Origin of the sequence: Paenibacillus terrae, assembly GCF_005217525.1 — a bacterium.
GTDB lineage: Bacteria > Bacillota > Bacilli > Paenibacillales > Paenibacillaceae > Paenibacillus > Paenibacillus terrae_C.
Genome location: NZ_PNXQ01000016.1, coordinates 196,548 through 254,218 on the forward strand (window position 1 = coordinate 196,548; position 57,671 = coordinate 254,218).

Sequence of the window (57,671 nt, forward strand, 5' to 3'; positions counted from 1 at the left end):
ACGGTTGCAGCAAGTGGAGGGCGCACCTGCATGTCACGCTTCCTTTGATGAGGGAAACGTACAAATTCTGCTTCATTATTGCGATTACCTCTGGAATAGGTGCCTTTGTGCAGATGCTAATTATGACAAACGGAGGTCCTGGTACTACAAACTATACATTGACATTCATGATTTATCGCTATGCCTTTATGGAGAGCAACTATGGCTATGCATGTGCTGTATCCGTGTTGCTTGTGTTGATCTCGCTGCTGGCAACTGTAGTTATCAATAAGGTGTTCAACCGCGGACAAACCGCCTGATAAGGCGTGTATTGAAAAGGAGAACGAGATGAGTAAAACCGCTTTGGGCAAGTTCAGACAAGCTGTCCTGCAGATACCGCTGTGGCTGTATCTGATTGTTTCCGTCTATCCGTTGTTCTGGATGGTTTCCTACTCGTTGAAGAACAATGATGAGATTTTCGTCACCAACCCATTCGGATTACCAATGCATTTTCGTTACGAAAATTATATCAATGCCTGGACGCAATTTAATGTTCCCCGTTATTTTCTGAACAGTCTTGTCGTATCTATGATCTCGACTCTGTTCATCCTTTTGCTGGCTCTGATGTTTGCCTTTGCAGTTGCTCGCATGAGGTGGAGGTTTCGTTCTGCCATACGGACATATATGATCATAGGAATGTTTATGCCGCTACAGGTTATTATGATACCACTGGCCATTCTGGTTCGAGATTTTCACCTTACGAATACGTATGGAGCTCTTATTCTTCCCTATATCGCAATTGGGCTTCCTTTCTCGTCAATGGTTTTCTTTGGTTTTCTTGTAGGAATCCCTAAGGAGATCGAAGAGGCGGCATGCATAGATGGAGCTAGTATTTATAGCCTGTTCCTGAAGATCATTTTGCCGCTTGCCTTGCCTGCAATTGCGACTGTAGCCATTTTTCAGTTCTTGAACAACTGGAATGAGTTCACTTTAGCCTATATTCTGATTTCTGATGAGAATATGAAGACCTTGCCGTTAGGCTTGCTTTTCTTCCAGGGCTCTTACAGCACGGATTGGGGGGCCATGGGGGCTGTTATGACTATAGCTTCCCTACCGATGGTACTTGTCTATCTATTCTTGAGTGAACAAGTGGAGCGGGCGATGACAGTAGGTTCCGCCGTGAAAGGATAAAAGGAATCAGGTTGAAAGCCCTTAGGAATCCGCTTGTACAACCGTCGAACTCATGTGGCCTGTCAGTCGTTGTGGCGGGAAAACCGTTTGCACCGGTGCAATGATAATAGCAGCGAACAAGACTTTGATCAGATCTCCGATAATATAAGGATAGAAACCCTGAATCATGGCTTCGGAGAACGACATTTTATAGGCAAAGGCAAGCCAGGGCACACCTGAAACATAGATCAGCATTGAACCAAACAGCTCCAATACGATAAAAGCCAGGAAGTAACCGAAGAAGCCTTTCAGTTTGATTCGAGCGAGTAGCCATCCAATCAGGAGAGCGGATATGGGCCACATCATGACGTATCCTCCTGTAGGACCCAGTAGAACGGCCAGCCCTCCGGTTCCATGCAAAAGAGGGAAGCCAAGTGCAGTCAAAATTACGACCAGAGCAATGCTTAGAAAACCGTACAATGGGCCCAGCAATCCTCCAGCCAGCATCACGGCAAGAGTTTGCAATGTAATCGGGACAGGCGAGAAACCGATCGGAATGCTTATGTATCCGAAAAGGACCAGTATGGCCGCCATGAGTGCGCTAAATACAGTACCTCGCAAAGATAATTTCATGTTTGAACACTCCTTTCGATTTTGGTAGTCTTATTGTTAACCAAATAAATATAATTTGGTTAACGATTTGGATCGTACCACAAATGAATCAAAAGGGAAAGGACCAATTTGTGATGCAAAACGTTATACCATTAATCACGCTGGAGAATGCTCGTGTTCATTATGAGTCAGAGTCTGGGCGTGTTCGTAAGGCGGTTGATGGAGTTTCCCTGAAACTGCATGCCGGAGAATGGATGAGTGTAGTAGGAGCCAATGGAAGCGGCAAAAGTACGTTGGCCGGGCTGTTGATTGGGTTCACTCCGTTATCCGGTGGAGCAAGGCAGGCTTCTCCAGAACTTGTCGTTCGTGGAGTCCTACAGCAGCCTGATGCGCAGGTAATCGGTGACACCATTGAAGAGGAATTTCACTTTGCCCTGTCGCCATTGCTTGGATCCGTAGACGAACAGTTACGGCGTAGAGAACACGCATTACATACCGTAGGGCTTGACTTTTCGCCGGGTGCGGCAATCTCACAGCTTTCTGGAGGGCAAAAACAATTGCTCAACATTGCGGTAGCGCTGGCAGCCAAACCGGACGTACTCATTCTGGACGAGCCAACAGCCATGCTGGATCCCGGTGCGAGAGAACGAATGGAAGCCATTGTGCATGCCGTTGTCCGCGAGGGGACGGCGGTAATCTGGATTACGCATCATCTGGAAGAAGCCACCTTATGTGATCGAATCATTGCTATGGAGCGAGGACGTTGTGTGTATGACGGAGTGCCTTCGTCCTTCTTTTATGGGCGTGAGAAGGAGGTGATCCTTGCCAAAGAAGATGAGCAGCGATCACCTTGTGAGCGACTTGGGCTTGATCCACCTTTCACTGTGCAAACGGCGCTCCTGCTGAAGCAGCAAGGCATGCTCCGTCATGCCACTCCACTGCGACCTGAGCAGCTGGTTAAGGAGGTAGCCTGTTGCATATCGAATTGAATCATTTAAGTGTAGCAGCGCCGGAACCCCATAAACGTGCACTGCTTCAGGATGTGTCCGTTACAATGAACAGTGGGGAAATCACCCTGCTGGTGGGTTGCACAGGGTCGGGAAAAACTACGCTGCTGCAAACGATAGCTGGCCTAAAACCACCAAATGCAGGGAGTATTCTGCTGGATGATGAGCCCTTCTGGCAAAACAGAAAAGTGCCGCAGTCTATTCTTTTGCGGATGGGGCTGGTATTTCAATTCCCGGAGCAACAACTGTTTGCCCGCAGCGTTCAGCGTGAATTCGCGTATTCTCTGCGTCCATATCGATTTACCGAGGAGCAAAAGAAACGCCAAATTTCCAGTGCCCTTGAACAGTGGGACCCGCCAGCAGGCAAAGAGTCGGAGCGGCGGTTCAATCTGGACAGATCGCCATTTGCACTAAGCGGAGGGGAACGAAGAAGACTTGGTCTTGCATTGGGAACCGCTGTCGAGCCGCATTGGCTGCTTCTGGATGAACCCAGCGCCGGATTGGAAGCGCAAAGTGTAGTGCTTCTGCTCAAAGCGCTGGATCAGCATCGGCATGCAGGTGGGGGAGCCGTTGTGGCTACGCACGACTTGGATACGTTTTTGCCGCGTGCGGATCGGGTTCTTTTGCTTCGAGAAGGGTGTCTGATCGCTGATCTGGCACCCAAAGAAATCCATTCACGGCCAGACCTGCTGGAGCAGGCTGGGCTTGGGCTGCCACCTTCCATGCGACTGGCACAGCAATTCGCTGTGGCAGGTATTGAGCTGCCTTTTACCGCATTGACGCCGGAGGAGATGGCTGAACATATTGTTTTTTCCAGGTTACATGGATGGGATATGGTGCAGGAGCTCAAGCCGGATGATGAGCTGCGTGCAGCAGAAAAGATGGAACAGGAAAAGGTGCATACCAATGAATCGGCAACTTCTGCACTGGCTCAAGGTAATGTAGCCGCAGAAATTATTAATCTGGCATCAGCGGACAGCCAGGCAGTTTCAAGCATCGGATTGTACGGTGCCATGGACCCGCGTCTCAAATGGATTTTGTATATTTTGCTCGTAACTGCGTCGATGCTTCAACATCGCTGGCTGGGACTGTCATTCACATTGGTGCCAGTAGCGCTGGCACTAGCTGCTCTGCCTCGACAAGCTCTGGCTGGCTGCGTGAAGTTAATGAAGCCGTTATTGTTGTTTTTTCTCATATCCACGGTTTTGTCAGGAACAACTCTTTCAACAGAAAGGGGCAGTCTCCAGTTCGGTTTCTCCCTGATACAGGCGGAGGCTACTTTGCTGAATGTGTACCGCTTGTTAATTGTTACTTTGGCCAGTCTCTGGTTTTCGCTGACTACGCCTTATGGACGCATGGTGGAAGGATTGAACTGGGTGCTTGGTGTTGGCAAAAGATTGAGGCTTCCCGTTACCTCGTTTGCACTTGCCGTATCGTTAACCTTTCGGTTCATTCCGATGATCTGGAGTGAATGGCAGCGATTTTCGCTGATTGTCCGGGCACGCGGCAAAGCTGCACTACGACCAAACACGGTGCGGGTGCGGGATCTTGGACCGATGGTGATTCCCTTGCTGATGTCGCTGTTTCAGCGTGCGGAGGACATGACGATCGGGATGGAAATGCGGAAAGTTAAAGAGCATTCCCTGCTAGGAACACGTTTCGTCTTGCTGGTATGGTCCAAGCGGGATACGATGATCTGTATCACAGGCCTTATTGTTTTTGCATTATTTATATCCATTCGGAATCTCTGAAGAAGAAAATTATTGCGACAGAACCAAACCTGAATCAGAGCCTGAAACGCAGTGCTTTTCAAACATCATGCATAAATAAATTCGTTTTTGCTCAAAATAGGCTTGCTTTGATCATCTCAAAGCGGATAGGGAGGGGCAACGATGAAGGATAAATTTTTGCAGGAAGAAAAGCAAGAATATACGGATGTATCTACGGTGGAGTCACAGCGAAATGATCTGGTTCTCGAAGAGTTCCCTGAAGGTCCTTACGGTTCAGCTCTGATGTCTGAATCTCTTGGAAAAAGCTCGCCGTGGCGAGTAGATCAGAGAACCGCGCATCGTTTTGATTATGAAAATCATGAGTTGCATGAGGAGGAAGTTCGGGATTATCCCGGCCAGGACGTTTATGACGAATCAGTTCCCAATAACGTGACCAAATCTTAATTCCCACAATGATTAGTCATGATATGATGTTATAAAATAGATGATAGCCTCCGGCAGGATAATCTTGCCTGGGGCTATTTTCAGTTATACTGCTCGAAAACAAACTTTTGCAAATTCCACAATATGGGGTATCATAAGCGTAACCAAAGACGAGTTTATCGAAAAGGAGAGACTTGCATGAATCCCATTTTAAATCAAATTGGTACTGTGTTTATCCCTGTCAATGACATTGAAAAAGCGCGCGATTGGTACTGCGAGATATTGGGATTGCCTGCGGATGGAGAGATTTTATTTGGACATTTGTACATCGTTCCGATGAATGGAACACGTATTGTGCTGGACAGCAAAATCTATGCCAAGAACCATACGTTTAAAACGCCGGCATTTCATTTTGATACTCATAATATTGAAGAAGCCTATGCATTTATGCAATCTAAACATGTAAATATAACGACAACCATAGAGCATGACCAATGGTTTAACTTTCAGGATCCTGACGGAAATCTGTTGATGGTATGCAAGTGTTAAATGAATAAATGGTAAGCCCTCCTAGTATACAATAATTGAAGTATTGTGTCGTTTGTTAGCCAGTCAGAGTCTCCAAACTTCTTGCCGACGTACTATCAAACAGATCTTCATATAACTGCAAAAAAAACAGGTGCAATCACCAAATTCAGTCTTCTTGGATAGTGTGAGCCAGACAGAGGCCTAATAACAATAATTATGCAATCGCTTACATTTCTATAAAATTCCGTTCTTTAAAAGGAGGGTATGTCATATGATCACATGTTAGAATCTCAGGAAGTGAAGCGTTGGAAACCAAAGCTGGCCATCATCTAGCGTAAAGGAGAGAGCTATATGTGTACCTTTATGAAAGAACGCACATGGTTATTGAAAGCATGCGAGTCGGTATTCATCGTATTTCTTACAGCAATGATTCTGTGCGGCATTCTAAGCCCAAATACAGCGAGTGCAGCAACAAGTGTTTATACCATCTCGGCTTTTACCAATAGCAGCGAGTCCAATCTGTATATCTACCAATCCTATAATGCCACGAATTATGGCCTCCTTAAAGACTCTGCATACACCCCACCGGAGGGCCTAATCCGCGATCCCAGCATCATAAAGCACACGGATGGCCTGTATTACGTGGTCTACACCACGAACTGGTCCGGCAATACGATCGGCATAGCGTCAAGCCCGGATAAGGTGAACTGGAATTTTGTCCGCAACATCCCATTATCCTTGCCTAGCGGAATCGCCCACACCTGGGCTCCCGAATGGTTCGTGGACAATAATGGCAGCTTGAATGTCATCGTGTCCCTATCGCCGGGTAACTATCAAAACTTCAGACCTTATGCCATTACGGCAGCAAACAGCAATCTTGCTTCTACGGCCTGGTCGGCTCCGGTCGAGCTTGCAGGCATTGCCCCAAATTACATCGACACTTTCATCGTTAAGACCGGATCAACTTATCATGCGTTTACAAAGAACGAAACAACCAAATACATCGAATATGCCATAGCGCCCTCTCTAACTGGCCCTTATACTTTCCAGGGCACCGGAGACTGGGCAAACTGGGGGGCTTGGGTAGAAGGTCCTGCACTGGTCCAGCTAGACAACGGAACATGGCGCATCTATTTTGACGGTTATTCCACGCAAAAATATTACTACAGCGACTCTTCTGATGGGTTCAAGACATGGACTGTGAAAAAGGAACTCCCAGGTTTGACCGGATTAGTCCGACACATGACCGTGTTAAAAGAAACCGGGCAGCCGGGTGACGTCCGAGCGCTGGAGTCTTACAATATGCAGGGCAATTATATCCGACATTACAACTATCAGGCACGGATTGATGAGAATGTCAGCCCTGTGGAAGATTCGAAATTTAGAATCGTTCCAGGCCTTGCGGATACTTCTGCCATCTCATTCGAGTCTGTCAACTTCCCAGGATATTATCTACGCCATAAAAACGATCTGATCTACCTAGAAAAAAATGATGGTAGCCGGGCCTTCACAACGGATGCCACGTTTCGACGCAAGGATGGGCTTGCTAATTCGGCCTGGACGTCGTACGCATCATACAATTATCCTGACCGATACCTGAGACATTACGATAAGCTGCTCCGTTTGGACCCGATCGTTACGACGATCGACAAATCGGATGCTACTTTCAAGGAGACCGCGGAATAATGGGGCAGGCACAGTCTTGTACACCATTGAAGTTGTAAGGGGAGCATGTACCCCCATTTACTTTATACCTATTTCAAATCCATAAAGGAGTGAACGCAATGAATTGGTTCAAGCGAATAATTGCCTTGCTGATGGCAGGCAGTCTGGTTCTGAGCATCCTCGGAACGAAAACGTCCGCCGCAGGGTCTGATACAGCCGTGGTTGATCCCTCACAGCAGTATCAGACCATTGAAGGCTGGGGGACTTCGCTTGCGTGGTGGGGGAAGGTGGTAGGCTCATATTCCAATCGGGATGAGTATGCGGAAAAAATGTTCAGCCCAACGAATGGACTCGGCTTGAACGTCATCCGTTATAACATTGGAGGGGGAGAAAATCCGTCATCCCAATACCTGGAGTACCGAAAGGCTGTTCCGGGCTATCAGCCTTCGCAAGGGGGATATGACTGGAATGCAGACGCCAACCAAAGATACATGCTTCAGGCAGCCAAATCCTACGGGGTCAACGTCTTCGAAGCGTTTGCGAACTCGGCTCCCTACTGGATGACGATCAGCGGTAGTGTATCGGGAGCTGCCAATGGCGTTAACAATCTCAAGCCGGAATATTATGATGATTTTGCCGATTATCTCACAGAGGTCGTTAAGCACTTTCACGACGAATGGGGGATATCTTTTGATACATTGACTCCGCTTAATGAACCGATCTCGACATGGTGGAAGCTCGGTAATGACCAGGAGGGAATGCATTTTGATCGAGCAGAGCAGAATGCTATACTGGGCCAAGTACAATCTTCTCTCACGGCCAAAGGGTTATCTACCAGGCTGAGTGCACCGGAGGAATACAATTTGGAGGACTCAACCAGTTCCTTTGCCGGATACAGCCCGGCTGTGAAGTCGGCCATCGCGCAGATCAATACCCATACGTATGGGGGGAGCAACCGAACGGCCCTTCGCAATGCGGCCACCTCGGACAACAAACATCTATGGACTTCCGAGTACGGGGACGGGGACGCCAGTGGACTGACGATGTCGCGGACGATCCTGAAGGACATGCGCAATATGGGCGCAAGTGCTTGGGTTTACTGGCAGGCAGTTGACAGTGCTGAGGGATGGGGATTTTTCAAGAACGTACTTAATGACACACAGACGACCAGCTACACTGTGAATCAGAAATATTATGTGATGGGCAATTATAGTAAGTTCATTCGTCCGGGGTACAAGATCATCGGTATGAGTGACGCCAATACACTTGCCGCTTACGATGCAGCTTCAGGCAAGCTAGTTCTGGTAACCACCAATTCGGAATCCACAGATACGACCGTTACGTATGATCTGAGCCGCTTTACTTCGACAGGCACGTCTGCCCAGATGTTCCGAACATCCTCCAGCGAGAATCTCAAGACACTGGCGAACATCGCGGTACAGGACAAAAAGTTAACGGTCACAGCAAAAGCGGGTTCGGTTACCACCTACGTTATATCCGGCATGGCTTACACAGGCAGCAAAGGATATGACTCCAGTGTCATCTATAAACTGGTCAACCGCAAGAGCGGTCTTGCATTGGATGTGAACGGAGCTTCGACCACGGACGGCGCATCGATCGTCCAGTGGAATGATAACGGAGGAACCAACCAGCAATGGAAGCTGGAAGCGACAGGAAAAGGTTTTTACAAGCTTCGGAACGTCGGTAGTGGCTTGCTGCTGGATGTGAACCAAAGCTCCACTCAAGGGGGCGCCTCCCTGATCCAGTGGCAGGATAACGGAAATTATAACCAGCAATGGATGCCTGTGGACGTCGGGGGCTATCTTGTTCTGGTTAACCGCAATAGTGGCCTGACGATGGATGTGAATCAGGGGGCTGTAACCGCAGGTGCGGCAGTCATTCAATGGTCCGATAATGGGGGCTCCAATCAGCAATGGAATCTCGTGAAAATAAATTAGCATTCATCAAGTGTCGAGTTCACTTTTTTACGGTATATGTGCATTATACTAATTTTGTCAGCCAAAAATATGAACCTGGAAATCAAAAGATGTTGTCAGGGGATATGAACACGTACGCATAAGAAGTCGCCATATTGGCGGCTTTTTGTTTTCAAAATTTACTTCCTTATTGTTATATCATTTTGCAATAATATTATATTTATAGGCGAAACTCATGCGAGTATAATGACATTATATTTATATATAAGAAGTGTTTATTGTGTACTAGTATTCGATTTGCATAATAATTGAAATTTATTTAAATGGAGGGAAATTTATATGAATAATAATTTATTTCAACCAAATGTAAGGGGAAAATTAAGATGGATGAATGAACCTGAGCACTGGGAGTACACCGAAGAAGATAGATTGATCATTGATGCACCGGCTAAGGTTGATTTTTTCAAGGATCCTGGGGGAAAACATGTAGCCCATTCGGCTCCTTTTCTACATCTTCAGGTTGATTCATCATTTCAGCTTACGACACAGCTTCAGGTAGACATGCGTCATCTTTATGATTCAGGATGTTTGATGTTGATGTCTGACGAGGACAATTGGGCTAAACTATGTTATGAATTTAACGGCAATGATGCTACGATTGTGTCTGTTGTAACTAAGAATGGCTCCTCCGATGATTGTAATTCTGAGCGTGTTGTGGTTGATAACCCGCATTTAAGGATCACGAAGATTGGGAAGATTATATCTTTTTACTATTCGCCTGATGGTGAGGATTGGAAGTTAGTCCGCTACTTTGGAATGGAAATTACTGATCCGTTTATAGCGGGTGCACTAGCCCAATCACCGATGGGATCAGGTTGCCGGGTCAATTTTAAATATTTAAACTTAACGATTCCCAATGAGGATAGCAGGTTTTAGGCATTTAAGAAGTCGCCATATTGGCGGCTTTTTTGTTTTCAAGAATAAGTTTCTTCTCCAAGCTTCAGGATTTGCTGGACATAGAGAGGACATTCCACTGCTTAGAAACAGCAGGAAAGTATGATTATGCTGAACCAAAGAACATAATGATGATGCCATCGGCAGATCAAAAGAGACTTGACATGTAATGCGTTACACAAATTACAGTGTAATTGTAGAACATAACAACAATCATCTCATAAAACATCATTCGTTTAAACAAGGGAGACAGAATTGTAATGAATAGAGCTACTCAAAAAATTGTGTTTATCGACATTGACGGTACACTTGTCGGTGATGACGGTATGGTGCCTGAATCGGCACAAAAAGCCTGCAAAATAGCACGCGAGAATGGCCATCTGCTTTATCTGTGCACAGGTCGTTCGAAAGCTGAAATCTACGACGCTATTTGGGATATCGGATTTGATGGTCTTATTGGAGCAGGAGGGGGATATGTAGAATCTGGAGATGAGATTCTTTATCATAAAAAAGTCACGCCTGAGGATGTTCGGCATATGGTGGATTTCTTTAATACACATGGAATTGATTTTTATCTGGAGTCCAATTCGGCTCTCTATGCTAGCCAGAATTTAAAACCTCATCTGGAAAGACGGATCTATGGAGATGTTGAGAACGACTCTGTGGCCAGAGATAAAATGGAGCGTTTCCCCCATCCATTTATCGCGGGTTTGACATATGGAGAGACTGATTTGTATAAAGACGATGTAAATAAGGTCTGCTTTCTGGAAAGCGCTGTACCCTTTGAATTTATTAAGGGAGAATTCCAGGGAAGATTTGAGGTCATCCAGTGCACCGTCCCGATCTTTGGGAAGGACAGTGGAGAAATGATGATTCCTGGTATTCACAAGGCAATCGCCATTGCTGATTTGCTGAATCATTTGAGCCTGCCCCAGGAACAGACGATTGCCATTGGAGATGGAATGAACGATGCCGAGATGCTCGAATATTGCGCCGTAGGCATTGCTATGGGCAATGCAAATCCGGGTTTGATGGAAATTGCAGATGATATTACTGACCACGTTGAGGAAGACGGACTATATAAAAGCTTTGTAAAATACGGTTTGATATCTGAATCATAACTGTGTTTTCCTCTTTGGAGGCGATTATGTAAAATTGGGACAAGGACAGGCGCCTATACTCCGTAATTGCTAGTTATTTATGATACAATCGAGATATGGAAGGGGATGGAATTGCTGGTGTATGTCGATCAGACCCTTCCTAAAAGGAGGAGTTAGCACGTGATCAAAAACATAATGAATTGGGAGACAGGCAATTGGATCAACCAGCCTTTGTCAGTCCGGCAAGAGGGCAATCATCTGAAGGTTGTACCGGAAAAGGGAAGGGATTTTTGGAAAAAGACATTATACGGTTTCGAATATGAGGATGGTGCTGCTCTGTTAGCTGACTGGCAAACAGACAACGCGGTGGAGGTGTCATTTCTGCTGACATCCTTTACAGAGCTTTATGATCAAGCAGGTATTTTATTATATCACGGACCAGCGCAGTGGATTAAAATAGGAATTGAAATCAACGATGGAGTTCCTCAACTGGCCGCAGTAGTAACGGACGGTTATTCCGATTGGTCTTTGGCTGCTGTACCGGAATGGAAGGGGGAAGAGGTTACCATTCGTGCTTCCATTATGAAGGATGCCGTGATTATTCGGGCACGCACTGAGCACCACGGATGGCGAACCATTCGTGTGGCCCGTTTCCCGTACGCTTCCGGTAATCAAGCAGGTCCCTTTGCTTGTTCGCCGACCCGAGACGGCCTGGAGGTTACTTTTACCCGCTGGGCTTTCACCGAAGCTGATCACGATTTGCATGTAGACCCTCCAGTCAAGAAGTAGAGTTGAAAAGCTTGAGGACAATTCCTCAAGCTTTTTAGTATCAATGTCTATATATCCAAAGGCAGATCCTCAACATTTTTCTTGCAGACTACATTTGTATTACTTATAATATATGAATAAGTGATCATATATTAGTTTAATTTGCAAGTCATCAGAATTTTATAGAAGAGAGGGCAGGTAGATGAGTAAGAAAAGTCACACACACCACCATAATACGGCATGCGAACATGACTGCAACCAACATCCTCAACATAATCATTCTAAAGGCAGTGAGCATTCACATGCTCACGGGCATGGGCATTCCCATAGCCACGGGCATTCTCATGGACATGGAGCGAACAAAAATGCTTTGAAGTTATCATTCTTTTTAATTGCCGGTTATATGATCATAGAGTTTATTGGTGGATTACTGACTAACAGCCTAGCGCTGTTATCTGATGCTGGGCATATGTTGAGTGATGCGGGTGCATTGGGGTTAAGTTATTTGGCGATGACCTGGGGACAACGGCAAGCGAGCAAGTCAAAGACGTTTGGCTACAAACGATTTGAAGTACTGGCTGCTTTTATTAATGGCTTAGCACTTGCTCTGATATCGATTTATATTTTCTGGGAAGCTTTCGAACGGCTTTCTGACCCGCCTGGAATCATGACTTCAGGAATGCTGATAATCGCAGTGCTTGGCTTGGTTGTCAATATAGCTGCTGCTTTTATCCTTATGAGAGGAGATACATCTGAAAATCTCAATATTCGCAGTGCCTTTTTACATGTAATAGGGGATTTGTTAGGCTCTGTAGGTGCGATTGTGGCTGCATTGCTGATTATGTTCTTTGGCTGGAATTTGGCTGATTCGATCGCCAGTATTTTGGTGGCGGTTCTGGTGATCATCAGTGCTTATCGGGTGACTCGGGACTCCATTCATATTCTGATGGAAGGTACACCCCTGAATATGAACACAGATCAAATTAAGCAATCCCTGCTTGATCTTGAGCATGTTGTTGAAGTGCATGACCTTCATGTATGGGCGTTATCATCGGATGTTCCATTGCTGAGTTGCCATATCATCATCCAAGATCCAATGTACAGCAGTGTTGTAATGGAACGGGCACAGGGGTTGTTGAAAGAGGAATACAAGATCAAGCATATTACAATACAGATGGATAGACCGGGAATCCCGTGTCATATTGAACATCATTAGCAAGAAATTCAGAAGAGATCTACGTGATGTGGATCTCTTCTGCTGATTACAAGCGGCGAGGAACCTATGCGCAAAAGGATAATGCGGGAGATCCCTGTGCGCCACGCGTGGACCTAAGCAACCGGGAATAATAAGAAATGTGAATGTGTACCGATTCCGCTCTGACATCCGGAACGCTTGTCAAGCGACGTCATCGAAAAGCTTCTTGACAGTTTGATAACATTATAGTTATCATGGACACATAAAGTCTTTGATTGATTGCCATCAATCAGGGTCTATCTCCCACATAACTATCGAAAATACTCACGCTGCTGGTGAAAACTGAACTGATCGAGTCGGATCCGGGTGCCAACGGAGGTATCGGTTGAAGGGAAGAAAGTGGATATTTCTTTTCTGCACATCATTCATGCAATGGAAGGCACTGCTTACTGTTCTGAATGCTGTGGCAGTGAAGATCCACGATTTGATTATTTGTAGATAACATATATCTGCAAAGTCTTTATAATATTCATGCAAAAAGGAGACTGAGACAATGTGCAGCGAACCCTTTACCAATGAATGGAACTCGGGAACGTATGATGATAAGCTGAATTTAGTAGCTGAGCTGGGAGGAGGGGCCTTGTTCTTACTTCAGCCCCGACCCGGGGAGCGAATCCTAGATGTGGGCTGCGGATCTGGGGACTTGACCGCCAAGATTGCAGCCGCCGGAGCAATACCTACAGGTCTCGACCTGTCGGAGGAAATGGTAAAGCGGGCCAGACAGAAGTACCCTTTTCTGAATGTTCAGGTGGAAGACGCTTGTCATTACCGGACGGATACCCCCTTTGACGCTGTGTACTCCCATGCGGTTTTGCACTGGATCAAGGATGCTGATGCTGTCGTTCGCTCTATCTGGCTGGCCCTCCGGGAGGGTGGGCGATTCGTTGCCGAATTCGCAGGTAACGGCAATGTCGCCGTTCTGACAACCGCCATGGAGCAGACGCTTGAGGCGCATGGTTATGCGTGGGCTGGAAGGAATCCGTGGTATTTTCCTACCATTGGAGAATACGCCAGCCTGCTGGAGCAGGCCGGCTTCCGTGTCACGTTGGCTCAGCACTTCGACAGACCCACTCCGCTCAGGACAGATACTGGGGTTCGGGGCTGGCTGGACAAGTTCGCCGATTATTTCTTCTTGGACGTCACCCCCGCAGACAAAGTATCCATCTACCGCGCCATTGAGGCAAAGGTTAAGCCATCCATAGACCAGGGAGGTCAATGGATGGCCGACACCAGCCGATTGCGCATCGTAGCCATCAAGGAACACACTTAAGTAGGACATATAGGGATGTACTTGATTGACCTTGAAAGGGAAGCACCCCTCTACAGCAGGAATGCTGTGGGGGTGTTTTTTTTATGGTTTATCGCCAACTCAGTCTTCTCATAGCACTCTATAGTGATTCTGATTATGACCATAAGTAGTCTAAAAGTAGCGTTCTGGGATGGATATCTCCTTGTATGACTCCGAAATGCCACCTCATCATTTGCAGTTGAATACAGAGAAAACAGGAAGAGCGATATTTTCCACCAAAATAGATAATAATATACCCCCTTTCTTGGATTTTTTATCTTTATAATGAAGACGCATCCATAACAATCAAAGGAGTTGGTATGTTTTGACACGTAACAAATGCTTAAGAAGATTGTCCACCGCCATGTTAACGGTGCCAATGCTCACGATGTTCGCTTCAGGTGCAATGGCAGAGCAGGAAATGAACGGACATAAGCCTCCGGTTTCTACTGGAAGCGGCGTGTTTTATGAAATTTATATTAATTCTTTTTATGATTCGAATGGAGACGGACACGGTGATTTGAAAGGAATTACACAAAAGCTTGATTACTTAAACGACGGCAACCCCCGTTCGGGCAAGGATCTGCAGATCAGCGGCCTCTGGCTCATGCCCCTAAATCCGTCTCCAAGCTACCATAAATACGATGTAACCGACTACTATCAGGTCGATCCACAGTATGGGAATCTGAATGATTTCCGCACCTTGATGAAAGAAGCGGACCGAAAGGGCATCAAGGTGATTATGGACCTTGTTATTAATCATTCGAGCAGTGAGCACCCTTGGTTCAAAGAGGGTAGCGTCAACCCGCAAAGCAAATACCACGACTATTACGTATGGGCGGATGAGAACACAGATCTGGAAGAAAAGGGCTCGTGGGGTCAGCAGGTATGGCATAAGAATCCGAATGGCGAAGGGTATTTCTACGGCACGTTCTGGTCGGGGATGCCGGATTTGAACTTCGACAATCCCGAAGTTCGCAAAGAAATGATCAAGGTAGGAAAATATTGGCTACAGCAAGGTGCAGATGGGTTCCGGCTCGACGCGGCAATGCACATTTTTAAAGGACAGACAAAGGAGGGGGCCGATAAAAACATCGCCTGGTGGAATGAGTTCCGTTCCGAGATGGAGAAGGTAAATCCGAATGTATATCTAGCGGGGGAGGTATGGGACAAACCGGAGACAATAGCTCCTTATTACGGACCGCTGCACTCCCTCTTTAATTTTGACCTGGGCGGAACGATTTTGAATTCCGTGAAAAACGGCCGGGATCAGGGTATCGCTACATTTGCCGAGAAAACGCTGAAACTGTACAAATCGTACAATAAAGCGGCACTCGATGCTCCGTTCCTGAGCAACCATGACCAGACTCGTGTCATGAGCGAGCTGGGAGGGGATGTGCAAAAAGCTAAGCTGGCCGCTTCCATACTTTTGACGCTTCCGGGTCAGCCGTTCCTCTATTACGGGGAAGAAATCGGCATGAAGGGAGAGAAGCCCGATGAGTATCTGCGGGAGCCTATGCGCTGGTACAAGGGAGCTGGCCCTGGTCAAACGACGTGGGAGGAACCCAAATACAACACAGGCGAAGTATCGGTGGAAGCGCAGCTGCGGGACGATGATTCCCTGCTGGAAAGCTACCACACGCTCATCCGTCTAAGGGAAGAACATGAAGCTCTCCGCAGCGACAGTCTGCAACCTATCCAAACAGGTTTTGCCAGCGTGACCGCATTTAAACGCACTTCAGGCAAAGAAACATTGTATGTATATCATAACCTGTCTGGAGAGCCGGTTACCCTGCAGATGAAAGATTTGGATAAGGGTAAGTGGAAAGTGGTCTTCTCCACCTCGAAGGATGTGAAGGTGAAGAAAGGAATGGTCACGATTCCTGCCTACAGTTCTCTGATTACTGGAGAAGACAGATAGAGCTGAACATACGCAAACTTACCGTTCAAATGAAGCGGATATATATCGACGAATCCATGTTGGGGTGTTAAGAGCACCCCATTTTTTTATATGAGTTTTGCTGCATCCGAATAGAAGATATTGAACGTCAGGAGAGCAGTTATATGTCAACACTACGCGGAGGAATGAACGGGGAACGTATTCGATTCAACTAGGCCAATTCAATGTAAAGCGCGCCCGTTAGAGTACACACAGGGCAGAATAAATGACATTCTCCAGTGTGTAGTCCAAGGGGCGTTATTTAATGCTCTCATCCATATTAAAGATCGGGCGCTTCCATATGATTATAAAGGGGATAAGCCTTCTCGTACATTTAATTTTTTGTCTTGGCAGGCAGCTACTCCTCGAACGGCAGGCTTTCTTTAATTGCCCACAGGTCGTTATAGCTGAGAATCCGGCGATCGGCTCTGGACAGGTCCTGCCGGCCCGAGCCGGGGTTGTGGAAGCCGATGCAGCGCATACCCGCACTCTTGGCTGCCTGGACACCGTTCCGTGAATCCTCAATAACGATGCAATGGGCCGGGGCAATGCCAAGCTGCTCGGCGGCGTATAGGAAGATGTCCGGTGCCGGCTTACCCTGCGATACTTCTTCTCCAGTGATTCGAATATCGAAGTAACGGCCAAGCCTTGTCTTTTCCATGATGAGATCAATCAGCTCCCGTGGAGAGGAAGAGGCCACCGCGACTGGAATCCCTCTATCTTGCAGCCAGTCCAGCCACCGCTCCAACCCGTCAATTGCCACAAGGCTCTCGTGTGCAATCATCGTCTGCATCACATTTTTCCGGTGATAGGACAGAGCCTCTTCCACTGTATTGGTGAGCTGATGTCTGTCCAGCACCTGGCGCCACATGGATTCGAGTGTCACTCCAACATAGGTGTGGTGCTCATTTTCCGTCATAGACGCACCGAAATGGGCAAAGGAGCTGCGCTCGATCTCAAAATAAATCGGTTCGCTGTCTACCAGCACTCCGTCCATATCGAAGATGACCGCCTTGACCGGAACGGACGCTAATGAGTCTCCCAAGCATTCATTATTTGGCTGCGCATCATGATGAATGGTTGTCATGTCCATTCTCCCCCTTGTTAGTATCCGGATTTAGTTACCGGAGCCGTTCGATTGCAGCACAACCTTGATCGCCTGTGAAGAAGGCTGAAGTGTCCGCTCGCTGATATTGCATCCGAGGGTCAGAAAAGCCTCACGGTAGTCTTCCAGCGGATAGGAGTGGGTAATGATTTTTTTGGCGGGAACGATCTGCTGCTCAATCAGGTAATGAGCCGTGGAGAACGTTCCCAGGGAATCAATCGAGCCAATGATTTTGAGGCTACGATCAACTACCTCTTTCGGATTGAACGTGCTTGTCCCATCTCTCAGTCCCACCAGCATCAGATATCCGCCGCTCGTAAGCTGGGACAGTACCTGTGTACCGACCACGCCTGTGGTATCCACAATCATGTCTACCTGATTTTTTAGCGGTGCCAGCTCATGAATGGCTGATTCCATTGTGGCGTGTACGGACCACCGATCAGGGGCCACGGAATCAGCTATGGCGAGCCGTTCTTCCGAGATGTCAACGAGGCAGCCTGTGACACCTTTGGAAGCAAGAGCATAACTGTACAGAATTCCAATTGGGCCTGCACCAAGAATGATGGTTGTGAAGTTCGGCAGCAGGTGAATCTGGTTGATTCCGGTCAGCATACAGCTTAGCGGTTCGGTCAGTGTTGCTTCTTCGTAGCTGATATGATCCTTCAGCTTGTACAGAAAACGATCCTCCGTCACATAATAATCGGTGAACGTCCCGTCGGCGCTGACTCCGGTCTCGGTTACGGATTTATGTGTGCAATGATTCTGTCTTCCTGTTCGGCACATATCACATTGACCACAGTAGTATGTCGGATCAATCACGACCCGGTCCCCGGGCTGCATTGAACTAACGGCTGATCCTACAGCGATTACTTCCCCCGCTGATTCGTGGCCCAGGATAGTGGACGACACGGCATGATATTTGCCACTGATGATGCCTAAATCCGTACCGCATACGCCTGTCGCCCTGATCCGGACGAGTACATCGTTATCTTTTTTAATCTCTGGGATAGGTCTTTCCTCAAGTGCGACATCCCAAGCTGATTTGTATACCAGTGCAAGCATAAATAAGTCCTCCTTTTTGCCTATTGGGCAGATAGTTAGTGAAGGGTGGCCAGAACCGCGTCAAGCCGTTTAACAATTTCGACAATCTCATCTTCTGTAGCCGTGAGGGAAGGTCTCACTTTGACCACATTGCCATAACCGTAACGGGAACCTCTGAGAATTAATTGCTGTTCGTCAAATACACGATCGATAATCCCATTGCTTTTCACTGCATCCGGGGCATCGTCCTCGTCTACAATTTCCAGTCCCCACATCAGTCCGACGCCACGAGCCTCACCAATGCAATCGTGCTTGTCGGCCATCTCCGTCAGCAAGGATCCGAGCAGGCTTCCTTTAGACCGGACGGCTTCCAGAAAACCGGGCTCGGTTACAACCTCCAGCGTGGATTTGGCTGCCGTGACCGAGATTAGATTGCTACCTGAGGTGAAGGAGTGCTCGTGCTTCTCGAGGACATTAAGCCGAGACTGCATTAATACCGCTGCTACCGGTACACCAATGCCGCCGAGACCCTTGGCGAGAGTAATGATATCTGGTTGGATATCAAACAGCTCACTTGCGAACATGTAGCCTGTCCGCCCAATCCCGGTCTGCACCTCATCAGCGATCAGGATCAGCCCGTACTCGTTGCACAGCTGACGGAGACGCTTAAAATATCCTGCAGGTGGGATGATATTGCCTCCGTTGCCCAAGATGGGTTCAATAATCATGCAGGCCACAGAGCCTGAGCTTGCATACTCAATGGCATCCGATATGGCTTCGACGCATTGATAGCCACACTTGTCAGGCGAAGAATTAAACGGGCAGCGATAGCAGTAGGGAGCAGGTAAATGCAGGGAATTTGCTGCAGCCGAGTTGGGAAATTTCCTCCGCCGGAAGGCGTTACCGGATATACCTGTTGCGAACTGGGTCTGTCCATGATGGGACAGGTACAGGCTGATTATATCGGATGCTCCGGTATATTTCTGGGCCAGCTTCACAGCGCATTCGTTCGCTGTGGAGCCGGTAATATCTCTCATCCACCCCGCGTCGATGCCGTTTGGCGTATACTTGATCAGATGATCCAGGACTTCCTCGACGTAAGGCTCGGTAAAGGATGAGGACATGTGGACAAGATTAGCGACTTGTTCCTGTACTTTGGTAACGACATGAGGGTGATTATAACCGAGCGACAGATTGAAGGTGCCGGATACGCCATCCAAATACTCCTTACCTGAATCGTCAATCAGAGTAATGCCTTTTCCGTATCTGAAGCGTTCTTTGGTTAAGGTATGCACAATACTTTCCCTCCATATCAGAATATACATTTCTCTAAGTACATCCTTATAAAGTGTACAGCCCCTGTTACAGCATAACGCGGCGGGCCTCACCTCCCCCAAGAATAAAGTGATCTCATCCTTCCTTGCCCTGATGGACAAGGGAGTCAACTACCCGGCTGCCCCTGCCATTCCACAGATGCGAGAGAATAACCCCTAGCAGCAGAATCAGGCTGAAAGCCGCCAGAATCCAGAGGGTAGCCGTCACCGACCATTCGCTCATGCTCCAGCCTGTTACATATTGAAGCACCGCGCCGCCAATTCCGCCCGACGCAATCAGAATGCTGGTCGTTCTCTCGGTCATTCCCGGAATCAGCACGTTCGCATAGACGAGGGCGATACAGAAGAGTCCGGACATGAACAACCCTGCACCAAAAATTAGAAGGTATGTAGCCCACTGGCTGGATACAAACGCCATGGCAACCAGGAAGCAGAAAGTCCCGATTGCGCTCCACAGCAGGAAAGGAATATATCCTGATGACTCTGCAATCCTTCCTGAGAACATGCGGCCGATGATCATCGCAATCCAGAGTATGCTGACACCCAGCGAGGCTACGGATTCCCGAAGCTGCAACGTCTCGATCAGAATGGAGGGCAGGAAGTTCATGAGTCCCAGTTCAAGACCCATGTAAACAAAGAAGAATACAATGAATATTCCCAGTAACACACGATGCTGTCCCGAGTACCGGGCTTGTTCGACCGATCGCTCAGAGGTTCGGAGGTCTGCTTGGGTAAGGTGAGAAGAGGCGGAAGCAGGCATGGTAAGCCAGAACAGCCCCAGAATAAACGCCAGAAGGGAGATGGTGTAGAAGGTCAGATGCCACATTCCAATCCAGATATACAGGCTTACCACCGCCGGAATGAGCAGTGCACCAAGTGCAAAATAGACATCCAGCTTGGACATGGCTACGGCTTTCTGCTCCTCGGTGAACTCAATCGTGAACGCTCCGATGGACGACTCAATGATGCCTGAGCCGAAGCCAACCCAGATGGTCATCACGATGACCCAGGTCCATGAGGGGAGTACACCCAGGAAGGCATACCCTGCCACGATACTGACCAGGGCAATAGACAGCATCGACTTGCGACCGATATGCAGTGCCATGAAGGGGGAGAGCAGAACGCCGACAAGAAATCCAGAAAACTGTAGGAACAGCAGTAATCCGCCATCGCTGTATCCTCGTCCATAGTGTGGCAGCAGTATCGGTAGTAATGCCCCAAGAACCACGCTGGTGACGCCGATTAACAGATAGAAAGCACAACTTAAAGCGAATAGTCTCTTCAAGGTCCGTCCCTCCATAAGGTTGTATTTTTATATGGGTTTTTTTTCTTTACTAGATTATACCTTTTTTATGGAAATGTATATATATATTTATATAAAAAATGCTAAAAATGATCCAAAAAATCTTACACGTATTTAACATAAATCGGCATGATCTTACGGATATTCGTCATGTTCCATGTCACTGTGATACGCACTCAGCTGTGGACAAACATACGAGAGAATTTACCTTGTTTAAGTTATCATTAGAAAGCGCCTAAATATCAGGACTCGCCGTAATATCAAGACTTATTTAAAAAACAGTAGACCAGTAGAATAAATCATAGATGGGATTCTGACCAGAAAACGATGCACCGTTGAACATACTGGCTGGTGTACACTAACACCACGGTACGATTGAATGACAGTCCAAGGGGGGATGGTTCACCTGTGGCGGAAGGTATTTATAAACGCCATACAGTCTGAAAGAGTGGATTAATTGCATGTTCACTTATAGTAGAGAGTTTTATCCTTATGGCCTATTCAAAAATCTACGCTAAAGAGGAAATATGACTGTCGGTTCCGGTGGAGAAATCATGGATGGAATGAGTAATTTATCTTTGCTTTTTTCGTTTGTAAAGGTGTTATCTTAATAAGGTAAACGTTACGATATTCCATCTGTATGAAAAGGCAACATGATTATTAATAGTCATGTATGCGGCTTTTTTGAATTTACAATAAAAGGAGTCTACCAAAATGAATTTGTATTTAGAAATTCCGGAGCTTGACAGACATTTTCCTTTCCGGAGTTTTATTAATAAAGGCGACGTGCTTTGCTATCCTCATTGGCATAAAGAAATTGAAATTATTTATGTGACCCAGGGAACCTTGGATCTGGGAATTAACGATAATTCGATACGCATGAAACAAGGTGAAGTTCAATTTATAAATGGTGGTGATGTTCATTATTTCTTGGCTTCTCCCGACAGCGAACGGGTGGTTATTCAATTTGATTTGAGCTTTTTTCAAGAGGTATTCACATTAAACGATCAGAAGCGCCCTCTTAGAGATATATTTACGGAGATGGAGCAATCAAGCTGGAACTGGCCAGAAGAAACAACTGCTAAAATGCTGCCGCTGATTCAAAGCATTTATGATGAGAACGTCGACCACCAAGAAGGTTATGCCTATATGATCAAAGCCAAACTGTTTGAGATGTTGACTCTTATTTTGCGGGAAGTGCCGAGAAGCATGACGCCTAGGCTTCCCGAAATCTCTGAAAGTACCTTAACACAATCAAAGGACATGCTTTGTAAACTGGAACGTATTTTTGAATATGTGGAATGCCATTATCATGAAACTATTTCGCTGAAGAATATAGCTGAATATATGGGTTTCAGTCCCTATTATTTCGCCAGACTGTTTAAGAAGAATACAGGGATGACCTTTATAGCATTTTTGAATGAATACAGACTGAATAAGGCCAAATGGATTTTGCTGAATGAAGACAATCCGATCACTGAGGTCGCAGAGGCTGCAGGTTTCAGCAGCGTGAAGACGTTTCATCATTTTTTTAAGGAAGCGACAGGAACATCACCATTGAAATACCGCAGGGCAATATTCGGGAATAAAACGGCAAGAACTGAGGAAGAAAGTTTTTCATGAGATTTGTATGATTGAGCTATCCAACGAAGTGAAAGGAGAGTTACGATGAAATTAAAAATTGGGATTATTGGTTGTGGGCTTATTGCAGTCGGTAAACATATGCCTGTTTTGAAGCAGATCAAGAAAAGCAAGTATGGTTGCTTTTTGCGACATTTCCCCCGAACGTGCTGAGAAGGCAAAAGCCGATTTCGGATGTGATAACTCGGTTGTATAATGTGGAAATTTTGATCGCCTCCACGGAAGCCGGAAAACACGTCTTGTGCGAGAAGCCAATGGCCAAAACGACCGAAGAAGCGCGGGCCATGATCGATGCCTCCAAACGGACCGGTAAGAAGTTGACAATCGGTTATCAAAAACGTTTCAGATAGGATTCCTTGTATTTACATAAGATTTGCGAACAACAGCAATTAGGGAAATTTATTACGCCAAGGCAAAGGCTATTCGGCGTCGTGCGGTTCCAACGCCATGACCAACCGTATATAGCGATATCAAGAAATGGAAGTGGGATAACAAACTTGTTCCCTATTTGGAAGGAAATCGGCAAGCTGGCGGAAGAGCATAGCGTGAAGATCGGCATCGAGCTGCATGGCGGATTTTTGTGCCATACACCGTATACCATTCTGAAGCTGCGAGAAGAAACCTGCGATGCGATTGGCGTAAATCTGGATCCAAGCCATTTATGGTGGCAGGGGATTGGTCCCGTAGGCGCGATCCATCATTTCCATGCAAGGATACTTATCTGGATCAGGACAACATCAACATGTATGGATTGCTGGATATGCAACCTTACGGTGATGTGCAGACCAGAGCCTGGACTTTCCGCTCTGTAGGCTGCGGTCACTGCTTGTCCGAATAGTCCGACATAATCAGCGTTTTTCGGATTTTTGTGTATAATATGTAATAAGCCTCAAACACGAAGATCCTATGATGTCCGTCGAAGGAGAATTTAATCCTGCAGTAACCATCTGCAATCGATTTTGATCCGCGAGTAACCGCTTGATATGTATTGGACTTAAATCAGAAGTGGGAGGAAATTGAAAATGGGCAATCGGATATATAATGTAGTTATTATCGGTTATGGAGGCATGGGAAGCTACCATGCTCAATTGATCGAACCTGTTCAGCAGCTTGCCATTGGCGGTGTATATGATATTGTCGATTACCGGATGGAACTGGCTGCCGCTGCCGGCTATAAAACCTACGAAAGTCTGGATGCCGTTCTGACCGATCAGGCCGTGGATATTGTTTTGATAGCAACGCCTAATGACGTTCATAAAGAAATAGCGATCCAAGCACTGCAAGCCGGAAAACATGTCATTTGCGAAAAGCCGGTTACGATAACGAGCGCGGATTTTTCGGAAATTGTCGAGGTGGCGAAGAAAGAAAACCGCGTGTTTACGGTACATCAGAACCGCCGATGGGATGAAGACTTCCAAATTATCAAAGATATGATCGGCAAGAAGACCGTGGGCGAGCTTTTCCAACTGGAATCGCGGGTTCAGGGGGCTAACGGCATTCCAGGTGACTGGCGGCAACTGAAGGCGTACGGTGGAGGAATGCTACTGGATTGGGGAGTGCATCTGTTGGACCAGCTGCTTCAGATTACGGACAGCCAAATAGAAAGCGTAGCTGCTAAGTTAAGCTATATTTTGGGAACTGAAGTGGATGACGGCTTTACCAGCTTTATTGAGTTCAAGGACGGCCTGACAGCGGTCATTGAAGTGGGTACGACCAATTACGTAAAGCTGCCGCGTTGGTATATTAAAGGAACCGAGGGTACCGCAGTGATCAGGGATTGGGACTTGAGCGGAGAGATTGTCACCCGAAATCCGGATGTTGCTCATGTGGAACCAAAACCGATTCAAGCAGGTCAAGGATTGACGAAAACGATGGCGCCGCCGTCAGAGGAATCCACTCTGAAGTTCCCGATTGAGAAAATACCTGTGGCAGCAGAAAGCTTTTATGAAAATTTTGTCTCCGCCATCGAAGGAAAAGCGGAGCTTGCGATCAAAAGCGAAGAAGTGCATCGTGTGCTGGTACTGATTGAGACGATTTTTGAGGCGGCAGCAACCAAAAGCGTGATTCGAAGAACGATTTAAATCAGCTCTATTTTCGATTCGCCATAAGTGAGATATATAGGATCCTATATTTTGAGAACCTGTGAAAAATATTGAATCCTAAAGTTTCTCATAGGTTCTGGAATGAATGATTCGATGAGGGCATAAAACAAATGGAATTTTAAAATTAGACTATTCACCAAAAAGAGGAGAGCGGAAAAAAACAACCTCTTTTTGGTGAATAATTCCACTTAAACATCCCCCAAAGTAAGTGACCAATTAGGGCATCAAATGCCTAAACATAAGCCCCAGCTTTAACAGCAGCAGGTGGTCGGTATTCTTCAAATCCAGATTCAGCAGCCCCGAAATTTTCTCCAGCCTGTACAGCACCGTGTTGCGATGGATAAACAGCTCACGCGCGGTTTCATTCACTTGGCCGTTGTTGGCGAAATAGGCTTCAAGCGTGTGCATCATCTCGCCAGCGTATTCCTCGTCCTTGTCCAGCAGTGGACGGAACAAATAAGAGCAGTACCTGCCCATGACCTCCTGCGGAATATGCTTGAAGAGATAAATGAACTCCAGATCGGCAAACATGACAATCGGTTCGCTTAAACCGAGCTCTGTGCTGATTCTCTCGGCCTCGGCGCACTCCCGGAAGCCGTCTATGAACTCCTCCATACCCATTCTCACTTTACTGATAAAACATGTCCTTGCTCCTGCTCCGTGGTCCCATGCATGCATCAAATCTGCATACAAACGTGCGGAGTTCTCACACTGTCTGCGCTCCTTGGCCTCCTCTTCCAGAATGGGAAAGAGGGAATATATGCGGTTCATCACATAGAAATGATGGGATTCCAAGGAGGCCGCTTTCGGATGGTCCTGAAGCTTACCCTGAATCTCCCTCAGTCTGCGGCGCTGACTCTCATGGTCCCACGGATCAGCTCCTGTGGAGGATATCATGCATACGTAGGGTGTGCTCCACAATGTGCTTCGCAACGCTTCGGCAAATTCAAGCACCGTCTTCCGAGAGGCGTTTCCCTTCAAGTAACGCTCCATGGTCGCGCCAAGACGACTGCTTGCCGCAGAAGTCTCCTGATTCCGGATGACCTCCAGATGATAGGAAAGAATAACGGCAGCCTGGTGAAAAATACCCTCCATATCATGTGCTTCCAGCAGATTTTCGGTCTGAACCAGCAAGTAACCGTATGATTTTCCGTTTTTCAGCAGGGGGACCCGATACAACAGGTTATCTGCCGCCTTATAAAACCGATGGTCCTGATGCCAGGGCCAGTCGTTCAACAGCTCTATTTCGGAACAGCGTGTCACGTTATACAAGGCCTGTCCCTCAGAGGTGACGATGGCTACTGGACGCCCCAAAATGCTTGTGATGCTTTGAAAATAATTGGTGTACTCATCCGCCTGCATCGCAAAATCAACCAGCTTTTTCTGCGTTTCAAGCAATTCATTCAGCCGGCGGGTATCGCGTTGGAACTCGGATTGGAATAGAGCGGTGATCTGCTCGGAGAAGGTGAATTCAAAAGGCAGCTCAATTAGGGGGAAGCCCAACCGGTCGGCTTCAAGCAGGGCAATCTCTGGAATTTCCGCCCAGTAGCGGCCAAGCTTGATGCCAAGCCCGGAGGCTCCCCGTTCATTCAGCTTTTGCAGCAAATTGACAAATTCCTCGGGTGAATCCCTGATCGCATAAGCTGTAGTCAGCAGCAGTTCCCCTTCTTTTATCCAATTGATCACATCCGGCGCATCCATCAAATTAATGGAACTGATCGTTCGGAAAATTCCCTTTTTACCGGCGGCCAGCTTCCCTTCCGATAACGGATAGACCGTCAAGGCATCCTCTACAGTTAAATGCATTTTTAATCACTCCCATGATGCGTATATGATTCAGATGCCGAACACGACGTAACCTTTTAAGCCATTATATAGGCTTTCCTCGACTTTCTGCAATCCTTTTTGCCTCCATTGTGTAATATAATCTAACATAAATTACTGTTAATTCTGTTTTCAAACCAACGATAAGCCCATTTTGTTAGATTTAAAACCAAAATTGTGTCAGAAATATTTACATTCATATTTTTTAGCTTTATGATAGGACACAACTTCAAAGAGAAGAGGGGATTCAGATGCAGCTTACCCAAAATCAACAGGCTGCGGCCGAAAAGGGCAGCCGTTCCATGCTTGTTATCGATGATGTCGGCAAAATCTACCCCAATGGCACTGTAGCCGTGCAGCATGCGGATCTGCATGTGGGGGAAGGGGAATTTCTCTGTTTTGTCGGCCCTTCCGGTTGCGGTAAATCGACCATTTTTAATATGATTGCCGGTTTGACGGAACCGACCTCCGGTCATCTGTCCGTGCTGGACACCTCACCGAAGGAAGCGCGCAAGCAGAATGAGATTGCCTTTGTGTTTCAGGAGCATACCTTGCTGCCATGGGCCAAGCTGATTGATAATGTCACCATGCCTCTTACCTTGCGCGGCATATCCAGGAAGGAGCGTATCACCGAAGGAGAGCGGGTTCTTGAGCTGGTAGGCTTGAAGGAATATATGAAGGTGCTGCCCCGTGAGCTGTCAGGCGGAATGAAGATGAGGGTATCGATTGCACGAGCGTTGATATCCAGACCCAAGTTACTGTTAATGGATGAACCGTTTGGCGCCCTTGATGAAATTACCAGGCAGACACTGCAGGATGAACTGCTGAATATTTGGGAACAGGACAAAAAGATGTCGGTTCTGTTCATTACGCATAACGTGTTTGAAAGTGTGTTTCTATCGACAAGAGTAGTGGTGATGACGCCCCGTCCCGGTAAAATTTCGGATATCATCGATATTCCGTTTGCTTATCCGAGAGATGATGAATTCCGGACACGTCCGGAATTCGGTGAATATGTACGCAGCGTGTCCGCTGTGTTGAAGCATTGATAGCCAGAAATGAGAGGAGAGGGAAGAAAAATGGAAGAGATGGCAGCCAGTTCGGCCGTTGAAACGGCGGTAGGTATCCGGGCTTCTGCGAAGGAAATTGCCCGCAGTGGTTATCCATCAGGCGAGAATAAGATCCTGAGCCTGCTAAAGAAAGCTCTGCCGCCATTTGTGGTGTTTGTCCTGTTTATCGGCGGATGGGAGATGATCGTGCGGATGATCGGAATGCCTCCGTATATTTTGCCCAAGCCATCCGATATTGCGGCAGCGGCGGCCGAGAATAGTACCAATCTGATTACGTCGGTAAGCACAACCATTGTAGAGGCGTTGATCGGTTTTGCGATCAGTGTAGTGCTCGGTATTTCATTAGCCATTCTGCTGGCGCTGTCCAAAACGGTGGAAAAAAGCGTCTATCCGTACGCCATTATTCTGCAAACTATTCCGGTCGTAGCGGTAGCCCCGATCATTGTGATCTGGTTCGGAGCGGGGATTAATGCCATTGTGATCATCTCATTCCTGATCAGCTTTTTCCCGATTTTATCGAATACGCTGATCGGATTGAACTCAACGGATCAGAACATGAAAAATTTGTTTTATTTGTATAATGCGAGCAAGCTGCAGACTATCTGGAAGCTGCGATTTCCGGCAGCGCTCCCGTACATTATGGCGGGGCTGAAAATTTCATGCTCCAGTTCGGTTGTCGGAGCGATCGTGGGTGAATACATTGCCGGCATTGGCGGCGGACAGGGTGGACTCGGATACGGGATTACCGTTGCGGCAACCCGCCTGCAAACTCCTTATCTGTTCGCCTGCGGTTTAGCGGCATCCGTCTTGGGCATAGCATTTTTCCTGATCATCAATATGGTGTCGAACAAGCTTTTGAAGTCTTGGCATGAGTCGGCAATGAAATGATACCAGTACCGGGAGAGGGATCCAACATGTCCAAACATCATATGAACTTACGTTACAAGAAGTGGCTGCTGTCGGTTGCAGCTTTGATCATGCTGCTTCTGAGTGCATGCTCCAATTCCTTCGCTCCAGAACCCTCCGCCCCGGCGAAAGGGGAAGCCGGAACAGATCTGAAGCAGGTGAGGCTAATCGAGGGCTGGTACTCCAAAGGGGAAGATGGAGGCTATTTTGCGGCATTGCAGCAGAACTACTATAAGGACAAGGGGATCGAAATGACGATTCAGCCGGGAGGTCCCGAGGTGTCAACTATGCAGCTTGTCGCTGCGGGCAAAGCTGAATTCGGCATCTCTTATGCGGATGAAATTTTGAAGGCGCGGGAACAGGGAATCCCTGTTGTCGGTATCCTTGCCGGTTTTCAGAGCACACCGCAGGTTCTAATGTACCACAAAGGGCAAGACATCAAGGATTTCACCGACCTGAACGGCAAAACCGTATACATCGGTACAGCGGTGCCTTACTGGGAATATATCAAGAGCCAATACAATCTGACGGATGTAAAAGAAATGAAGTATAACGGACAGCTTGTTAATTTTATTAATGACCCCAATTCGCTGAATCAGGGTTACATCACGAACGAGCCTTACGCGCTTTCCCAGCAAGGGGTTGAGGTGGACTATCTGAAAATCGCCGATTCCGGTTATGCGAACTATGCGGATGTTCTTTTTACAACCGAAGACTACCTTAAAGAGCACCCCGATGTCGTAGAGGCTGTGGTGCAGGCAAGCCAGAAGGGTTGGAGCTATTATCTTGACAACTATAAAAAGGTAAACCCGCTCATTCAGACCTACAATCCGGATATGACGGTAGAAGCAATGAATTATGAGGCGGAGCAGGAAAAGCCCTTTATTCTTAACAAGGAATCCGAGGCAAACGGTATCGGTTACATGACAGAGAAACGCTGGAGCACCTTGCAGGATCAGATGATCAAGGGCAAAGGATTAACGAAGTCACAGGATGTCGCCAAGGCGTTCACGACCGAATATCTGATGAAACCATAAGTGTGAACCGAAGTATGTATAGCCTCAAACCAGAATTTTCAGGAAAATGAGGGAACTTTATATGTTCAAACTTGGAAATCGAAAGAGCTATTGGCAAGTGTCCGAAACGCTGGTGGATCTAAGGCGGACACAAAAGTACGGCAAGCCCATAACTCTTCCTGCACAGCCGCAGGAAGTCATATTTGATCTGGAGCATACAGCGGTCATTGTCATCGATATGCAGAATGATTTCTGCACACCGGGAGGCTGGCTGGATTCCATCGGGGCGGATACAACGCCGCTCCTGAACCCGGTCAGCCGGCTGAACCGGCTACTGCCCAAGCTGCGTAAAGCGGATGTGCCCGTCATCTGGGTAAATTGGGGCAACCGGGAGGACCGGATGAACGTGCCGCCATCCGTGCTCCATGTGTACAATTCAGACGGACGGGGCAACGGAATTGGGGACCCGCTGCCGGGGAACGGCTCCAAGGTGCTGGAGAAAGGCAGCTGGGGAGCAGCTATTGTCGATGATTTGGATGCGTCCCCTGATGATATCTATGTGGATAAATACCGCATGAGCGGGTTTTGGGACACACCATTGGACAGTATACTGCGAAATCTGAATATTCAGACGGTGTTGTTTGCCGGGGTAAATCTCGATCAGTGTGTCATGCATACACTGCAGGACGCGGCTTGCCTCGGATATGACGGCATACTTCTGGAGGACTGCTCGGCAACGAGCTCCCCGGCCTTCTGCTTGGAAGCCACCTTATACAATATCAAGCAATGCTATGGCTTCGTCGCTGATTCCACCTGGCTGGTGGAGGAGCTAAACGGGGCAGCGGCCCGTAAAGAGGGAAATGCACCGGAAGAGCCGGCTCCTCTGGAAGGGTGAGCTGAAGGGAGGGGATGACTCGATGAAAGATCAATGGAACGCCGCTGTCAACCAGGTGACAGTTGAACCGACAGGACAGGGAACGCTGAGCGGACTTAGCTTTATGACCAAGGATGTGTTTGCTGTCCGTGATCATACAAACGCCGCGGGCAATCCGTGTTGGCTGGAGACGCACAGCCCGGCGGCGGAGCACGCGGAAGTGGTCAGCCTGCTGTTGCAGGAGGGCGCGCGACTAACAGGCACGACTCATACGGATGAGCTGATGTTCAGCCTGAACGGTGAAAATGTCCATTACGGAACACCGGTGAATCCGAAGGCCCCGGACCGTATTCCTGGCGGTTCATCCAGCGGATCGGCGGTTGCCGTCGCCGCAGGGCTTGCCGACTTTGCCCTTGGAACGGATACGGGAGGATCGGTACGTGTGCCGTCTTCATACTGTGGAGTTTATGGAATGCGTCCGACGCATGGCAGTGTCTCCGAGAAAGGCGTTATCCCGCTCGCTCCCAGCTTCGACACCATCGGCTGGATGGCACGCGATCCCGAGACGTTGCGCCGGGTAGGTGAGGTGCTTCTGCCACAGACAACCTCGGGTTCCGGCTTTAGCCGTGTGCTGATCGGTGAGGATGCCTGGGAGCTGGCTGACACGGAGAGCAAAGAGGCGCTTACCACTTGGCTGGAGTTGCTGTGCGGCTTGGCTGAGAGCCATGAAGCTGTTCGCATCGCCCCGCAGGGTCTGCCTGAATGGATGGCCATGTTCAGGACGATCCAGGGCTACGAAATATGGCAGGAGCATGGGGCCTGGATTGAACGTGAGCAGCCAGTCTTCGGACCGGATATAGCCGGACGTTTCTCCTGGGCAGGCACCATTGAACGTGCTGATCAGGAGAAGGAAGCAGAACGTCGGATTGAGGTGCGCAAGCGCATGGCCGACCTGCTTGGAACGGATGCGGTGCTTGTGATACCGACGACTACCGGAGCGGCCCCGAAGTTGGGACTAAACGGGCCGCCAATTGAAGAACGAAGAGTGCAAACGATGCGTTTGACCTGCATTGCCGGCTTGTCGGGACTGCCGCAGCTTACGATCCCCGCTGCCGAGGTACTGGGCTGCCCGGTCGGTATTTCCCTCATCGCCGGCCCGGGACAAGATCGGCGTCTGCTGGAATGGGCCGCATCCCTTGTTCCGGCAGTAACAAGGATAAAATCATCGTTCGATGTATAAGAAGCCATTAAGCCATGTGAAAAGAACATCAAAGCCGCAGAAGAAAGGGTGTCAGTTATGTTTCAACGATATGAAGGAACGGTATGGGAGGAGCGCTTTTTGCCCCGTCTGACAAGCAAACAGGTCAAAGAACTGCCAAAGGAGAAGGCGCTGGTTATTCTGCCGGTCGGAGCTGTGGAGCAGCATGGATCCCATCTGCCTGTATATACGGATACTTTGATTGGAGAGGCGACATTAACACAAACGCTGGAGCGCGTGCGGCCGGATAAGGAGATTTGGCTGTTGCCTCCGATCTCGTATGGCAAAAGCAATGAGCATATCGGGCTGCCGGGCACCATTTCCTTGTCTGCGAGTACGCTGCATGCCATAATGCTGGACATTGCAGAAAGTCTGAAGGCCAGCGGTTTTCGCAAGCTACTGCTGTTTAATACGCATGGAGGCAATATGGATTTGCTGAATACCGTATCACGGGAAATCCGGATCAGAACGGGGATGATGGTTTTCTATCTCAGTCCCAGCAGTCTGAATGTGGCGGAGGACCTCCTGTCTTCCGAGGAACTGGAATACGGTATTCACGGTGGCGATTATGAGACTTCTTTGGTGATGTCCATCAAACCGGACTGGGTGCAGAAGGAGTTCCTTGTCAAAGAGCTTCCCGATATGTCCTCGTACCGCTTTCTTACATTAGAAGGAAAAATACGCTTCGCCTGGAAGATGGCTGATATATCCGCTAGCGGCATTGCTGGAGATGCTACGACGGCCACGCCTGAGAAAGGAAGAATCATCCAGGAACGAATTACGGCGATTCTGTCGGAGGCGCTGGAGGAGCTGTGTGATTTTGAAATCACCGATGTCCGCGGGACTGAGCCGGTTCAGCAGTCGACAGGAAGCCGTCCGTGAAGCTCGTCAGTCTTAAACACGGCGATGGGGAGCGGGCCGCGATTGAGCATGAAGACCGATTTTTTCTACTGGAGGAGATCAATAGGGCGGAAGGAAGTGCATGGGGAACCACCGTCATGAAGATATTGCAGCAGGGTCAGCTGGAGGAGCTTGTTCAGTGGTATCAGAAGCACGGGAACAGAACATGGTCATCGAGCCCTTTCATACCGACGGAGGAGGCCATACTGGCTCCTCTCTTCCGCCACCCCCGCAAAATATGGGGAATTGGCATGAATTATGTACAGAAAGCGATTGATCTCGCATCCACTCCTCCAGAGCTTGAGCCGGTCTGCTTTATGAAGCCGGACTCCAGCCTGATTGGGCCGGAAGAGTATATCCGGCTGCCGGCTCAGTCCGTGAATGTGACATCCGAAGCGGAGCTTGGTATTATTATCGGCCGAAGCTGCAAAAATGTGCCGGAAGAACGCGCGCGGGACGTCATCGCCGGTTTTGCTGCAACACTGGACATGACAAGCCAGGACATTCACGCACGGAATCCCAGATTTCTACAGCGATCCAAGGTATTCGACACATTTTTCAGTCTCGGGCCACAACTAATAACACCTGACGAAATAAGCGATTTGCAGAGCCTTGCCGTTGAAACCGTGTTGAACGATGAGGTTATTCATAGCAATACCGTGTCTCGTATGATTTATCATCCATGGTTCATTGTCTCGTATTTTTCACAGATGATGACTCTCTATCCGGGCGACGTGATCATGACGGGCACACCGGGGTCCGTTCGGATTCAGCACGGAGATGTTGCCGAATGCAGAATCAGTAGCTTTACGACGCTTCGTAATCCCGTAGCGGATGCAGAATACAACCATCAGTAATTTTACTTGGGGAGTGGTAATGAGATGAACAAGTACAGACAAAAGGGATTTGCTGTTTTACTGGTAGCAATGTTTTCCTTATCAACATTGCTGGTGGCTTGCGGCAATCAGCAAACTGCTCAAAATGCCGCTGCCGAGACATCAGGTCCCACTGGGAACAGCGGGGAACTCACGGCAGTCACACAGGTGACGAACTGGTTTGCACAGGCGGAGCATGGCGGTCTGTATGCGGCAAAGGAGCAGGGATATTACAAAGAGGCTGGTCTGGATATGACCATCCAGGCAGGGGGGCCGCAGGTGTCTCCCACACAGATCGTGGCTTCCGGCAAAGCGCAGTTCGGACTTACCACGGCGGATCAGCTGCTGGTCGCCCGTGAAGAAGGAATTCCTTTGGTAGCGATTGCGACCATTTTCCAGAAAAGCCCGCAGGGACTCATGGTTCATGCCAATCAGAATATTTCCTCCCTTGCCGATTTGAATAACCGTACCGTTTACGTGGGGGCAGGCTCGGTGTTCTGGGATTATGTGAAGAACAAATACCAATTGAATCATGTGAAGGAAATGGCTTATACCGGTTCCCTGGCTCCTTTTATCCCCGATGAAACTTCTGCCATTCAGGGTTATGTAACCAGTGAGCCGTACGAGATGAAGCAGCAGAATGTGGACGTTAAATTCCTGCTGCTGGCAGATGCCGGTTATAATCCGTATTCCAATGTGCTGTTCACGACAGAGCAGTATATTCAGGACCATCCTGATCTTGTGCGTGCCTATGTTGAGGCTTCGATGAAGGGCTGGGATTATTACAAGACCAATTATGATAGCGTGAATGACGTCATTTTAAAGGAAAACCCGGATTTTACAAAAGAAAAGCTGAACTATGCGGCGAAAGCGCTCATCCCGTTCGTATATGAAGGTAATGCGGCGGAACACGGTGTCGGCTATATGAAAGAGGAGCGCTGGGCGGAGCTGGGACAGCAGTTGATGAAGATTGGAGCATTGAAAAAAGAGCCCGATGTCAGCAAGGTATTCACGGATAAGTTCCTGCCGCATTCTTAGGAGGAGAACGGTCCTCTGGGTGGGTTGAATGAAAGCATACGGGAGGGGAACCGAATGAATGAACATTGGACAGCCATTCTGAAAGAACGCATCGATTCTGAGCTGCTGCAGTGGGAGGAGCCAGCAATCGCCAAATATTCGATGGATTATCATCACTTCTCTCCTGTGCTGACCAGCCAGCTACAGGGAAAGGTCGCCGAGTGTATCGCCAGTCCACGCACCGAGGATGAGTTTGACACTCTGCTATCCATTGCCGCGGAGCTGGGGGTTCCACTTACTGTTAGGGGCAACGGCACCGGCAACTATGGACAATGTGTCCCGGTCACAGGCGGAATCGTGCTGAATCTGGCCAAGTACAACAAGGTGCTTGAAACAGGAGAAGGCATAATGCGGGTTCAGGCTGGGGCAAGGCTGGGCAAAATGGAATCCACTGCGCGCAAGGCGGGCTATGAGCTGCGAACGATGCCTTCCACCTTTCAAACTGCGACGATCGGCGGTTTTTTGAGCGGTGGTTTTGGCGGCATCGGTTCGATTAGTTGGGGAACCATCTGGGACGGGCTGGTACGTTCCCTGAAAATCAAGACCGTCGAGATTCAGCCCCGTACCATTGAGCTCCAAGGAGAAGAGGTGCTGCCTTACCTGCATACCTACGGTACGATTGGCATTCTGTCCGAGGTGGAAATCAATCTGGCCCCGCGGGTGGAATGGATGCAGTGGGCAGTAACCTTTGATAGCTTTGAACAAGCTTTTCGCTTCGGGCAGTTGGTTGCTGAAGATACGTCCGTTGTCAAGAGGCTCATTTCGATTCATGAATGGCCGATTCCATCCTATTTTGTACCTCTTGATATTCCCGAAGGGCGTACCGCTGTGCTGCTTGAAATAGACACGGCCTGTGAAGCGCGGCTGGAGCGTGTCATAGTAGAAAACGGTGGGTTATCGTCTAAAAAGGTCTCCGCCGAGCAGTATCATAAAGGCGTCGGTGTATCCGACTTTACATGGAACCATACTACCCTGTGGGCGCGCAAGGCAGACCCGGGCTTGACCTATCTGCAACTGAATTTTGATCCTGCCCATGCCCTTGAGCAAATCTCGGCTATGAAAAAAGAATATCCGGAAGTGATGAATCATATAGAATTTGCCCGGCAAAACGGAAATTTGCTGATTTCTGGCCTGCCGCTGGTTCCCTTCACAACGGAGGAACGCCTGAATCAACTGATGGAGCATTACGAGGAAAACGGGGTTGTAGTCAATAATCCGCATACCTGGGATTTAAAGGAAGGCGGACGATCATACGCCCACGACCATTTGTGGGAGATCAAACACCGCAACGATCCGAAGGGAATTCTGAATCAGGAGAAATTAAAGCATCAGGCTGTCAGCGGCATTTGATCAACGGGTGACAGGAGATTGACATACAGCAGCAGCTAATGTTCCCTACGGATTTTTATAGTAAATCTGGATCTACAGCAAAGGAGCGAGTCGCATGAAATTTGGAAATGTGGTCATCCACCGCAAGGTTCCTTGCACGATGCGTGACGGTGTAACGTTGTATTCAGATATATACATGCCTGATGAGACGGGAAAATATCCCGTACTGCTGATGCGCCAGCCTTACGGCCGGTCGATTGCCTCCACCGTTACACATGCCCATCCCGTCTGGTATGCCAATAAGGGATATATCGTTGTAATCCAGGATGTCAGGGGACGGGGAGAGTCGGAAGGCGAATTTGATCCGTTTGTACAGGAAGCAGAGGACGGATTTGATACCATCGAATGGGTAGTAGGTCTGCCCGGCTCGACCGGGAAAGTAGGCATGTACGGTTTCTCTTATCAAGGGCTCACACAATGGGCTGCGGCTTCTCTTCACCCGCCTGCGCTCAGAGCGATTGCGCCGAGCATGTGCCCGGCAGACATGTACCACGGCTTATTTTACCCACATGGCTCCTTCGCGCTTGGCAATCATCTGCCGTGGGCTTTTCAGCTGGCTCGTGATACGGCGCAAAGGGCGGGTGACTTCGAGACGGCCGAGCAATGCTCAAGGTTTATGCGCAGCCCCGAGGAGATACTCTGGAAAATGCCGCTGAATGAAAGACATCCGATTCTGGAGCAATACTTTCCCGCATTTTATGATTGGATCGATCATATAGCGTACGATGAGTACTGGGAGCGGATGAACTGGATCGACGAGATCGTCGAGGGGCCGGTGCCAGCTTTGCATATTGGCGGCTGGTATGACGGTTTCCTGATGGGTACGCTGCAGTCATTCGAGGCTCTACAAGCTACTGCCACTCCGGATTGCTTTCATCGGCTCATTGTTGGCCCGTGGGCCCACATTCCATGGGGGCGCAGAGCAGGCGGAATCGATCATGGAGAGCAGGCGGACGGCGGACATCATCTGGAGCAACTGCGCTGGTTTGATTATTGGCTGAAGGGCAAGGAAGACACGGAATTGTCTGGAGAACCGCCGATCCGTTATTTTGACTCCTTGAGTCATAAATGGCATACGGCGGAACAACTGCCTTCTGTACTTGAGAATGAGTCCTCTGCGTCTGAATGGTTCTATTTATCGGGGTCACAGACCCCGGCAAACGGTGCGGCAGGAGGCGGCAGACTGGAAAGGCGTAAGGAAGACGTGGAGGAGGCTGTGCCGGATGTATTCGTATACGACTCGCGTCTGCCGATGCGTCTGGACTCCTACCTGCCGTCCGACCGCATTGCCATTCAGGAAAGGCAAGAGATTCTGGTATATACGGGAGGGCCGCTTGCAGAGGATATCCCGATTTTTGGGTCCCCGGAGTTGTCCGTGCAGTACCAGACACTGGGAGGTCCGACGGATCTGGTGGCCGTCCTCACGACCGTATCCGAGAATGGAACGGCCCGGCTGCTCAGCGTGGGCCGTACGGAAATCTGTAGTGAAGGAGCAGAAGCCTCCAATGAATGGACTACTGCGCGGATCAGGTTGCGTCCCTTGGCAGCCACCCTGTCGGCTGGCACGTATATCCGGCTTGAATTGACAGGCAGCGCCTTCCCATTGTTCGCCCGGCATCCGAACGGTGTCAGGGGTGAGACGAACAGCACGGGAACAGGCGGGCTGAAGATTGCCACCACGGCTGTGCGCAGTACAGAACAGGACATATCCTGTTTGAAGCTGCCAGTGAAAAGATGAAAAGCGAGACATAAATAAAAATCAATCAAAGTGAGGTTGAATGTATATGGTGAACATTCCAGGACTGGTTGCCGGTAATTTTGAGAATTGTCCCGTCCACAAAATTTCCGTACAGGATACGAACAAGTTCATACTGCTATGCGACAGGGAGCAGGTGCCTTTCACTTCATTTGTAGAAATCTTCGAGGTGGGAGGCAGAACTCCATCCAATGAACACCGGGAAGCTTATGAATATTTTTATGTACTGAAAGGGGATGGGATTGCTAAAGTTGGCAGCGAATATGAGACTCCGATCCGCCAAGGCTCATTCATTATTATTCCGCCAGGCAACCATCACGATATTATCAATACGGGCAGCACACGCCTGTATTGTCTGACGACCATGGTACCGGACGAATTGTTCTCGGATATGATCAAAGCAGGCCCTGCCGCCGAGCTGGATGAGGAGGATCTGGCCGTGCTTCAGGCGCTGGCTACCGCGCAATGAGTACAGGGCTGCATTTCATTAATGTACAGCTTCCGCATCGGGAAGACCCCCATCTGTATGAACTAAAGGCGGAGGGTGGGAAATGGGTTAGCATCCGCCGGCAAGACCATTTCCTTGATGCGGGGGATAACGCCGCTTCCCGTCTGATTGCTCCGCAGCAGGCCGGATCGGACCTGAAACGGCTGGCAGACGCGGATTGCATTGATCTGCGGGGCGGCATTATGCTTCCCGGGCTGGTCGACTGTCATATGCATCTGGACAAAGCCTTTTCACTCGAACAGGTGCCGAACCGCTCCGGCACGCTTCAGGAAGCCATTCATAATTACAGCCAGGCCGTACAGAGCTTCAGCAAGGAGCAGTTGGCGGAGCGCATGTGGACGGCCGCCAGAATGGCGCTGAGCTACGGGACCACGACCATAAGGAGCCATCTTGACTTCCCTGTTCATCTGGGGAGAGAGGTGGCCTTTAGGACGATTGAGGCGGCCTTGGAGGTACGGGAGAAGCTAAAGGACAGTATGGCGATCCAATATGCGTTGATGGTTCCGTTCCGCGCCAATCATGAAGCTGCGGATGAGGCAGTCGAGGAAGCACTGTGTATGGGGATTGATGTACTGGGCGGTGCCCCTCATCTGGCAGACGACCCTGAAAGGGAGATTGGCAGGGTTTTTCGGCTGGCAGAACGTTTTGGGGTACCCGTTGATCTGCATGCGGATGAAAGTGACGATCCCGGGAAAAGAACTGTGCTAAGCATAGCAGAGCATACGATTGGCTGCGGTTATCAAGGCAAGGTGACGGCAGATCATCTGTGCTCGCTGTCTGCAATGACGGAAAAGGATGCACAGCATGTGATGGAGAAGATGAAGGAAGCCCGTCTGAACGCGGTAACGCTGCCTGCTGTGAACCTGTATCTTCAGGGACGGGAGGATCGCGGCCTGGTAAGACGGGGCACAACACGAATTCGTGAGCTGCTTGCAGAAGGTATTCCGCTGGCAGCGGCCTCCGACAACATTCAAGACCCGTTCCATCCGTTCGGGCGTGGGGATCTGATACAGATCGCCCAAATCACATCGTATGCGGCCCATATGGGCAGTGAACGGGACCAAGTACAGCTGCTGCGGATGATCACGGATATACCTGCTGGGATTACAGGCTGCGAAGGGTACGGAATAGAAGAAGAGCATGCCTGCAACTTTGTTGTAACGGATGCGGCTGATGTGACGCAACTGCTGTCAGGCACAAAAATGAGCCGCTGGGTGTATACCTGCGGCGGCTGGCAGTCCGCTCTGCATGCAGCTCAGGCATATGCGTAAGGCCGTATAAAGTAATGGCATCAAACAGAATTGAATTGTCAGTTATAAAAGGGGAGAGGAAGTGGGGGCATAATGGTTGCATCGATTACAGGAACACAGACGATGGTTGTTAGCCCTCATTATTTGGCAAGCGCGGCCGGATCGCGTATTTTGCAGCAGGGAGGCAATGCCTTTGATGCCGCTGTGGCGGTGAGCGCCTGTCTTGCTGTCGTATACCCGCATATGACGGGACTGGGTGGCGATTCCTTCTGGCTGACTTATAGCACCCAGGAGCGAAAAGTCAGGGCCTATAATGCGAGCGGCCGTTCGGGCAGCCGGGTTACAGCCGCCTGCTTTGCGGGCGAATCCGCCATCCCGCAGCGGGGACCTCGCAGCGTCATTACCGTGCCGGGCATGGTGGACGGCTGGGATGCCGTACTGCGCCAATATGGCTCAAAGACGCTGGCAGAGGTGCTTGAGCCCGCGATCTACTATGCGCTGGAAGGCTTCCCGCTGTCGCCGAACCAGCATGTCAATACGGCCGAGCGCTTCGAGGTGCTGGAGGCTTATCCGCAGACGGCTGCCATCTATCTGCCCGGAGGGAAGGTCCCCGAGCAGGGTAGCCGCTTTGTGCAGGCTGCTTTGGGAGGCAGCCTGCAGCAGCTTGCGGATCACGGTCGGGACGTATTTTATTCAGGCAGTGTTGGCCAGGAGATAGTTCGCTCACTTACGGAGCAGGGCGGTCTACTGACGCTGGAGGATTTTGCGAGGCACAGAGGTGAATGGGTGGAGCCGATCAAAGGGAGTTACCGTGGTCTTGACCTTTACCAGGTTCCACCGAACTCACAGGGTTTTACCGGCATTATGGCGCTTCATATTCTTGAACAGTTTGATGTGGGCAGTATAGAGCACGGTTCCTTTGATTACTATCACCTGCTTGTAGAGGCACTGAAGCTGAGCTTCCACGACCGCAACCGGTATTTGACCGACCCTCGATTTTCCTCCATCCCTCTGGACCGTATGCTGTCCAAGTCCTACGCCGCGGATCTGGCAGCCTGCATCGATATGGGCCGCTCCCTGCCGATGGATACCCAGCCAGTAGGCAATGATACGGCATACGCAGCGGTAGTAGACGAAGAGGGCAATGCCGTCTCCTTTATCCAGAGCCTGTATTTTGAATTTGGCTCGGCGGTGACAGGAGGAGATACCGGCATTCTGCTGCAGAACCGGGGTTCGTTCTTTTCCCTTGATCCGTCGCATGTGAATAGGCTTGAACCCGACAAGAGAACATTTCATACGCTGATGCCGGCGATGGTCTGTCGCAATGGGAAGCCGTATATTTTATATGGCACCCAGGGAGGGGAAGGTCAGCCGCAGACGCAGACCGCGCTGCTGACCCGCATGGTCGATTACGGCATGGACCCGCAGACCGCCGTGCATGAACCGCGCTGGGTGTGGGGTCGAACCTGGGGGGAAGAAACGCAAGAGCTGAGACTGGAAGGTCGGATCGCTAAAGAAGTGCAGCGTCGTTTGAAGTTGGCCGGGCACGCGGTAAAACCGGTTGAGGATTTTGCTGGAGCCATGGGGCACGCGCATGCCATTTTGATTGATGACAGCAGCTTACGGCTCGGCGGCACGGACCCCCGCTGCGATGGAGCGGCCATCGGCTGGTAATCCAGGAACGGAACATGGCCCTAACATTACACAGTAGAAACGCCCTGATCGGGAAGGAAACTATTTTCTTTCCTTCATCAGGGTGTTTTTTGCTGTCTCTTTGTCCCCGCCCGGATATGTTGCAGTTAACTTGAAATAAGCTCGTACAAGTCGCCCTGTAATTGGAGATTTCCGGGTTTGCCCCCTTGAAGACTGCTTTCGTGCGATACACTCCAGGCATGCGCTCGTCCGGAAACCAGGGCGGCTGTTGACTGACGACGATAAACACGCCCTGCCATAGTTCGAGCCAGAACAAGTGGCCATGCCAAGCGGGCAATGGACCTTGCTCGTGGCGTGTGGACACTGAAACTTCAAATGTCCGTTCTCCAGACCCAATAGGTCATGGCAAATCCCATCGAACAGCGTGGTGTGCCTTTGCTGGTCATCCCTTCAGGACGCACCTTCTCGTTACGAAGATTAAGTCGAACTTTCATCTTATTCATCTGTTGCCTGATCTTCAATCTGTTTTTTTCGGAGATGGTGTTACTCCAGGAAGTTCGCGTCTTATAGGCAAGCTCATTCTCGATCATATAGGAATACGGTATTAGCTCTTTCAAGTCGTCCTGCAATAACGCTCGCAACTTCGCAGTTGATAGCACCCTACGAACTGGGGGCATGTGCTATACTTTGAAGATTTTTTTGGACAACATGGATTATGTATTTCCATTTTAAACCACAAAGAAACTAAACATTTTACAGTATAAACTTAAATTTTTGCAGGTTAAATATGAAGGAAGCTATGATAAAATCACTTTTGTAATCGCTTACAAAAAATCATTGTAAAGAAATGCTGTTTTAGGTCTACTACGGGCTGCACGGCATCCTAGTAAGGCTTAATGCAAATTAACCAAAGAGGAGGAATGTCTAATGAAACAAAAAAGAATGAGATTATTTTAGTGATTTTAATTTGTTTTTCGCATACAGGACCAGTAGGAACCGCCAGTAAACTACGGTGCTGACTACCAGTCAGACGCAATTCATATTTATGTATCTATGGATGGATGGTTGACCCACTAGTAGAATTTTACATTGTCAACAGATGGGGCAACTGGCGTCCGCCAGGAGGCACTGCAACTTTTAAGCAGTATTGAAGTGTTCGGACATCGAAACGTACGAGTGAAATGCAAATGAGGAAGATGAATAAAGTTTCGCTTACGGTAGAGGAAATGTCAAAGTAGTGGGAGTGCAAATTTGATTAGTAATACACTTACGATCGGCGGAGGCGGTGGTACGAATCCAACTCATCCAAGCACAGGTACGAAAATGGAAGCCGAGAGTATGACCAAGGGCGGTCAGTACACCACGAATATCAGCTCGCCGTTCTCAGGAGTCGCTTTATACGCCAACAAGATTCGGTAAAATACACGCAGTATTTCGAAAGTGGTACCCATAATTTCTCACTCCGTGGTGCTTCGAATAAATCCAATTTGTAAGGAGGTAGAACCATGTTTAAAGTTAAAACAGGAAAATGGGTGGCGATCGGGTCGCTCATCGTGTCTGTGTTCATGGGCTCGCTGGTGATGTCCGACGACGAGGCCCTTGCGGCTGATTGTTCGAACGGCTATGTAGCATTAACCTACGACGATGGTCCTAATCCCAACACCACCACAACACTGCTTAACGCACTGAAGCAAAACGGCTTGCGCGCGACGTTCTTCAACATTGGACAGAATTCGCAGAATTACCCTTCACTCGTACGCGACCAGCAGGGAGCAGGCATGTGGATCGGCAACCATTCATGGTCGCATCCATATATGACACAACTGAGTACCTCACAAATGTCTTCGGAAATTACACGCACGCAACAAACGCTGAAGTCCATTACCGGCACGGCACCGAAGTTGTTCCGTCCGCCGTACGGCGATACCAACGCGACTTTGAAGTCAATCGAGACCCAAAACGGTCTTACCGAAGTGCTGTGGAACGTTGACTCCCAAGACTGGAACGGCGCCACCACCGCCCAGATCGTAGCCGCCGTGGGCAAGATGAAAAACGGCGACGTGATCCTGATGCATGACCAATATCAGACTACGCTCCAAGCGGTTCCGCAGATTGCTCAGAACCTCAAGAACCGGAACCTATGCTCTGGCATGATCTCGCCGAGCACCGGCCGGGCGGTCGCACCTGACGGTGGAAGCACTGGAAGTGGGCCAAGCATAGGTACGAAAATGGAAGCCGAGAATATGGCCAAAAGCGGTCAGTACACCACGAATATCAGCTCGCCGTTCTCAGGAGTTGCTTTATACGCCAACAATGATTCGTTGAAATACACGCAGTATTTCGAAAACGGTACCCATAATTTCTCACTCCGTGGTGCTTCGAATAACTCCAACATGGCCAGAGTTGACTTAAAAATCGGTGGACAGACAAAGGGAACCTTCTACTTCGGTGGGAGCAGTCCTGCGGTCTACACCTTAAACAATGTCAGCCATGGAACCGGAAATCAAGAGATAGAGCTCGTTGTAACAGCCGATGACGGGACATGGGATGCTTACATTGACTATTTAGAGATCAACTGAAAACCCCGAAGCGGTAAATAATCCTTTCAAACAAAAAAAGGTGGAACTTTTCTATTCAAGAAAAATTCCACCTTGCTGTTCCAATCTATTTTTCAGGAGCTTCCTCGTCTGTTTCTTCACTTTCACAATTCAACTGCCACTCTATTCCGAATTTGTCTTTAAGACTACCATAGCATTTACTCCAAAATGTTTCTTGAAGCTCCATGCCTACTTCTCCACCTTCTTTCAGTTTATCAAATAGTGATTTAATTTTATCAATGTCCTTATTGACGAAGGAGAGGCTTATATTGTTTCCGACAACAAAAGGCATGCCAGGAAAAACATCAGAAAACATAACATTACTCCCATCGATATCAAGGCGTGTATGCATGACTAAATCTTTTGCTTCTTCTGGCAGCTGATATTCAGGGTTAGGCGGCGTTTGAGCAAAGGTCATGATTTCTGGTTTATCCGTTTCAAATACTTCTGCGTAAAATTCCGCTGCTTCACGGCAGTTCCCATTAAAATTAAGGTAAACATCAATGGACATGCGATTCACTCCTTCGGATTAATTCGTTGAACAGACTGTGGCTTTAACATTTATTATTTACCTGTACATAAACAAAAATACTAACGTCGAAGGACAGTTCATCGGCATAAACAAAACAGGCTGTCCTTAAAAGGCAGCCTGTTTTGTTCTGCTTTTCATTCAAATGTTGAGCAAACTTATGCAAGAAACGGCAGATATGTTTATTGGATGATCAAAAACAGGACAAATGTATTTTGTGATACAAAAGTAACAAATTCGAAGAAAGGGTTGACAAGCAGCAAGGAGAAATTTACAATTTCATATTAGTGATAATGATTATCAATATCACTAATTTTAAATAACGCTGCAATGACTACATACTAAAGGGGTTTTAAAGAATGAATAGCAAGATGAACAAGAGGTTTTACATGTTTTTATGTGTATTTACTGTTTGGATCTTGGTTCTTTCGGGCTGCGGCAACGCTGGAGGCACCTCCGAGTCCTCTACCAAGCAGTCTGCAACCGACACAACCGACACGAAAAAGGAGGCAAGCACGGACTCTGGTACCCGTACCGTATCCACAGTCATGGGGGATGTTGAGGTTCCTGCCAATCCTCAACGTGTGGTGGTCAACTGGTATATTGGGGATGTATTTACATTGGGAATGACACCAGTTGCGGTATCAGGCTGGTCGCAAAAAACCATGCCTTTTTTCGATAAGCTAAATGGAGTTCCAAATATTGAAAAGTGGGAATCCGAGGAAATCATGAAGTATGATCCTGACTTGATCATTACATATGATACAAAGGATTATGACAAGCTGTCCAAAATTGCGCCTGTCTTGGTGATGCCTGACAATAAAATGACAGCACTTGAACGGGTTAAATTCTTAGGACAGGCCACGGGTCATGAAGCAGAAGCTGACAAGGCGATTGCTACCTTTGAAAGCAAGCTCAATGACGCTAAGGAAAAATTAAAATCCGACATTTTCAAAGACAAAACCTTTAGTATATTCGAGGATTGGGGTAGCGACTCCTACGGAGTATATTATGAAACAGGCTCACGCGGCGGAACGTTGCTGTATAACTATATCGGACTTCACAAACCGGAAAAACTCGAAAAGTTAGTTAAAGATTCAGGAGAGGGCAGAGGGTCTTTATCTTATGAGGTGGCTGCTGAATATTTTGGCGACTATGTCCTCTGGTTCAAGCAGGAGGGTAAGGAATCTCAGTTTGCCAAAACGAAAATATGGAGCAGTATCCCGGCCGTGAAAAATGGGAATATCATCGAGATTCCAGCGGATTATGCAGGCCTGTTCTACTACTCTGACGTTTTGAGCATGACGGGGCAATTGGACTATATCACAAATAGATTGCTGGAAAAGACGAAGTAAGCAGAGCATATAATTGACCCATTAAGGATGTAATGTATGTCTACTCATAAAGAGCAAAACAAAAAAGGAACACTTCATTTTCTGGGATATATGATCTTGGGGCTGATCCTGCTGCTGCTTGTAACCGCAGCTTCTATAACATTTGGAGCCGCGGAAATGAGCTTGAAATTAGCATGGGGCGCTGTGTTTCAGTTTGATCCTGGTATTACAGAGCATCAAATTATTCACACTCTTCGTTTCCCGCGTACGGTTGCTGACATCATTGTAGGGGGCAGTCTGGCCGTTTGCGGGGCCATTATGCAGGGAACTACCCGTAACCCGCTGGCAGACTCCGGGCTCATTGGTATTAGCTCAGGATCGACATTTGCTATTGCATTATGTATGGCCTTTTTACCGGGTCGTACCTATGCAGAAACGATGCTGTATTCCTGTCTGGGTGCGGCAGTGACTACTGGAATTACGTATTACATTGCATCTATAGGTAAACGGGGGATGACCCCTCAGCGTCTGGTGTTAGCCGGAATGTCGATCTCCATGCTTTTTGGTGCGTTTAGTTCTTTTATTGCTATTAAATATAAGATCGGCCAAGCACTTGATTATTGGACGGCAGGTGGGACAGCCAGCGCCCAATGGAACGAATTGGCTATCATTGCACCCTTATTCATATTGGGCGTGATCTGTGCCATTATTCTTTCTCCCTCCATCACAATCTTAAGCTTCGGAGAGGATGTTGCATCAGGCTTGGGTATTCGTGCCAATAGAATCAAAGGCTTTTCGACCTTAATTGTCTTGGTGCTCACAGGGCTTTCTGTCATTGTGGTGGGTCCTATTGGTTTTGTGGGTCTGATTGTACCGCACATCATGCGTCATCTGATCGGAACGGATTATCGGTATATCATTCCTGCTTCAGCACTGTATGGTGGAGTTTTTTTAGTAGTAGCGGATTTGCTGGGAAGACTTATTAACCGTCCCCATGAAACACCGTTGGGTATTATCTTTGCATTGGTGGGTGTACCTTATTTTCTCTACCTTGTGCGTAAGCAAAGGAGGGAGTTTAGTTGAACCAGCCTCGCAATGCAACTGCCAGAAGTATAGGGATTATTGTATTGTTAGCTGTGCTGACGATCCTGGTGGCGATGCTCAGTATGAATGTGGGCAAGATGAATCTGTCCCCTATGGAAGTATTCAAGGTTATCATTGGTGAGGGGACTCGCAAGCAGAATCTGATTGTGTTTGATTTTCGCCTGCCGCGTATCGTTCTAGGTATATTGGTTGGCATCGGTATGGCTATTTCGGGTTGTATTATGCAAAGCTTACTTAAAAACGACATGGCCAGTCCTGGTACGCTGGGAATCAGTTCCGGCTCCGGTTTGTTCGTACTTTTGTATGTTACTGTATTCACCAGTGAGGGATTGTTTTCGCCCATCGTCCTGCCGGGACTGGCCTTTGCAGGGGGCATTGTAGCGGCGATCCTCATTTTCTTGTTCGCCTATAGGCGGAGGAAGGAAATTTCGCCGACCGGCTTGATTTTAACAGGCGTTGCTATGGGCAGTGGTTATTCCGCATTGTCATTGATGATTACACTGAAGCTAGATGAGAAGCAATATGATTTTGCTTTGCGTTGGCAGGCTGGAAATCTGTGGGGAGATGACTGGAGCTACATTATGGTACTGCTTCCTTGGGTACTCATCATTAGTTTTTACGTCTTTTATAAGTCGTACACTCTTAATGCGTTGAACCTGGGGAACCAGACGGCATCGGGACTGGGGGTAGCGATCAAAGGGGAATTTATTGGTCTTACTATTGCTGCGGTGGCGCTTGCTTCGGGTAGCGTAGCCCTTGGCGGGAACTTCTTTTTTGTAGGTATGGTTAGTCCACATCTGGCGCGCAAGCTGGTAGGGCCTAATCATAAGCTGCTACTGCCTACAACAGCGTTGGTAGGAGCACTCGTTATCCTGATCGCGGATACGATCACCCGAACCATTAGTTTTGGTGTAGATATCCCGACAGGCATCATTATCACGATCCTGGTGACTCCTTATTTCCTCTATTTATTGTCGAAGGCCAACTGATTCATATATAGCCAAAAGGCGTTAACCGATGTGAGCTGTGAGCTTGTCTGGTTAACGCCTTTTTAATTTGAATGATAAAATAGTGAACTTCATATGTTGTTATGACATATTTATGTGAGCATTTATTTTAAAAACAAGCAGGCATTATATCCGAAGTAATGGTATGATAGCTTAGTTAAAACTGAACGACTACTATTGGAGTGATCATATGGGTGCAAAAAGCAAGGGCGGCGGAACCGGCAGAGGTACAGGTAGTAAGGGCTGGACACGCTGGAACAAAACAGCCAAGCCCACAAGGGTGAAAAGCGCTGCTACAGGCGCACCGGGAAGTAAAGCCGCAGGCGGCGCAAAAGGTGGCAGCACCAAACCAAGTGGTAATAAAAGCGGCGGCAGAAGTAAGTAAGCTGGACAAGTATATCGTCGTTCAAAAAAGTGAACACCTGATTTGGCAAAAGCAATCAGGTGTTTTTAATTTGAAGCAAGCAGGTGAATAGTGCGAATCAATAAGTACATAAGCGAAACGGGGTTCTGCTCACGCCGGGAAACGAATAGATTGATTGCAGCCGGGCGAATTACGATTAATGGCACAGTTTGCGAAGCTGGAGCGAATGTAGAGCCGCAGGATTCCGTACTGATTGATGGGGAAACGATTCCGGTTAATAATAGCGAGCCTGTATATTTGGCCCTGAATAAGCCCATCGGCATTATATGTACGGCGGCGGAACAGGTTGCTGGCAATATTATTAGTTATGTAAACTTCCCTTCACGGATTTTTGCCATTGGTAGGCTGGATAAGGCATCGGAGGGGTTGATTTTACTAACGAATGATGGAGGTATCGTTAATAAAATGATGCGTTCTGAGCATGGTCATGAGAAAGAATATGTGGTGACCGTAGACAAACCTGTTACAGGCGAGTTTACGCAGGCCATGTCCCGCGGTGTTGAAATATTGAACGTCATCACCAAACCATGTGATGTTTACCAGCAAGGTGAATATGAGTTTCGCATTATTTTGACCCAGGGCCTGAACTTGCAAATTCGTAGGATGTGCAAGGCTCTGGGATACAGCGTGCTAAAATTGGAGCGTATTCGAATTATGAATATTACACTGGATCATCTGGAACGAGGGAAATGGAGACATCTGGATGGTGAAGAGCTAAAGGTGCTTCTTTCTACGTTGAGATAGCATGTTGATACCTACTGAAATTTGTACGTCATCTAACTACATTGATTTTGTAGGCTTAAAAGTATTGGGTATTTCTGGGGCTCTATCCTACGGGAGAGAGCTTTTTTTGGTTCTTTCTATTTAGTAAATAGTCTGTGCTTGTGTGATGGAAATTGGCCAGTAGTCCTTCAATTATTCATAGCGAAATAGTCGCTAAAAATCAATATTGATATTTCCAATAGGATATTATTATTTTGGGTAACAAAATGCATCTACGAATCCGAAATGTACAGAAAGCTTATATCAAGAAGGAGAAGATGAATATGAGTATCTTGGAGGATTTATATTACGGCGAATGGTATCCAAGTGAACGAATCAGGACGAAAAACCCTGAGCTTGAACTAACCCATCAGAAAATATCCGCTTCTATGGAAAATCTAAAAGCAAGATTACCAGAACACGACTATAAATTAATTGAGGAGTTATCGGATTTAAATGATGTTCTAATTTCTATATTATCTGCTTCTGATTATATTTCTGGGTACAAAACGGGAGCTTTGATGATGTTAGAAATATTTGATGGGAGAAATTATCGAAACTAAGGTATATCTTTGTAAAGTAAAAAGAAAGGCCAAACGCAATAGCATACCTGAACGGATAAAACGAAGGAACTACACCGACCCCATAATTGGAGTCGGTTTTTACTTGCTGATTGGATAATCGGCGTTGAAACCTAAACTCATAATCCTTGGCTAAGTCCTAATATCTGATCATTCACATTTACATTACTTAGTCCCCCGTGATAGCAAACCACGGATGCAATGTCGAAATCTAAATACTTTTTCAATGAGAGACGAGCGGCATTCATATCCGGTGTGGTCGGGACATGAATGCCCCCGAGAATCCCGTTTACACTGTACATCGAATCCCCGGCAATGAGAGTCTTACTTTGCCTTAAGTAAAGGCTGATATGGCCGGGAGTATGCCCAGGAGTATGGATGATGCGAATCCTGCCGCAAAACGGCAGTTCCTGACCATCTATTAAGGTATCGTCCACTTTGCCCTTCGGGGGATTCTCAAGGTGATCATCTTTTAAAAGAGGGATCTCCCCCTGAATATACGGCTTATCCAGTTCGTGAGCATATACTTTAACATTATGGCCGCACTCCTGCAAAATCTCAGGAAGACTGCCTATATGATCCACGTCCTGATGCGTCAAAATCACAGCTTTTAGTTTGTTTAACGACACGCCTACCTTTTCTATGGCCACGCGTAAATCTTCAAATTGCCCTGGGAATCCGGTGTCTATTAAAACAGCCATTTCTTGATCCCACAAAAAAATGGGGTGAATAATATTCCCATGATAATCTAGATGAAGCATTTCTACTCCCTTTGAAATTTCCATAAGATCGAGCCTCCGTAAAATGAAATTTATACATACAGCATTGCATCATTCGATTCCTAAACCGTTTTTTTCACCTCAAGCGATTTGCTCGACAACATAAGGAACATAAACACTCATTTTTTAATACCCCCACTTTCCTGTTTTCAGTTGATTTCTCCTTGTAAACGTACTGAGAACGTAAAAAGATACGGAGGTTCCAATGGAAAAGCTAATCTATACAAATGGCAGACAATATAATCAACAGGTGTGGTATGGTTTACTTCTACTGTAGAAAAAACCAAACAATTGATCAATGTCGATTATTTGATTATGATCATAGAGGATATCTATGATTGGACGGTGGCAACCCAATGGAGCATCGATTATTGACCTATTTTTTAATGGTCTGTGAAGAGCTTCATTTTATGCGAGCGGCTGAACGGTTGTTGATCAGTCAGCCGCCGCTCAGCTATCAGATCCAACTGCTAGAGCACCGGCTAGGCATGCCGTTGTTTACCCGTATGGGTAAGAAGTTTTATTTGTCCGAGGCAGGATGCATTTTGAGAAGCCATGCGTTAAACGCTTTTCACGAGTTGGACCAAGCTTGGGCTGCGATCGAAGAGCCTAGAGGCATGAAGCGAGGCCGCCTGCGGATTGGCTGTGCGGGCAACCATCTACTTTTGTCAGCCATCGCCGCGTTTTATCAACAGTATCCGGAGATTGAGCCGTCTGTTCAGGAATTGGCGACCGAGGAAGTAAAGGAGGGACTGCTCACCAATCGGGTCGATCTCGGTATTGTCTATCTACCGCTGGATCACAAGCACTTGAGAGCATTGAGTTGTTCGAGGACGAGCTTCAACTTGCCCTCGCGGCAGGGCACCCACTCGTGGCGGCGGATGCCGTCTCCCTCGTAGAGCTTCGAGCGCATCCTCTCGCCATGCTTCAGCCCAAGTTTCTCGTACGCCAGTTTTTTGACAGGTATTGCGAGAATGCAGGCTTCCATGTCAAGCCGATCCTGGAGCTCTCCACTCTGGAATCGTTACTACAGCTCGCGATGGCAGGGGTTGGTGCAGCTGTACTGCCACGATCTTACCTCCAAACAGTTAACCAGCCTGCTATCAGCAAAATCTGCCTCAAAGATCCTGCTCCCATAGACGCAGGTAACTCGCCAGCACATGCGCAGTTATTCCGAGAGGAACTGGCGAGGTACTGACTAGACTTGCAGGGCTGGATTGGTCTGGAATATGTCTCGACCTCGAAGGAATTCTGCAAAATCCCGAAACCGTGGATAAAGACAAATCAGGCTCTATTGGATACCTTGAGGCAGCGGTGCTGGGGGTTGCACTTGCTGCTAATACCGTTAACACCGCTAATTCATAGTCGTCCTTCCACTATTGCAGTGGAGAGGTGGCTTTTTCTTTGTGTGTTGTTCAGGTCCAGAAGGCAAATTTCATTGAACACCCAAATATCCCTGATCTAAAAATAAAGTCTTGGCAAACCATGCAGGAATGACGCCAATTGTATAGACCACTTGTACCAAAGTGGAGTTTATGGTATTATATTCCTGGATATCGTTTTCCCGACTGTGCAGCCTAAAGCTCACTTCTACTTTACCAACGACATAATATTCCTCTGTAATTATGTAAACGTTTTCAATCTTAGCTCGAAAGTTAAAATTTTCAATCGGTAAATGATAAAGAAGGGAGGGGAATTTGGGAATACGATTTGCAGTTCGTCAATATACAGGGTTGCCTATGAACCAGACACTATATTTGAGCACAAACAGCTCGAATACACCATCTTGCGTGAAGACGACAGTTATGGCTTGCCATCGGTGAATTAAGGCGTTGATATCCAAAAGAATGCCTGGAACCGTGTAACGCAGTTTGCTGGATGTACCGTAACCAAGGTAATTATAAAAAGCTATTAAATGGAATTTATTGGGCGAAAATAAAAATGATGAACTGGCTAATTCGGCTTGATTCGAGTCTTTATGGAGCTATGAAGCATAGCAGTTTATCAAAAATGATCGTAAAAATCCAGTTATTGGAACCTAATCCTCAAATTTTGAAAGCGGTTTCAATTTTAAAGGGGAGGCTATAACACCTGCTAAAAATATTACAAGTCCAAGTTTCGGAGCACCAACCTTCAAATAGGATACAAAATTACTAATTAAATCTATGCATAGGCAATTTGTAAACTTTTAATAGACATGAAATATAAAAATGGAGGTAATATGTTTATGATTAAAAAGTTTTCGGTGTTTTTATTAGCTTTTACATTATTGCTGAGTTGTTTACCAATGGTACCTGTACATGCTGCTAACAATGCAATTGTAAAGCTTCCAGGGAATTCAAATCCTCTTATGGACCATAAATTGGGGGCAGATCCCTATGCGTTGGTCTATGATGGAAGGGTTTATATCTATATGTCAAGTGATGCATATGTATATAACAGTAATGGGACGGTGAAAGAGAATGATTTTAGTGAACTAAATAAAATATTCGTCATATCTTCTGCTGACATGGTGAACTGGACAGACCACGGTGCAATTCCGGTCGCAGGATACAATAACACAAATAATGGAAAAGGTATTGCAAAATGGGCATCACTCTCATGGGCACCGGCCGTTGCACATAAAAAAATAAATGGTAAGGATAAATTCTTCCTTTATTTTGCAAATGGTGCCTCAGGTATTGGTGTGCTAACTGCAGACACTCCGATAGGACCTTGGACAGACCCACTTGGAAAGGCTCTAGTTACACACAGTACAACTGGAATGTCTGGAGTTACATGGCTTTTTGACCCAGCAGTATTGGTGGATGATGATGGTACAGGATATCTGTATGTTGGTGGAGGTATACCCAATACTTCGGACCCAGCTTCAATTGCAAATCCTAAAACAGCCAGAGTTTTAAAACTGGGCGCTGATATGACCAGTATTATTGGAAGTGCAGTAACCATTGATGCTCCTTACATGTTTGAAGACTCAGGAATTCATAAGTATAACGGCAAATATTATTACTCTTATTGTATCAATTTCTCCGGTACACACCCGTCAAATTACCCAGCAGGTGAAATAGGCTACATGGTGAGCAGCAGCCCTATGGGACCCTTTACTTATACAGGACATTTCCTGAAAAATCCACAAGCATTTTTCGGAGTTGGTGGAAATAACCATCATTCGGTGTTTAACTTTAATAACCAATGGTATGTAGTGTACCATTCCCAAACTGTCAGCAAGGCTCTATTGGGAGAAGGGAAAGGATATCGTTCTCCTAATATTAACAAGCTTGTCCATAATACGAATGGAACGATACAAGAGGTTCAGGGAAATATGGCAGGCGTGCCTCAGATAGCCAATCTTAATCCATACAATAGAATTGAGGCTGAAACAATCGGGTGGAATGCAGGGATTACAACCGAAGCGAGTCAAGCATCAGGCGGACCGACAAATAATCTTAATGTGACAAACGTACACAATGGAGATTGGATCGCTGTAGGAAATGCCGACTTTGGTAGCGGCGGAGCCAAGACGTTTAAAGCCAACGTAGCATCCAATGCAGGCGGTAAAATAGAAATACGTCTGGACAGTGCAACGGGTCCTCTGGTTGGAACTCTTAATGTCAGTTCTACTGGAGGAACACAGACCTGGAAGGAAGTCGAAACCACTGTAAGCAATGCAACAGGAGTCCACAAAGTTTTCTTAGTGTTTACCGGAACAGGGACTGGTAACTTATTTAATATTGATTACTGGCAGTTTACACCCAACACTACTGGAACAAGGGTTGAAGCTGAGGATATGACCCTCGGCGGTACTTACGCTGGGAAGATCAGTTCTCCTTTCAATGGGGTCGCTTTATACGCCAATGATGATTATAGTGCATACACTCAGTATTTTGCCAACTCTACTCATAGTATTTCAGTAAGGGGTGCTTCGAATAACTCCAGTACCGCCAGAGTAGACTTGCAAATAGGAGGAAGCACAGTTGGTTCCTTTAATTTTACCGGAACTACTCCGACGGTCCAAACCTTGTCTAATATCACCCATGCAACCGGAAATCAAGAGGTCAGACTGATCGTAACCACCGATAACGGGACATGGGATGCCTATGTGGATTATTTAGAATTTAATTAACTAAAACTAAAAACTTTTGAACCTATCAAAGATTAGGGGCGATTCTAATATGTATAGGAGGATGAGTATGATGTCCAATACTTCTGTATTTGCAGCTACTACTTTTACAAATCCGTTTATAAATGCTGATTCTCCAGACAACGATGTTATCAGGGTAGGTAATACTTTTTATATGACTAGCACGACCATGCACATGAATCCTGGAGTTCCGATCATGAAATCTTATGATCTCGTCAATTGGGAAATCGTAAATTATGTTTACGATACGTATGCCAACAATGACGCACAAAATCTTAACAACGGGCAGAACGAATATGGAAAAGGTTCGTGGGCAAGCAGCCTTAGATATTATAACGGCATCTACTATGTGTCCTTTGGCTCCAATTCTACCGGCAAAACATACATTTATCAAACCAGCAATATAGAAACTGGTCCATGGACATCATCAGTGCTTGGCAACTATTATCATGACGCATCGCTGCTGTTTGATAATGGACGTGTATTCTTGGTTTATGGCAGTGATAATATCAGCATTATTGAGCTTACTGCAGATGCAAAGGCTATCAAGCCAGGGGGACTTAATCAGGTGATTATTTCCGCTGCCAGTAATATTGCCGGTTCGAGCTTCATAGTCAAGGCTGAAGGCGCGCACATACAAAAGATCAAGGGAATGTACTATATATTTCTTATATGCTGGCCATCGGGAGGCAAACGCACACAATTAACCTATCGTGCAAGTAGCTTGACAGGACCCTATACAGGTCAGGTGTCATTGAATGATTCAGGCATTGCACAGGGGGGAATTGTTGATACTCCTTCTGGCTCCTGGTATGCTATGCTGTTTAAAGACAGCGGAGCAATTGGACGTATGCCGTATCTTGTTCCGGTTACATGGTCAAATAATTGGCCGGTATTCGGTGTTAACGGTAAGGCTCCTCTTACGATGGATGTTCCTGTTGAAGGTTATCCCGAAAAGAAGGTTTATGCGTCTGATGAGTTTTCATCTTCTCAAGCCTCCAGTCAACTTATTGCAAACGGTGGATTTGAAAATGCCACCATAAGCCCGTGGACGAATAATAACACTGCAATTGTTGCAGCAACCACTACAGACTATTACAGCGGCTCAAAAAGCTTGTTTGTCAGCGGCAGACAACAAACAGCTGCTGGTCCAAAACAAGTAATTACCGGAAAAGTAACAGCCGGCGGAATGTATCATTTTTCTGCAAAGGTTAAATACACTGAAGGTCCTGCCACTAAGCAATTTAATTTCGGTATTCAGAATGGTCCAAGTTACACAGGTATATCGATTCTTGGGTCCACCACGCTAACCAAGGGCCAATGGGGCACGATTCAAGGAACATATACACTTCCGGCAGGTGCCGACCTCTCACAAACGTTTATTTTCATTGAGACTCCCTACAGTTCAACCCCAGACCCAACAAATGATTTGATGAATTTCTATGTGGACGATGTTTCGTTTACAGGAACCTCGTCTTCAGAAGCGACTCTTAAAAAGGAGTGGCAATGGAACCACAATCCTGACAATACTCATTGGTCCCTTACACAGCGTCCTGGATTTATGAGAATGACTACAGGGAAAGTGAGTAAAAGTATTCTGGATGCCAGAAATACGCTTACCCAAAGGACATTTGGACCGAAAAGTACAGGAATCATTGCAATGGAAACAAGCGGGATGAAGGACGGAGACTATTCCGGTCTTGCAGCATTTCAGGCTAAGTATGGATTTGTAGGCATAAAGATGAACGGGACCTCCAAATCCATTGTTATGGTGAATGCCAGCTCTGGAGCAATGACTGAAGTGGCAAGTGTCCCTTTCACCCAGAACAGAGTATATCTTAAGCTTATCTGTGATTTTACAAATCAGACGGATAAAGCATATTTCTACTACAGTCTTGACGGCACAAATTGGACGGCTATAGGCAACACACTTCAGATGTCATATACAATCCCTCACTTTATGGGATACCGTTTTGCTTTGTTCAATTATGCTACTAAATCAACGGGTGGTTTTGTTGATTTTGATTATTTAAACTTGCAGTGACAAACAAGAGGGTTTGAAGCTGTGGATTTAACTCCCTGGATCTGTCAGATGTTAAATCAAGGAAAGCGAGGACCAATAGAAATCTAAGTTCGTTTCTTGCGCTCCTTCAAGGTTCTTCGGTTCGAAAATCTAACCATGCTAGGCCACATGAATTGAAAAGCTCAGAGGAAATTACGGACTTCTCCATTGAGATATCAGGGGGAAATGAATGGACTAAACCGACTCCATAATTGGAGTCGGTTTTTACTTGTTGACTGGATAAACAATGCTTGAAGCTATCTTCTGGCATACCCATTTTCAATACATCTAAGCCAAATGTTAAAAGCTACTAGCTAAAATCTGACTTGTATACAAGTTAATACGAGAGGAGTGAAGCTTTGATTGACATGTCATTAATAAGCTTCAGGATTTTAAGTAAAGATCATTCTTGAGGAAATTAGTTGTTATAGCTATTATAGATAAAGCTAATAATTTTTAGAGGAAGAATTACTATGGTGAAGTTGTCCCTACAAGAGAAGTTTGCATTTAAGTTTATCTTTAATGAAAAGATTGTGTATCACAGATGCATTTTCTGCTTTGACTTATAAAAGTTATTACAATGATAACGGACTGGTTTACAGAAGTATTAATTTTCGTAGGTTGCAATTTTCCGAATTGTCCACGAACTAGTATTTATCAAGCAAGTGAGCGGGATTTTAAAGTTGTAATGGTAGAAGATGCCGTTTCTAGAGTTTATCGCAAAGGATTAGATGAAATAATGAACATTGGTGTAACCGTGTATGCAACAAATCAGTTCATGCAAAAATTAGAGGGCAGTCCCCGTAATAGCAACTTACGTAAAGCACAGTAGCCTGATATCAACGGCAAGTCCAACAATGCAATAGTTTGTATTTGTCAAATACGATAAAAGAAAAAGGAGATATTATGACGGATAAAAAACAAATAGAAGATACAGGGTGGAACTTCGACAACAGTTATGCTCGTCTGCCGGAAATATTGTATACAAGGCTCAAGCCAACTCCTGTACGCTTACCGAAACTGGTCATACTTAATGATCCGTTAGCAAACTCTCTTGGATTGAACGGGGCAACGCTGCGAAGCAATGATAGCGCTGCGGTTCTTGCAGGTAACG

The 57,671-nt window shown here is 47.3% G+C and carries 47 protein-coding genes and 5 pseudogenes (2 of these 52 cut by a window edge); 43 read left to right on the forward strand and 9 right to left on the reverse strand.

Annotated elements, in window-relative coordinates; all coding sequences use genetic code 11:
- Positions 1–299 carry the 3' end of a carbohydrate ABC transporter permease gene (locus C1I60_RS18490; protein ID WP_137063064.1) on the forward strand. It extends 580 nt beyond the left edge of the window, so only the last 299 of its 879 coding nucleotides appear in the window; the start codon falls outside the window, past its left edge; its stop codon occupies positions 297–299.
- A gap of 28 nt (positions 300–327) precedes the next feature.
- Positions 328–1,170 carry a carbohydrate ABC transporter permease gene (locus C1I60_RS18495; protein WP_137063065.1) on the forward strand — a complete coding sequence of 281 codons (843 nt, stop codon included), beginning with the start codon at positions 328–330 and terminating at the stop codon, positions 1,168–1,170.
- A 21-nt stretch (positions 1,171–1,191) separates the two neighbouring features.
- Here the strand turns inward: C1I60_RS18495 and C1I60_RS18500 are convergent, their stop codons facing one another.
- Positions 1,192–1,782 carry a biotin transporter BioY gene (locus C1I60_RS18500; RefSeq protein ID WP_137063066.1) on the reverse strand — a complete coding sequence of 197 codons (591 nt, stop codon included), beginning with the start codon at positions 1,780–1,782 and terminating at the stop codon, positions 1,192–1,194.
- Between the two features lie 83 nt (positions 1,783–1,865).
- Here C1I60_RS18500 and C1I60_RS18505 point away from each other — a divergent pair, with 83 nt between their 5' ends.
- The 12 genes from C1I60_RS18505 to C1I60_RS18560 all read left to right on the forward strand — a co-directional run bounded on the left by C1I60_RS18505 (position 1,866) and on the right by C1I60_RS18560 (position 16,337).
- Positions 1,866–2,750: an ATP-binding cassette domain-containing protein gene (locus C1I60_RS18505; RefSeq protein ID WP_137063067.1), complete on the forward strand. Its 885-nt coding sequence runs from the start codon at positions 1,866–1,868 to the stop codon at positions 2,748–2,750.
- Complete coding sequence (locus C1I60_RS18510; protein ID WP_137063068.1) at positions 2,735–4,519, forward strand: ATP-binding cassette domain-containing protein; 1,785 nt, start codon at positions 2,735–2,737, stop codon at positions 4,517–4,519. Before C1I60_RS18505 ends, C1I60_RS18510 begins: the two co-directional genes overlap by 16 nt.
- Before the next feature lie 141 nt (positions 4,520–4,660).
- On the forward strand, positions 4,661–4,942 hold the full coding sequence (locus C1I60_RS18515; protein WP_137063069.1) for a hypothetical protein: 282 nt from the start codon (positions 4,661–4,663) through the stop codon (positions 4,940–4,942).
- Positions 4,943–5,119: 177 nt separating this feature from the next.
- Positions 5,120–5,470 carry a VOC family protein gene (locus tag C1I60_RS18520; RefSeq protein ID WP_137063070.1) on the forward strand — a complete coding sequence of 117 codons (351 nt, stop codon included), beginning with the start codon at positions 5,120–5,122 and terminating at the stop codon, positions 5,468–5,470.
- Positions 5,471–5,800: 330 nt separating this feature from the next.
- Complete coding sequence (locus tag C1I60_RS18525) at positions 5,801–7,135, forward strand: glycoside hydrolase family 43 protein (protein ID WP_137063071.1); 1,335 nt, start codon at positions 5,801–5,803, stop codon at positions 7,133–7,135.
- 98 nt (positions 7,136–7,233) lie between these two features.
- Positions 7,234–9,072 carry an RICIN domain-containing protein gene (locus tag C1I60_RS18530; protein ID WP_137063072.1) on the forward strand — a complete coding sequence of 613 codons (1,839 nt, stop codon included), beginning with the start codon at positions 7,234–7,236 and terminating at the stop codon, positions 9,070–9,072.
- 318 nt (positions 9,073–9,390) lie between these two features.
- Positions 9,391–9,987 carry a DUF1349 domain-containing protein gene (locus C1I60_RS18535; protein WP_137063073.1) on the forward strand — a complete coding sequence of 199 codons (597 nt, stop codon included), beginning with the start codon at positions 9,391–9,393 and terminating at the stop codon, positions 9,985–9,987.
- Positions 9,988–10,265: 278 nt separating this feature from the next.
- A complete protein-coding gene (locus C1I60_RS18540; RefSeq protein WP_137063074.1) occupies positions 10,266–11,126 on the forward strand; it encodes a Cof-type HAD-IIB family hydrolase in 861 nt (286 codons plus the stop codon).
- A gap of 174 nt (positions 11,127–11,300) precedes the next feature.
- The gene (locus tag C1I60_RS18545; RefSeq protein ID WP_434784423.1) at positions 11,301–11,894 is read left to right on the forward strand and encodes a DUF1349 domain-containing protein; all 594 of its coding nucleotides are present in this window, start codon (positions 11,301–11,303) and stop codon (positions 11,892–11,894) included.
- Between the two features lie 181 nt (positions 11,895–12,075).
- Positions 12,076–13,089, forward strand: coding sequence for a cation diffusion facilitator family transporter (locus C1I60_RS18550; protein ID WP_137063076.1), 1,014 nt, complete (start codon positions 12,076–12,078; stop codon positions 13,087–13,089).
- Between the two features lie 532 nt (positions 13,090–13,621).
- Positions 13,622–14,398 (forward strand): class I SAM-dependent methyltransferase, encoded by a 777-nt coding sequence (locus tag C1I60_RS18555; protein ID WP_137063077.1) that lies wholly within the window; start codon positions 13,622–13,624, stop codon positions 14,396–14,398.
- Between the two features lie 343 nt (positions 14,399–14,741).
- Positions 14,742–16,337 (forward strand): alpha-amylase family glycosyl hydrolase, encoded by a 1,596-nt coding sequence (locus C1I60_RS18560; RefSeq protein ID WP_137063078.1) that lies wholly within the window; start codon positions 14,742–14,744, stop codon positions 16,335–16,337.
- A gap of 376 nt (positions 16,338–16,713) precedes the next feature.
- Here the strand turns inward: C1I60_RS18560 and C1I60_RS18565 are convergent, their stop codons facing one another.
- The 4 genes from C1I60_RS18565 to C1I60_RS18580 form a co-directional block, all read right to left on the reverse strand.
- Entirely contained in the window at positions 16,714–17,442 is a 729-nt protein-coding gene (locus C1I60_RS18565) for an HAD family hydrolase (RefSeq protein ID WP_137063079.1), read from the reverse strand.
- 30 nt (positions 17,443–17,472) lie between these two features.
- Entirely contained in the window at positions 17,473–18,522 is a 1,050-nt protein-coding gene (locus tag C1I60_RS18570) for a zinc-dependent alcohol dehydrogenase (protein WP_137063080.1), read from the reverse strand.
- A gap of 35 nt (positions 18,523–18,557) precedes the next feature.
- Positions 18,558–19,796 carry an aspartate aminotransferase family protein gene (locus tag C1I60_RS18575; RefSeq protein WP_137063081.1) on the reverse strand — a complete coding sequence of 413 codons (1,239 nt, stop codon included), beginning with the start codon at positions 19,794–19,796 and terminating at the stop codon, positions 18,558–18,560.
- Between the two features lie 115 nt (positions 19,797–19,911).
- Positions 19,912–21,120: an MFS transporter gene (locus C1I60_RS18580; protein WP_137063082.1), complete on the reverse strand. Its 1,209-nt coding sequence runs from the start codon at positions 21,118–21,120 to the stop codon at positions 19,912–19,914.
- A gap of 732 nt (positions 21,121–21,852) precedes the next feature.
- Between C1I60_RS18580 and C1I60_RS18585 the strand changes: the two genes are divergently transcribed.
- The 4 genes and pseudogenes from C1I60_RS18585 to C1I60_RS18600 all read left to right on the forward strand — a co-directional run bounded on the left by C1I60_RS18585 (position 21,853) and on the right by C1I60_RS18600 (position 24,860).
- Complete coding sequence (locus C1I60_RS18585) at positions 21,853–22,761, forward strand: AraC family transcriptional regulator (RefSeq protein ID WP_137063083.1); 909 nt, start codon at positions 21,853–21,855, stop codon at positions 22,759–22,761.
- A 45-nt stretch (positions 22,762–22,806) separates the two neighbouring features.
- Positions 22,807–23,224, forward strand: a pseudogene (locus tag C1I60_RS26455) (Gfo/Idh/MocA family protein); the annotation flags it as partial.
- Between the two features lie 6 nt (positions 23,225–23,230).
- Positions 23,231–23,753: pseudogene (locus C1I60_RS26460) on the forward strand (sugar phosphate isomerase/epimerase family protein); the annotation flags it as partial.
- 48 nt (positions 23,754–23,801) lie between these two features.
- Positions 23,802–24,860 carry a Gfo/Idh/MocA family protein gene (locus C1I60_RS18600; protein WP_252361776.1) on the forward strand — a complete coding sequence of 353 codons (1,059 nt, stop codon included), beginning with the start codon at positions 23,802–23,804 and terminating at the stop codon, positions 24,858–24,860.
- 237 nt (positions 24,861–25,097) lie between these two features.
- On the opposite strand, the gene C1I60_RS18605 is transcribed toward C1I60_RS18600, so the two are convergent.
- On the reverse strand, positions 25,098–26,687 hold the full coding sequence (locus C1I60_RS18605; protein ID WP_137063085.1) for a PucR family transcriptional regulator: 1,590 nt from the start codon (positions 26,685–26,687) through the stop codon (positions 25,098–25,100).
- 269 nt (positions 26,688–26,956) lie between these two features.
- Here C1I60_RS18605 and C1I60_RS18610 point away from each other — a divergent pair, with 269 nt between their 5' ends.
- The 13 genes from C1I60_RS18610 to ggt all read left to right on the forward strand — a co-directional run bounded on the left by C1I60_RS18610 (position 26,957) and on the right by ggt (position 41,258).
- The gene (locus tag C1I60_RS18610) at positions 26,957–27,754 is read left to right on the forward strand and encodes an ABC transporter ATP-binding protein (RefSeq protein ID WP_137063086.1); all 798 of its coding nucleotides are present in this window, start codon (positions 26,957–26,959) and stop codon (positions 27,752–27,754) included.
- Positions 27,755–27,784: 30 nt separating this feature from the next.
- The gene (locus tag C1I60_RS18615) at positions 27,785–28,663 is read left to right on the forward strand and encodes an ABC transporter permease (protein WP_137063087.1); all 879 of its coding nucleotides are present in this window, start codon (positions 27,785–27,787) and stop codon (positions 28,661–28,663) included.
- 26 nt (positions 28,664–28,689) lie between these two features.
- Positions 28,690–29,718, forward strand: a complete 1,029-nt coding sequence (locus C1I60_RS18620) for an ABC transporter substrate-binding protein (RefSeq protein WP_137063088.1) — start codon at positions 28,690–28,692, stop codon at positions 29,716–29,718.
- 61 nt (positions 29,719–29,779) lie between these two features.
- Complete coding sequence (locus tag C1I60_RS18625) at positions 29,780–30,592, forward strand: cysteine hydrolase family protein (protein WP_137063089.1); 813 nt, start codon at positions 29,780–29,782, stop codon at positions 30,590–30,592.
- A 22-nt stretch (positions 30,593–30,614) separates the two neighbouring features.
- Positions 30,615–31,811 carry an amidase gene (locus tag C1I60_RS18630; protein WP_137063090.1) on the forward strand — a complete coding sequence of 399 codons (1,197 nt, stop codon included), beginning with the start codon at positions 30,615–30,617 and terminating at the stop codon, positions 31,809–31,811.
- 57 nt (positions 31,812–31,868) lie between these two features.
- A complete protein-coding gene (locus C1I60_RS18635; RefSeq protein WP_137063091.1) occupies positions 31,869–32,711 on the forward strand; it encodes a creatininase family protein in 843 nt (280 codons plus the stop codon).
- Positions 32,708–33,586: a fumarylacetoacetate hydrolase family protein gene (locus C1I60_RS18640; RefSeq protein ID WP_137063092.1), complete on the forward strand. Its 879-nt coding sequence runs from the start codon at positions 32,708–32,710 to the stop codon at positions 33,584–33,586. The genes C1I60_RS18635 and C1I60_RS18640 overlap by 4 nt, the downstream gene beginning before the upstream one ends.
- A gap of 24 nt (positions 33,587–33,610) precedes the next feature.
- Complete coding sequence (locus C1I60_RS18645; protein WP_137063093.1) at positions 33,611–34,642, forward strand: ABC transporter substrate-binding protein; 1,032 nt, start codon at positions 33,611–33,613, stop codon at positions 34,640–34,642.
- Positions 34,643–34,696: 54 nt separating this feature from the next.
- Positions 34,697–36,031 carry an FAD-binding oxidoreductase gene (locus tag C1I60_RS18650; protein ID WP_137063094.1) on the forward strand — a complete coding sequence of 445 codons (1,335 nt, stop codon included), beginning with the start codon at positions 34,697–34,699 and terminating at the stop codon, positions 36,029–36,031.
- Positions 36,032–36,125: 94 nt separating this feature from the next.
- Entirely contained in the window at positions 36,126–37,808 is a 1,683-nt protein-coding gene (locus tag C1I60_RS18655; protein WP_137063095.1) for a CocE/NonD family hydrolase, read from the forward strand.
- Between the two features lie 46 nt (positions 37,809–37,854).
- Entirely contained in the window at positions 37,855–38,295 is a 441-nt protein-coding gene (locus tag C1I60_RS18660) for a cupin domain-containing protein (RefSeq protein WP_137063096.1), read from the forward strand.
- On the forward strand, positions 38,292–39,605 hold the full coding sequence (locus C1I60_RS18665; protein WP_137063097.1) for an amidohydrolase family protein: 1,314 nt from the start codon (positions 38,292–38,294) through the stop codon (positions 39,603–39,605). Before C1I60_RS18660 ends, C1I60_RS18665 begins: the two co-directional genes overlap by 4 nt.
- Before the next feature lie 72 nt (positions 39,606–39,677).
- Positions 39,678–41,258 carry a gamma-glutamyltransferase gene (gene ggt / locus C1I60_RS18670; RefSeq protein ID WP_137063098.1) on the forward strand — a complete coding sequence of 527 codons (1,581 nt, stop codon included), beginning with the start codon at positions 39,678–39,680 and terminating at the stop codon, positions 41,256–41,258.
- 273 nt (positions 41,259–41,531) lie between these two features.
- Here ggt and C1I60_RS25810 read toward each other — a convergent pair.
- A pseudogene (locus tag C1I60_RS25810) lies at positions 41,532–41,722 on the reverse strand (transposase); the annotation flags it as partial.
- Positions 41,723–42,239: 517 nt separating this feature from the next.
- Here C1I60_RS25810 and C1I60_RS26465 point away from each other — a divergent pair.
- Positions 42,240–42,727, forward strand: a pseudogene (locus tag C1I60_RS26465) (glycoside hydrolase family 11 protein); the annotation flags it as partial.
- Between the two features lie 15 nt (positions 42,728–42,742).
- A complete protein-coding gene (locus C1I60_RS18685) occupies positions 42,743–43,816 on the forward strand; it encodes a polysaccharide deacetylase family protein (RefSeq protein ID WP_137063099.1) in 1,074 nt (357 codons plus the stop codon).
- An 85-nt stretch (positions 43,817–43,901) separates the two neighbouring features.
- Here the strand turns inward: C1I60_RS18685 and C1I60_RS18690 are convergent, their stop codons facing one another.
- Positions 43,902–44,345, reverse strand: a complete 444-nt coding sequence (locus tag C1I60_RS18690; RefSeq protein WP_137063100.1) for a VOC family protein — start codon at positions 44,343–44,345, stop codon at positions 43,902–43,904.
- 377 nt (positions 44,346–44,722) lie between these two features.
- Between C1I60_RS18690 and C1I60_RS18695 the strand changes: the two genes are divergently transcribed.
- The 6 genes from C1I60_RS18695 (at position 44,723) to C1I60_RS18720 (ending at position 49,557) form a co-directional block, all read left to right on the forward strand.
- Complete coding sequence (locus tag C1I60_RS18695; RefSeq protein ID WP_137063101.1) at positions 44,723–45,718, forward strand: ABC transporter substrate-binding protein; 996 nt, start codon at positions 44,723–44,725, stop codon at positions 45,716–45,718.
- A 36-nt stretch (positions 45,719–45,754) separates the two neighbouring features.
- A complete protein-coding gene (locus C1I60_RS18700) occupies positions 45,755–46,780 on the forward strand; it encodes a FecCD family ABC transporter permease (RefSeq protein WP_137063102.1) in 1,026 nt (341 codons plus the stop codon).
- Entirely contained in the window at positions 46,777–47,790 is a 1,014-nt protein-coding gene (locus C1I60_RS18705) for a FecCD family ABC transporter permease (RefSeq protein ID WP_137063103.1), read from the forward strand. The genes C1I60_RS18700 and C1I60_RS18705 overlap by 4 nt, the downstream gene beginning before the upstream one ends.
- 208 nt (positions 47,791–47,998) lie before the next feature.
- Positions 47,999–48,193: a DUF3934 family protein gene (locus tag C1I60_RS18710; RefSeq protein ID WP_137063104.1), complete on the forward strand. Its 195-nt coding sequence runs from the start codon at positions 47,999–48,001 to the stop codon at positions 48,191–48,193.
- Positions 48,194–48,283: 90 nt separating this feature from the next.
- Positions 48,284–48,976 (forward strand): pseudouridine synthase, encoded by a 693-nt coding sequence (locus tag C1I60_RS18715; protein ID WP_137063105.1) that lies wholly within the window; start codon positions 48,284–48,286, stop codon positions 48,974–48,976.
- Positions 48,977–49,278: 302 nt separating this feature from the next.
- Positions 49,279–49,557, forward strand: coding sequence for a DUF6809 family protein (locus C1I60_RS18720; protein ID WP_137063106.1), 279 nt, complete (start codon positions 49,279–49,281; stop codon positions 49,555–49,557).
- 137 nt (positions 49,558–49,694) lie between these two features.
- On the opposite strand, the gene C1I60_RS18725 is transcribed toward C1I60_RS18720, so the two are convergent.
- Positions 49,695–50,360, reverse strand: a complete 666-nt coding sequence (locus tag C1I60_RS18725; RefSeq protein ID WP_137063107.1) for an MBL fold metallo-hydrolase — start codon at positions 50,358–50,360, stop codon at positions 49,695–49,697.
- A 404-nt stretch (positions 50,361–50,764) separates the two neighbouring features.
- On the opposite strand from C1I60_RS18725, the pseudogene C1I60_RS18730 reads away from it, so the two are divergent.
- The 4 genes and pseudogenes from C1I60_RS18730 to C1I60_RS18755 form a co-directional block, all read left to right on the forward strand.
- Positions 50,765–51,552, forward strand: a pseudogene (locus C1I60_RS18730) (LysR family transcriptional regulator).
- Between the two features lie 1,029 nt (positions 51,553–52,581).
- The gene (locus C1I60_RS18740) at positions 52,582–54,477 is read left to right on the forward strand and encodes a carbohydrate-binding protein (RefSeq protein WP_137063108.1); all 1,896 of its coding nucleotides are present in this window, start codon (positions 52,582–52,584) and stop codon (positions 54,475–54,477) included.
- A gap of 70 nt (positions 54,478–54,547) precedes the next feature.
- Positions 54,548–56,539 (forward strand): beta-xylosidase family glycoside hydrolase, encoded by a 1,992-nt coding sequence (locus C1I60_RS18745; RefSeq protein ID WP_252361777.1) that lies wholly within the window; start codon positions 54,548–54,550, stop codon positions 56,537–56,539.
- A 924-nt stretch (positions 56,540–57,463) separates the two neighbouring features.
- Positions 57,464–57,671: the 5' portion of a protein adenylyltransferase SelO gene (locus C1I60_RS18755; protein ID WP_137063110.1), read on the forward strand. Its footprint extends 1,268 nt past the window's final position; only the first 208 of its 1,476 coding nucleotides appear in the window; its start codon is at positions 57,464–57,466; its stop codon lies off the right edge, out of view.

What these genes read in the sequence shown, in the direction of transcription:
- C1I60_RS18500 (WP_137063066.1), bottom strand. Translation starts at nt 1,782, where the DNA reads ATGAAATTATCTTTGCGAGGTACTGTATTTAGCGCACTCATGGCGGCC.
- C1I60_RS18645 (WP_137063093.1), top strand. Translation starts at nt 33,611, where the DNA reads ATGAACAAGTACAGACAAAAGGGATTTGCTGTTTTACTGGTAGCAATG.
- C1I60_RS18620 (WP_137063088.1), top strand. Translation starts at nt 28,690, where the DNA reads ATGTCCAAACATCATATGAACTTACGTTACAAGAAGTGGCTGCTGTCG.
- C1I60_RS18565 (WP_137063079.1), bottom strand. Translation starts at nt 17,442, where the DNA reads ATGACAACCATTCATCATGATGCGCAGCCAAATAATGAATGCTTGGGA.
- C1I60_RS18685 (WP_137063099.1), top strand. Translation starts at nt 42,743, where the DNA reads ATGTTTAAAGTTAAAACAGGAAAATGGGTGGCGATCGGGTCGCTCATC.
- C1I60_RS18605 (WP_137063085.1), bottom strand. Translation starts at nt 26,687, where the DNA reads ATGCATTTAACTGTAGAGGATGCCTTGACGGTCTATCCGTTATCGGAA.
- C1I60_RS18570 (WP_137063080.1), bottom strand. Translation starts at nt 18,522, where the DNA reads ATGCTTGCACTGGTATACAAATCAGCTTGGGATGTCGCACTTGAGGAA.
- C1I60_RS18650 (WP_137063094.1), top strand. Translation starts at nt 34,697, where the DNA reads ATGAATGAACATTGGACAGCCATTCTGAAAGAACGCATCGATTCTGAG.
- C1I60_RS18515 (WP_137063069.1), top strand. Translation starts at nt 4,661, where the DNA reads ATGAAGGATAAATTTTTGCAGGAAGAAAAGCAAGAATATACGGATGTA.
- C1I60_RS18600 (WP_252361776.1), top strand. Translation starts at nt 23,802, where the DNA reads ATGGGCAATCGGATATATAATGTAGTTATTATCGGTTATGGAGGCATG.
- C1I60_RS18530 (WP_137063072.1), top strand. Translation starts at nt 7,234, where the DNA reads ATGAATTGGTTCAAGCGAATAATTGCCTTGCTGATGGCAGGCAGTCTG.
- C1I60_RS18710 (WP_137063104.1), top strand. Translation starts at nt 47,999, where the DNA reads ATGGGTGCAAAAAGCAAGGGCGGCGGAACCGGCAGAGGTACAGGTAGT.
- C1I60_RS18665 (WP_137063097.1), top strand. Translation starts at nt 38,292, where the DNA reads ATGAGTACAGGGCTGCATTTCATTAATGTACAGCTTCCGCATCGGGAA.
- C1I60_RS18740 (WP_137063108.1), top strand. Translation starts at nt 52,582, where the DNA reads ATGATTAAAAAGTTTTCGGTGTTTTTATTAGCTTTTACATTATTGCTG.
- C1I60_RS18725 (WP_137063107.1), bottom strand. Translation starts at nt 50,360, where the DNA reads ATGGAAATTTCAAAGGGAGTAGAAATGCTTCATCTAGATTATCATGGG.
- C1I60_RS18655 (WP_137063095.1), top strand. Translation starts at nt 36,126, where the DNA reads ATGAAATTTGGAAATGTGGTCATCCACCGCAAGGTTCCTTGCACGATG.
- C1I60_RS18720 (WP_137063106.1), top strand. Translation starts at nt 49,279, where the DNA reads ATGAGTATCTTGGAGGATTTATATTACGGCGAATGGTATCCAAGTGAA.
- C1I60_RS18540 (WP_137063074.1), top strand. Translation starts at nt 10,266, where the DNA reads ATGAATAGAGCTACTCAAAAAATTGTGTTTATCGACATTGACGGTACA.
- C1I60_RS18555 (WP_137063077.1), top strand. Translation starts at nt 13,622, where the DNA reads ATGTGCAGCGAACCCTTTACCAATGAATGGAACTCGGGAACGTATGAT.
- C1I60_RS18695 (WP_137063101.1), top strand. Translation starts at nt 44,723, where the DNA reads ATGAATAGCAAGATGAACAAGAGGTTTTACATGTTTTTATGTGTATTT.
- ggt (WP_137063098.1), top strand. Translation starts at nt 39,678, where the DNA reads ATGGTTGCATCGATTACAGGAACACAGACGATGGTTGTTAGCCCTCAT.
- C1I60_RS18630 (WP_137063090.1), top strand. Translation starts at nt 30,615, where the DNA reads ATGAAAGATCAATGGAACGCCGCTGTCAACCAGGTGACAGTTGAACCG.
- C1I60_RS18550 (WP_137063076.1), top strand. Translation starts at nt 12,076, where the DNA reads ATGAGTAAGAAAAGTCACACACACCACCATAATACGGCATGCGAACAT.
- C1I60_RS18585 (WP_137063083.1), top strand. Translation starts at nt 21,853, where the DNA reads ATGAATTTGTATTTAGAAATTCCGGAGCTTGACAGACATTTTCCTTTC.
- C1I60_RS18545 (WP_434784423.1), top strand. Translation starts at nt 11,301, where the DNA reads ATGAATTGGGAGACAGGCAATTGGATCAACCAGCCTTTGTCAGTCCGG.
- C1I60_RS18495 (WP_137063065.1), top strand. Translation starts at nt 328, where the DNA reads ATGAGTAAAACCGCTTTGGGCAAGTTCAGACAAGCTGTCCTGCAGATA.
- C1I60_RS18505 (WP_137063067.1), top strand. Translation starts at nt 1,866, where the DNA reads ATGAATCAAAAGGGAAAGGACCAATTTGTGATGCAAAACGTTATACCA.
- C1I60_RS18535 (WP_137063073.1), top strand. Translation starts at nt 9,391, where the DNA reads ATGAATAATAATTTATTTCAACCAAATGTAAGGGGAAAATTAAGATGG.
- C1I60_RS18700 (WP_137063102.1), top strand. Translation starts at nt 45,755, where the DNA reads ATGTCTACTCATAAAGAGCAAAACAAAAAAGGAACACTTCATTTTCTG.
- C1I60_RS18660 (WP_137063096.1), top strand. Translation starts at nt 37,855, where the DNA reads ATGGTGAACATTCCAGGACTGGTTGCCGGTAATTTTGAGAATTGTCCC.
- C1I60_RS18635 (WP_137063091.1), top strand. Translation starts at nt 31,869, where the DNA reads ATGTTTCAACGATATGAAGGAACGGTATGGGAGGAGCGCTTTTTGCCC.
- C1I60_RS18625 (WP_137063089.1), top strand. Translation starts at nt 29,780, where the DNA reads ATGTTCAAACTTGGAAATCGAAAGAGCTATTGGCAAGTGTCCGAAACG.
- C1I60_RS18525 (WP_137063071.1), top strand. Translation starts at nt 5,801, where the DNA reads ATGTGTACCTTTATGAAAGAACGCACATGGTTATTGAAAGCATGCGAG.
- C1I60_RS18690 (WP_137063100.1), bottom strand. Translation starts at nt 44,345, where the DNA reads ATGTCCATTGATGTTTACCTTAATTTTAATGGGAACTGCCGTGAAGCA.
- C1I60_RS18615 (WP_137063087.1), top strand. Translation starts at nt 27,785, where the DNA reads ATGGAAGAGATGGCAGCCAGTTCGGCCGTTGAAACGGCGGTAGGTATC.
- C1I60_RS18610 (WP_137063086.1), top strand. Translation starts at nt 26,957, where the DNA reads ATGCAGCTTACCCAAAATCAACAGGCTGCGGCCGAAAAGGGCAGCCGT.
- C1I60_RS18745 (WP_252361777.1), top strand. Translation starts at nt 54,548, where the DNA reads ATGTCCAATACTTCTGTATTTGCAGCTACTACTTTTACAAATCCGTTT.
- C1I60_RS18520 (WP_137063070.1), top strand. Translation starts at nt 5,120, where the DNA reads ATGAATCCCATTTTAAATCAAATTGGTACTGTGTTTATCCCTGTCAAT.